The organism is Microbispora catharanthi, from assembly GCF_006334915.2.
Taxonomy (GTDB): domain Bacteria; phylum Actinomycetota; class Actinomycetes; order Streptosporangiales; family Streptosporangiaceae; genus Microbispora; species Microbispora catharanthi.
In genome coordinates, this window is the sequence record NZ_VDMA02000011.1 from 170518 (window position 1) to 228188 (window position 57671).

General features: G+C 71.6%; 47 protein-coding genes (1 of these 47 running past the window's edge). 29 read left to right on the plus strand and 18 right to left on the minus strand.

Features of this window, described 5'->3' with window-relative positions:
* The 5 genes from FH610_RS21700 to FH610_RS21720 form a co-directional block, all read left to right on the plus strand.
* A protein-coding gene (locus FH610_RS21700; protein WP_240809110.1) for a TIM-barrel domain-containing protein crosses the window boundary here: on the plus strand, positions 1-1483 show its 3' portion. It extends 782 nt beyond the left edge of the window; the window shows 1483 of its 2265 coding nt (coding positions 783-2265); the start codon falls outside the window, past its left edge; it ends in the stop codon at positions 1481-1483.
* Between the two features lie 22 nt (positions 1484-1505).
* Positions 1506-2822 carry an ABC transporter substrate-binding protein gene (locus tag FH610_RS21705; protein ID WP_139576351.1) on the plus strand — a complete coding sequence of 439 codons (1317 nt, stop codon included), beginning with the start codon at positions 1506-1508 and terminating at the stop codon, positions 2820-2822.
* 109 nt (positions 2823-2931) lie between these two features.
* Positions 2932-3834, plus strand: coding sequence for a carbohydrate ABC transporter permease (locus FH610_RS21710; protein WP_139576352.1), 903 nt, complete (start codon positions 2932-2934; stop codon positions 3832-3834).
* Positions 3831-4670: a carbohydrate ABC transporter permease gene (locus FH610_RS21715; protein WP_240809111.1), complete on the plus strand. Its 840-nt coding sequence runs from the start codon at positions 3831-3833 to the stop codon at positions 4668-4670. Before FH610_RS21710 ends, FH610_RS21715 begins: the two co-directional genes overlap by 4 nt.
* A 41-nt stretch (positions 4671-4711) precedes the next feature.
* Positions 4712-7642 carry a glycoside hydrolase family 3 protein gene (locus FH610_RS21720; protein ID WP_139576353.1) on the plus strand — a complete coding sequence of 977 codons (2931 nt, stop codon included), beginning with the start codon at positions 4712-4714 and terminating at the stop codon, positions 7640-7642.
* A 63-nt stretch (positions 7643-7705) separates the two neighbouring features.
* On the opposite strand, the gene FH610_RS21725 is transcribed toward FH610_RS21720, so the two are convergent.
* Positions 7706-8032, minus strand: coding sequence for a DUF1330 domain-containing protein (locus FH610_RS21725; protein WP_139576354.1), 327 nt, complete (start codon positions 8030-8032; stop codon positions 7706-7708).
* Between the two features lie 301 nt (positions 8033-8333).
* Between FH610_RS21725 and FH610_RS21730 the strand changes: the two genes are divergently transcribed.
* The 4 genes from FH610_RS21730 to FH610_RS21745 all read left to right on the plus strand — a co-directional run bounded on the left by FH610_RS21730 (position 8334) and on the right by FH610_RS21745 (position 13652).
* Complete coding sequence (locus FH610_RS21730) at positions 8334-9848, plus strand: serine/threonine-protein kinase (RefSeq protein WP_161628048.1); 1515 nt, start codon at positions 8334-8336, stop codon at positions 9846-9848.
* Between the two features lie 2 nt (positions 9849-9850).
* The gene (locus FH610_RS21735; RefSeq protein WP_161628049.1) at positions 9851-11230 is read left to right on the plus strand and encodes a serine/threonine-protein kinase; all 1380 of its coding nucleotides are present in this window, start codon (positions 9851-9853) and stop codon (positions 11228-11230) included.
* A 29-nt stretch (positions 11231-11259) separates the two neighbouring features.
* Entirely contained in the window at positions 11260-13332 is a 2073-nt protein-coding gene (locus FH610_RS42895) for a hypothetical protein (RefSeq protein WP_161628050.1), read from the plus strand.
* Between the two features lie 65 nt (positions 13333-13397).
* On the plus strand, positions 13398-13652 hold the full coding sequence (locus tag FH610_RS21745) for a hypothetical protein (RefSeq protein ID WP_139576357.1): 255 nt from the start codon (positions 13398-13400) through the stop codon (positions 13650-13652).
* 72 nt (positions 13653-13724) lie between these two features.
* On the opposite strand, the gene FH610_RS21750 is transcribed toward FH610_RS21745, so the two are convergent.
* A complete protein-coding gene (locus FH610_RS21750) occupies positions 13725-14060 on the minus strand; it encodes a hypothetical protein (protein WP_139576358.1) in 336 nt (111 codons plus the stop codon).
* A gap of 380 nt (positions 14061-14440) precedes the next feature.
* Here FH610_RS21750 and FH610_RS21755 point away from each other — a divergent pair, with 380 nt between their 5' ends.
* The 5 genes from FH610_RS21755 to FH610_RS21775 all read left to right on the plus strand — a co-directional run bounded on the left by FH610_RS21755 (position 14441) and on the right by FH610_RS21775 (position 22192).
* Complete coding sequence (locus FH610_RS21755) at positions 14441-15652, plus strand: ROK family transcriptional regulator (protein WP_139576359.1); 1212 nt, start codon at positions 14441-14443, stop codon at positions 15650-15652.
* A 160-nt stretch (positions 15653-15812) separates the two neighbouring features.
* Positions 15813-16730, plus strand: a complete 918-nt coding sequence (locus FH610_RS21760; RefSeq protein WP_139576360.1) for a TolB family protein — start codon at positions 15813-15815, stop codon at positions 16728-16730.
* A gap of 343 nt (positions 16731-17073) precedes the next feature.
* Positions 17074-19914, plus strand: a complete 2841-nt coding sequence (locus FH610_RS21765) for a glycoside hydrolase family 3 protein (RefSeq protein ID WP_139576361.1) — start codon at positions 17074-17076, stop codon at positions 19912-19914.
* Positions 19905-20912 carry a LacI family DNA-binding transcriptional regulator gene (locus FH610_RS21770; RefSeq protein ID WP_139576445.1) on the plus strand — a complete coding sequence of 336 codons (1008 nt, stop codon included), beginning with the start codon at positions 19905-19907 and terminating at the stop codon, positions 20910-20912. Before FH610_RS21765 ends, FH610_RS21770 begins: the two co-directional genes overlap by 10 nt.
* Entirely contained in the window at positions 20909-22192 is a 1284-nt protein-coding gene (locus tag FH610_RS21775; protein WP_139576362.1) for a GH1 family beta-glucosidase, read from the plus strand. The genes FH610_RS21770 and FH610_RS21775 overlap by 4 nt, the downstream gene beginning before the upstream one ends.
* A gap of 13 nt (positions 22193-22205) precedes the next feature.
* Here the strand turns inward: FH610_RS21775 and FH610_RS21780 are convergent, their stop codons facing one another.
* Entirely contained in the window at positions 22206-23336 is a 1131-nt protein-coding gene (locus tag FH610_RS21780; protein WP_139576363.1) for a low temperature requirement protein A, read from the minus strand.
* Positions 23337-23370: 34 nt separating this feature from the next.
* On the minus strand, positions 23371-24405 hold the full coding sequence (locus tag FH610_RS21785) for an isopenicillin N synthase family dioxygenase (protein WP_139576364.1): 1035 nt from the start codon (positions 24403-24405) through the stop codon (positions 23371-23373).
* 189 nt (positions 24406-24594) lie between these two features.
* Between FH610_RS21785 and FH610_RS21790 the strand changes: the two genes are divergently transcribed.
* Positions 24595-25977 carry a sensor histidine kinase gene (locus tag FH610_RS21790; RefSeq protein ID WP_276607698.1) on the plus strand — a complete coding sequence of 461 codons (1383 nt, stop codon included), beginning with the start codon at positions 24595-24597 and terminating at the stop codon, positions 25975-25977.
* 83 nt (positions 25978-26060) lie between these two features.
* Positions 26061-26999 carry a DMT family transporter gene (locus FH610_RS21795; protein ID WP_139576365.1) on the plus strand — a complete coding sequence of 313 codons (939 nt, stop codon included), beginning with the start codon at positions 26061-26063 and terminating at the stop codon, positions 26997-26999.
* A 68-nt stretch (positions 27000-27067) separates the two neighbouring features.
* On the opposite strand, the gene FH610_RS21800 is transcribed toward FH610_RS21795, so the two are convergent.
* Positions 27068-27832: a DoxX family protein gene (locus FH610_RS21800; protein WP_139576366.1), complete on the minus strand. Its 765-nt coding sequence runs from the start codon at positions 27830-27832 to the stop codon at positions 27068-27070.
* Positions 27833-27907: 75 nt separating this feature from the next.
* Positions 27908-29497, minus strand: a complete 1590-nt coding sequence (locus FH610_RS21805) for an MFS transporter (RefSeq protein ID WP_139576367.1) — start codon at positions 29495-29497, stop codon at positions 27908-27910.
* Between the two features lie 222 nt (positions 29498-29719).
* On the opposite strand from FH610_RS21805, the gene FH610_RS21810 reads away from it, so the two are divergent.
* From FH610_RS21810 to FH610_RS21820, 3 genes are all read left to right on the plus strand, one after another.
* Entirely contained in the window at positions 29720-31606 is a 1887-nt protein-coding gene (locus FH610_RS21810) for a CHAT domain-containing protein (protein WP_240809112.1), read from the plus strand.
* A gap of 124 nt (positions 31607-31730) precedes the next feature.
* On the plus strand, positions 31731-34079 hold the full coding sequence (locus tag FH610_RS21815; RefSeq protein WP_139576368.1) for an AAA family ATPase: 2349 nt from the start codon (positions 31731-31733) through the stop codon (positions 34077-34079).
* A gap of 100 nt (positions 34080-34179) precedes the next feature.
* Positions 34180-35883, plus strand: a complete 1704-nt coding sequence (locus FH610_RS21820) for an ABC transporter family substrate-binding protein (RefSeq protein WP_139576369.1) — start codon at positions 34180-34182, stop codon at positions 35881-35883.
* Between the two features lie 91 nt (positions 35884-35974).
* Here the strand turns inward: FH610_RS21820 and FH610_RS21825 are convergent, their stop codons facing one another.
* Together FH610_RS21825 and FH610_RS21830 are read right to left on the minus strand one after the other, a co-directional pair.
* Positions 35975-37477 carry a hypothetical protein gene (locus tag FH610_RS21825; protein WP_139576448.1) on the minus strand — a complete coding sequence of 501 codons (1503 nt, stop codon included), beginning with the start codon at positions 37475-37477 and terminating at the stop codon, positions 35975-35977.
* 225 nt (positions 37478-37702) lie between these two features.
* Positions 37703-37894 (minus strand): hypothetical protein, encoded by a 192-nt coding sequence (locus FH610_RS21830; protein WP_139576370.1) that lies wholly within the window; start codon positions 37892-37894, stop codon positions 37703-37705.
* Between the two features lie 164 nt (positions 37895-38058).
* Between FH610_RS21830 and FH610_RS21835 the strand changes: the two genes are divergently transcribed.
* From FH610_RS21835 to FH610_RS21850, 4 genes are all read left to right on the plus strand, one after another.
* Positions 38059-38625 (plus strand): HhH-GPD-type base excision DNA repair protein, encoded by a 567-nt coding sequence (locus FH610_RS21835; protein WP_139576371.1) that lies wholly within the window; start codon positions 38059-38061, stop codon positions 38623-38625.
* Between the two features lie 177 nt (positions 38626-38802).
* On the plus strand, positions 38803-40884 hold the full coding sequence (locus tag FH610_RS21840) for a SpoIIE family protein phosphatase (RefSeq protein ID WP_139576372.1): 2082 nt from the start codon (positions 38803-38805) through the stop codon (positions 40882-40884).
* Between the two features lie 218 nt (positions 40885-41102).
* On the plus strand, positions 41103-42779 hold the full coding sequence (locus tag FH610_RS21845) for an RNA polymerase sigma factor (protein WP_240809113.1): 1677 nt from the start codon (positions 41103-41105) through the stop codon (positions 42777-42779).
* A gap of 160 nt (positions 42780-42939) precedes the next feature.
* Positions 42940-43860 (plus strand): hypothetical protein, encoded by a 921-nt coding sequence (locus FH610_RS21850; RefSeq protein ID WP_139576374.1) that lies wholly within the window; start codon positions 42940-42942, stop codon positions 43858-43860.
* Between the two features lies 1 nt (position 43861).
* Here FH610_RS21850 and FH610_RS21855 read toward each other — a convergent pair whose 3' ends face one another.
* Positions 43862-44611: a YaaA family protein gene (locus FH610_RS21855; RefSeq protein ID WP_139576375.1), complete on the minus strand. Its 750-nt coding sequence runs from the start codon at positions 44609-44611 to the stop codon at positions 43862-43864.
* An 82-nt stretch (positions 44612-44693) separates the two neighbouring features.
* Positions 44694-47150, minus strand: coding sequence for a pyruvate dehydrogenase (acetyl-transferring), homodimeric type (gene aceE, locus FH610_RS21860; protein WP_139576376.1), 2457 nt, complete (start codon positions 47148-47150; stop codon positions 44694-44696).
* Positions 47151-47214: 64 nt separating this feature from the next.
* On the opposite strand from aceE, the gene FH610_RS21865 reads away from it, so the two are divergent.
* Positions 47215-47823 (plus strand): GntR family transcriptional regulator, encoded by a 609-nt coding sequence (locus tag FH610_RS21865; RefSeq protein WP_240809114.1) that lies wholly within the window; start codon positions 47215-47217, stop codon positions 47821-47823.
* On the opposite strand, the gene FH610_RS21870 is transcribed toward FH610_RS21865, so the two are convergent.
* Positions 47820-48230, minus strand: coding sequence for an ABC transporter permease subunit (locus FH610_RS21870; RefSeq protein WP_205825955.1), 411 nt, complete (start codon positions 48228-48230; stop codon positions 47820-47822). The two genes, FH610_RS21865 and FH610_RS21870, sit on opposite strands and share 4 nt — an antisense overlap.
* 96 nt (positions 48231-48326) lie before the next feature.
* Between FH610_RS21870 and FH610_RS21875 the strand changes: the two genes are divergently transcribed.
* Complete coding sequence (locus tag FH610_RS21875; RefSeq protein ID WP_139576378.1) at positions 48327-49058, plus strand: GNAT family N-acetyltransferase; 732 nt, start codon at positions 48327-48329, stop codon at positions 49056-49058.
* A 144-nt stretch (positions 49059-49202) separates the two neighbouring features.
* Here the strand turns inward: FH610_RS21875 and FH610_RS21880 are convergent, their stop codons facing one another.
* The gene (locus tag FH610_RS21880; RefSeq protein WP_139576379.1) at positions 49203-49433 is read right to left on the minus strand and encodes a DUF7455 domain-containing protein; all 231 of its coding nucleotides are present in this window, start codon (positions 49431-49433) and stop codon (positions 49203-49205) included.
* A gap of 246 nt (positions 49434-49679) precedes the next feature.
* Between FH610_RS21880 and FH610_RS21885 the strand changes: the two genes are divergently transcribed.
* Together FH610_RS21885 and FH610_RS21890 are read left to right on the plus strand one after the other, a co-directional pair.
* On the plus strand, positions 49680-51752 hold the full coding sequence (locus FH610_RS21885; protein ID WP_139576380.1) for a DNA gyrase/topoisomerase IV subunit B: 2073 nt from the start codon (positions 49680-49682) through the stop codon (positions 51750-51752).
* Between the two features lie 147 nt (positions 51753-51899).
* Positions 51900-52445 (plus strand): GNAT family N-acetyltransferase, encoded by a 546-nt coding sequence (locus tag FH610_RS21890; protein WP_139576381.1) that lies wholly within the window; start codon positions 51900-51902, stop codon positions 52443-52445.
* On the opposite strand, the gene FH610_RS21895 is transcribed toward FH610_RS21890, so the two are convergent.
* The 3 genes from FH610_RS21895 to FH610_RS21905 form a co-directional block, all read right to left on the minus strand.
* Positions 52417-52740: a hypothetical protein gene (locus tag FH610_RS21895; RefSeq protein WP_139576382.1), complete on the minus strand. Its 324-nt coding sequence runs from the start codon at positions 52738-52740 to the stop codon at positions 52417-52419. The genes FH610_RS21890 and FH610_RS21895 overlap by 29 nt on opposite strands.
* A gap of 15 nt (positions 52741-52755) precedes the next feature.
* Entirely contained in the window at positions 52756-53766 is a 1011-nt protein-coding gene (locus FH610_RS21900; protein WP_139576383.1) for an SPFH domain-containing protein, read from the minus strand.
* Positions 53767-53945: 179 nt separating this feature from the next.
* A complete protein-coding gene (locus FH610_RS21905; protein WP_139576384.1) occupies positions 53946-54446 on the minus strand; it encodes a beta-class carbonic anhydrase in 501 nt (166 codons plus the stop codon).
* A gap of 137 nt (positions 54447-54583) precedes the next feature.
* Here FH610_RS21905 and FH610_RS21910 point away from each other — a divergent pair, with 137 nt between their 5' ends.
* Positions 54584-54952, plus strand: coding sequence for a VOC family protein (locus FH610_RS21910; RefSeq protein ID WP_139576385.1), 369 nt, complete (start codon positions 54584-54586; stop codon positions 54950-54952).
* A 14-nt stretch (positions 54953-54966) separates the two neighbouring features.
* On the opposite strand, the gene FH610_RS21915 is transcribed toward FH610_RS21910, so the two are convergent.
* From FH610_RS21915 to FH610_RS21925, 3 genes are read right to left on the minus strand one after another with little or no spacing between them, the layout of a single operon-like run.
* Entirely contained in the window at positions 54967-55248 is a 282-nt protein-coding gene (locus FH610_RS21915) for a DUF3817 domain-containing protein (RefSeq protein WP_139576386.1), read from the minus strand.
* Positions 55249-55250: 2 nt separating this feature from the next.
* Positions 55251-55769: a hypothetical protein gene (locus FH610_RS21920; RefSeq protein ID WP_139576387.1), complete on the minus strand. Its 519-nt coding sequence runs from the start codon at positions 55767-55769 to the stop codon at positions 55251-55253.
* Between the two features lie 8 nt (positions 55770-55777).
* Positions 55778-56293, minus strand: a complete 516-nt coding sequence (locus FH610_RS21925) for a DJ-1/PfpI family protein (protein WP_240809115.1) — start codon at positions 56291-56293, stop codon at positions 55778-55780.
* A gap of 308 nt (positions 56294-56601) precedes the next feature.
* Between FH610_RS21925 and FH610_RS21930 the strand changes: the two genes are divergently transcribed.
* Positions 56602-57570: a GlxA family transcriptional regulator gene (locus tag FH610_RS21930; protein ID WP_205825956.1), complete on the plus strand. Its 969-nt coding sequence runs from the start codon at positions 56602-56604 to the stop codon at positions 57568-57570.
* Positions 57571-57671: the final 101 nt, after the last annotated feature.

Here is a 57671-nt window from a genome sequence, read left to right on the forward strand (position 1 = left end):
GGTCCTGGACCGGTTCGACGGGCTGACCTCCCGGCCGGAGCTGCCGCCGAAGTGGGCGTTCGGCACCTGGATCTCCTCGGGCTTCTTCCGGGACAGCCAGGAGCGCGTGCTGGAGCGCGCCAGGAAGATCAGGGAGCGGGGCATCCCCTGCGACGTGCTCCACCTCGACTGCTACTGGCAGGCGGACGGGCACTGGTCGGATCTCCAGTGGGATCCCGAGACGTTCCCCGATCCGGCGGGCATGCTCGCCACGCTCAAGGAGCAGGGCTTCAAGGTCTGCCTCTGGATGAACTCCTACATCTCGCACCTCAGCCCGGCCTTCGCCGAGGCGGCGGAGAAGGGCTACTTCCTCAAGCGGCCCGACGGCGAGACGTACGTCGCCGACACCTGGCACGGCTCCTACCCCGCCTGCGGCATCGTCGACTTCACCAACCCCGAGGCCGTCGAGTGGTTCAAGGGGCTGCTGCGCGACCGCCTGCGCGAGGGCGTGGCGGCGTTCAAGACCGACTTCGCCGAGGGCGTCCCCGCCGACGCCGTGGCCTTCAACGGCATGACCGGCACCGAGCTGCACAACGTCTACACGCTGCTGTTCAACGACATCGTCGCGGACGCGACCCGCGAGGTGAACGGGCACGGCCTGGTCTGGGCCCGTTCGTCCTACCTCGGCGGCCAGCGCCACTCGGCCCAGTGGAGCGGCGACGTCGACACCACCTACTCCGCGATGGGCAGCACGATCAGGGGCGGGCTGTCGCACGGCCTGTCCGGCATCCCCTTCTGGAGCCACGACGCGGGCGGCTTCACCGGCACGCCCAGCCCGGACCTCTACATCCGCTGGTCGCAGTTCGCCGCGCTGTCCCCGCTCGTACGGTTCCACGGCACGACCACCCGGGAGCCCTGGGAGTTTCCGCCGCACGCCGAGCAGGCCGCCATCGAGGCCCTGCGGCTGCGCTACCGGCTCATGCCGTACATCTATTCGGCGGCCGTCACCGCGGCCGAGACGGGCGCGCCGATGCTGCGCGCCCTGTGCGTCGACTACCCGGACGACCCGGTGGCATGGCAGGCGGACCTGGAGTACCTTCTCGGCACCGACCTGCTCGTCGCCCCGATGACCTCCGCCGACGGCACCCGGAAGGTCTACCTGCCCTCGGGGGTGTGGGTGGACTACTGGACGGGTGAGGCCGTCGACGGCGGGCGTTACGTCACGGTGTCGCCGCCGCTCGACCAGATCCCCCTGTTCGTACGGCACGGCTCGCTGATCCCGGTCACCGAGCCGGGCGACACGGTGGCCGACGACCCCCGGGTCTCGCTGCTCGCCTTCGGCCTGCCGGAGCGCGAGAGCCGTACGACGATCAGGGACCTGGACGGGGACACGACGGTCACGGCGGTGCGGGACGGCGACAGGCTGGTCGTCACCGCCGAGGGCCCCAAGCAGATCGACGGCGTCGAGTTCGTCGGCCCCGGCGCCCCGGTCGTCATCAACTAGACACACCCCCTGGAGAAAGACCATGTTCAGAGTAGGCAGGAGCGCGGCGGTGGCGGCACTGGCCGCGGCCGCACTGGCGCTCAGCGCGTGCGGTGGATCCTCTGACGATTCCAATAGCGGCAGCGGCGGCTCCGCCGAGGGCAAGACCCTCACCCTCTGGCACTACGAGACCGGCAACAGCGCCATGGGCACCGCCTGGGCCCAGGCGATGAAGGAGTTCGAGGCGAGCCACCCCGGCGTCAAGGTGAAGTTCGAGGAGAAGGGCTTCGAGCAGATCCAGAAGACGGCGTCGATGGTCCTCAACTCCGACGAGGCGCCCGACATCATGGAGTACAACAAGGGCAACGCGACCGCCGGTCAGCTGTCCAAGCAGGGCCTGCTCACCGACCTCACGGAGCAGGCGACCAAGCGCGGCTGGGACAAGCTGCTCAGCCCGTCGCTGCAGACCACCGCGAAGTACGACGAGCGGGGCATCATGGGCTCGGGCAAGTGGTTCGGCGTGCCGAACTACGGCGAGTACGTGATGGTCTACTACAACAAGGACATGTTCGATAAGGCGGGCGTCAAGGTGCCCACCACGTTCGACGAGTTCACCGCCGCGCTCGACGCGTTCGCGAAGAAGGGCACCACCCCGATCGCGATGGCGGGCGCCGAGTACCCCGCCCAGCAGCTGTTCTACCTGCTCGCGCTGAACAAGGCCAACCGCGCCTGGATCGACTCCTTCGAGCTCTACAAGGGCAAGGTCGACTTCCACGGCCCCGAGTTCACCTACGCGGCCCAGACCTTCTCCGACTGGGTGAAGAAGGGCTACATCAGCAAGGACTCGGCCGGTATGAAGGCCGAGGACATGGGCGTGGCGTTCATCGGCGGCAAGTTCCCGATCATGGTGTCGGGCAGCTGGTGGTTCGGCCGGATGGCGGAGGAGATCAAGGGCTTCAAGTGGGGCTCGTTCCTGTGGCCCGGCCAGTTCGCCCCGGGCTCCAGCGGCAACCTGTGGGTCGTGCCCGAGAAGTCCAAGAACAAGGACCTCGCCTACGACTTCATCGACATCACGATGAAGAAGGAGATCCAGAACCTGCTCGGCAACTCGGGCGGCGTCCCGGTCGCGGCCGACCCGACGGCGATCACCGACGCGCAGAACAAGGAGCTCATCGAGAACTTCAACAAGCTCTCGACGCAGGACGGCCTGGCCTTCTACCCTGACTGGCCGGCTCCCGGCTACTACGACGTGCTCGTCGCCGGCATCCAGGAACTGATCAACGGCAGCAAGAAGCCCGAGGAGGTCCTGGACGAGATCGCCCAGCCGTACAACGACAACCTGGCCGACATCGGCAACTAGGGTCGCGGGCGGGTCCCCCGGCAGAGGGGACCCGCCTTTCCCTCCGACCCCGGCGGCGGGGCTGCCTGACCGGTCCCCGCCGCCGGGCCCCCTCTGGAAAGGTCTGCACATGGCACCACCCGGCGCGGGCGCGGCCCGCCCGCGCGGGAGGGGCGGCTACTGGCTCTACCTGGTTCCGAGCCTGGTGCTGTTCCTCGCGATCATCGTCGTCCCGTTCCTGATGAACGTGGCGACGAGCTTCACCCGCTGGTCCGGCGTCGGCACCCCCACCTGGATCGGGCTCGACAACTACACCAAGCTGTTCAAGGACGAGCGCTTCTGGGCGTCCTTCGAGCACAACGTCGCACTGATCATCGCGATGGCCGTGGTGCCCACGATCATCGGCCTGGTGCTCGCCGCCGCGCTGTTCGACTACATCGCCAAGCGGTTCGGCGGGCGTACGGCCTCGGCCCTGCGCGCGGCGTTCTACCTGCCGCAGGTGCTGCCCGTCGCGGTGGCCGGGGTGGTCTGGGGCTGGATGCTCCACCCGTCGTACGGCGCGGTGAACCAGATCTTCGGGATCAAGGTCAACTGGCTGGGCGACCCCGACATCGCGCTGGCGACGGTCATGGCGATCATGGTGTGGTTCCAGCTCGGATATCCGGTCGTCATCTTCATGGCCGGGCTCCAGCGGGTCGACCCCTCGCTGTACGAGGCAGCCGAGATCGACGGCGCCTCGTGGTGGCGCAGGTTCTGGCACATCACGATCCCTCAGATCCGGCCGGAGATCTTCGTGGTGCTGCTGACCTGCACGATCGCGGCGCTCAAGGTGTTCGGGCCGATCTTCGTGCTCACCAGGGGAGGGCCCGGCTCCGCGACCATGGTGCCGTCGTACTTCTCCTATCTGAACTTCTTCCAGAAGGTCAACGTCGGGTACGGCTCGGCGATCGCGACCGTGCTCGCCCTGATCATCGTCGTGGTGACCTTCCTCTTCCTGCGGGTGCAGGAGCGTGACCAGGAGAGTGGCTCGTGAACGCCGATCGCACCTTCCGCCAGCCGGGACGGTGGGCCGTGCTCGCGGCACTGGTCGTGCTCGCGGTCGTGATGCTCTTCCCCTTCGTCATCGTCACGCTCAACGCGTTCAAGTCCCCGGCCGAATACTCCTCGGGCGGCCCGCTGAGCCTGCCCCACGGGCTCTACCTCGACGGCATCGTCGCCTTCTGGGATCGCGTCGACTTCGGCCTGAAGCTCTGGAACAGCCTCCTGATCAGCGGCGTCGTCGCCGTCGCCGCGGTGGTGCTGTCGGTGCTCAACGCGTACGCGCTGGGCATCGGCAGGGTGCGCGGCCGGCTGTGGATCCTCGTGCTGTTCCTGGTCGCCAACACGCTGCCGCAGGAGGCGCTCGTCTACCCGCTCTACTACCTGTCGAAGGAGGTGGGGCTGTACGACTCGAAGCTCGCCGTCATCCTGATCTTCACGGTGATCCAGGCGGCCTTCGGGACCTACCTGCTCTCGTCGGTGCTCGGGCAGTTCCCCCGGGGGATCCTTGAGGCGGCCGAGATCGACGGCGCGAGCAGGCGGCGGATGCTGTGGGGAATCGTCGTGCCCATCAGCCGCCCGACCCTCTCGGTGCTGCTCATCTTCTTCTTCATCTGGACGTGGAACGAGTTCTTCCTGCCGATGGTGTTCCTCATCTCCAACGACAACCAGACCGTGCCGGTCGCCCTGGGCGTCCTGCAGGGAGAGAAGATGATGGACGCCACCATGTCCAGCGCGTCCGCGCTGCTCGGCATCATCCCCGCCGTGGCCTTCTTCCTGATCTTCCAGCGCACGCTGACCCGTGGCATCACGGTCGGCGCCATCAAGTAACACCCCCCAAGTAACGCGTCACTACCTGACCTGGAGGCGCAATGTCCCATCGCCGTTCGGCGATGCTGTCCGCGTCGGCCGCCCTGGCTCTGGCACTGAGCCTGGGCGTCGGCCCCGCGAGGGCGGCCGACGACTATCCGTTCCGCGACCCGTCGCTGCCTCTCGCCCAGCGCATCGACGACCTTCTCGGCCGGCTCACGCCGGACGAGAAGGTGGCGATGCTGCACCAGTACGCCCCCGCGATCGACCGTCTCGGCATCAAGATGTTCAAGACCGGCACCGAGGCGCTGCACGGCGTCGCCTGGTCGACCGACTACACGAACAACGGCGCCGTGGTCACCGCCAAGGGCACCGTCTTCCCCCAGGCGGTCGGCCTGGCCAGCACCTGGGACACGGGCCTGATCAAGCGGGTCGGCTCCGCCGTCGGCGACGAGGCCCGCGGCTTCCACGCAGACAACCCCACCGTGTGGGGGCTCAACCTCTGGGCGCCCGTGGTCAACCTGCTGCGCGACCCCCGCTGGGGGCGCAACGAGGAGGGCTACTCGGAGGACCCGACGCTGACCGGCGCCATCTCCACGGCGTACGGCTCGGGCCTGGAGGGCGACGACCCCGACCACCTCAAGGCGGCGCCGACGCTGAAGCACTACCTGGCCAACAACAACGAGGCCGGCCGCGACGTCACCTCCTCGGAGCTGCCGCCGCGGGTCAAGCACGAGTACGACGAGGCGGCCTTCAAACCGGCGATCGAGGCCGACGCGGCCACCGGCGTGATGGCGTCGTACAACCTCGTCAACGGCCGGCCCAACACCGTCAGCCCCGACCTGAACGACGTGGTCCGCTCCTGGACGAAGCGGACGCTGTTCAACGTCACCGACGCCTGGGCGCCGAACAACCTGGTGCAGACCGAGAAGTACTACGCCACCCAGCCCGAGGCCGACGCCGCGCTGATCAAGGCGGGCCTCGACAGCATGACCGTCGACGACACCAACGGCGCCCCGACGGTCGCGGCCGTCAAGGAGGCGCTGGCGAAGGGGCTGCTCACCCAGGCGGACGTGGACGACGCCGTCCGGCACCAGCTCAGCATCCGCTTCCGGCTCGGCGAGTTCGACCCCGACGGCGGGCCGTACGCGAAGATCACCAAGGACGTGGTCAACAGCCCGGCGAACCAGAAGCTGAACCGCGAGACCGCGGCCAAGGCGATGGTGCTGCTGAAGAACTCCGGCGGCGCGCTGCCGCTGAAGCCCGGTAAGAAGGTCGCCGTCGTCGGCCCGCTGGCCGACGTGCTCTACACCGACTGGTATTCGGGCAGCCTGCCCTACAAGGTGACCCCACTCGACGGGATCAAGGAGCGGGCCGCGTCGGTGGCCTCCTCCGAGGGCGCCGACCGGATCGCGCTGAAGGACGTCGCGACCGGGAAGTACATCACCGCCCCCGCGGCCGGAGGCGACCTCACCGAGAGCGACACCTCGGCCGGCGCCACCTCGACGTTCGACGCGTTCGACTGGGGCCAGGGCGTGCTGACCCTGCGCAGCGTGGCCAACGGCAAGTACGTCAGCCGGGCCAACTGGGCGACGCTGGCGAACACCGCCGACCAGCCGTCCGGCTGGTTCGTCCAGGAGCAGTTCAAGCTCGAGCAGCAGTCCGACGGCACCTACCTGCTGCGGTACGCCGGCTACGAGACGAGCGAGAGCTGGTTCGGGCCGAACGCCTACGTCAAGGCGGCGGCCGACGGCACGCTGAGCCTGACCACCGCCGACCAGGCCACGCACTACGCCAGGGAGGTCGTCTCCCGCGGCGTCGACGACGCGGTCGCCAAGGCCAAGGCCGCCGACGTGGCGGTCGTCGTGGTCGGCAGCATGCCGTTCATCAACGGCCGCGAGGCCCACGACCGCACCGACATGAACCTCGCCGAGGGCCAGGAGGCGCTGGTCAAGGCCGTGAAGGCGGCCAACCCGAACACGGTGGTGGTGCTGGAGAACAGCTACCCGACCACGATCAACTGGGAGCAGGACAACGTCCCCGCCATCCTGTGGACCACCCACGCGGGCGCCGAGACCGGGCACGCCCTCGCCGACGTGCTGTACGGCGACGTCAACCCGGCCGGGCGGCTCACCCAGACGTGGTACCGGTCGGCTGCCGAGCTGCCGGACATCCTCGACTACGACATCGTCAAGAAGGACCGGACGTACCTGTACTACCAGGGCAAGCCGCTCTACCCGTTCGGGTACGGCCTGTCGTACACGTCGTTCTCCTACCAGGGGCTGAAGGCGGTGCAGAAGGGCGACGCGTACGAGGTCTCGGTCAAGGTGACCAACACCGGCTCCCGGGCCGGCGACGAGGTCGTGCAGCTCTACACCCACCAGCAGCGCTCGCGGGTGAAGCAGCCGGTCAAGCAGCTTCGCGCGTTCCAGCGGGTGACGCTGGCGCCGGGGCAGACCAAGACGGTCGCCTTCAGCGTCAAGAAGAGCGACCTGGCGCTGTGGGACGTCACACGGAACAAGTGGACCGTCGAGAACGCGACCCACGACGTGCTCGTGGGGTCGTCCTCGGCGAACATCCGCCAGCGGGCGACGATCAACGTCAAGGGTGAGAACATCCCGCACCGCGACCTGTCGACGACCACCCGTGCGGTCGACTTCGACGACTACTCGGGCATCCACCTGGTCGACGAGACCAAGGTGCGCGGCGACGCGGTGGCGGGCGCGAACGGCGGCTGGATCGCGTTCAAGGACGTCCAGCTCCGCAAGCCCGGCACGGTGACGGCCGGGGTGGCCTCCACGGGCGGCGGGACCATCGAGGTGCGTCTCGGCTCGCCGACCGGCGCGAAGGCGGCCGCGATCCCGGTCGCCGCGACCGGCGGGATCTACAACTGGGCCACCGCGACCGCTTCCGTGTCCGGCGCGAACGGCGTGAAGGACGTCTACCTGGTCTTCACCGGCGACGTCCGGATCAAGGACCTCGCCCTGAGCTGAGGCTCCCCGAACGGGAACAACGGACGCCCCGCGCATCTGCGCGGGGCGTCCGCGCGCGGGCGGTCAGCCGGGCGCCAGCACGTCCGTCGCCTTGTGGTCCTCGTCCACCCCCTGGATGAGCACGGCATCGCCGGAGGAGTTGCGCGTGCGCAGCGGCAGGATCTCCTGATAGGCGGGCGACCGGTACCAGGCCCTGGCCCTGTCGAGGTCGGGGAACTCGATGACGATGAGGGTGTGCGTCCAGGCGCCCTCCAGCACCTCGGGCTCGCCGCCGTGGATGATGAAACGGCCGCCGAACGGCTCCAGCGTGGCGTCGATCCGCCGCAGGTATTCCACGATGTCCGCTCCCACGTTGACGTCGCGGAGCTGGGCGATGGCGTAGGCGGTCATGGTCTCTCCAGGGTCGAATGCGGTGCGCCGGTGTGGGTGGGTCCTCCTCTTGGCTCAAGCATGCCGCCGACGGGTCACGGAGACGATGACGCGTGAGGTAATCGCCGGACGGCCGCGCGTTCACCACGCCATGCCCGCTCCCCCCCAGCCGTGGAAGATCCGCGCCGTGACCGCGGACGCCGCGGATCAGGGGAGCACCGGCGCCGCGACCGCGAACACGGCCGCCGCGGTGAGCCCGGGTGGTGAGGCTGGTTCCGCCTGCGGCGGGCGTATCGATCACGCTTTCGCTATTCTCCCCGATATGGCCGAATCGCTGAGGGGGACGCTGGCCTCGCGATACCACCTGCTGCGCCCGCTGGGCTCCGGTGGCATGGGCACGGTGTGGCTGGCCAGAGACTCCGTGCTCGACCGCGAGGTCGCGATCAAGGAACTCCGCCTCCCGGACGGCCTCGGCGAGCGCGAGCGGGCCGAACTGGTCGCCAGGGTCATGCGCGAGGCGGAGGTCACCGCGCGCGTCCGGCATCCCGGGATCGTCGCCCTCCACGACGTGCTCCTCCAGGACGGCAGGCCGTGGATCGTCATGGAACTGCTGCACGGCCACGATCTCGCCCGGCAGATCGCCGCGTACGGGCCGCTGCCGTACCGGCAGGTGGCGGACCTCGGCGCCCGCCTGCTCGACGCGCTGTCGGCCACGCACGCCGGGGGTGTGCAGCACCGGGACGTGAAGCCGGGCAACGTCTTCCTCTCCGCGGACGGCCGGGTGCTCCTCACCGACTTCGGCATCGCCCGCCAGGCCGACCAGGCGTCGATCACCGAGGCCGGCCTGATGGTCGGCTCACCGGGCTTCATCGCGCCGGAACGGCTCGCGGGCGATCCCGGCGGTCCGGCCGCCGACCTGTGGTCGCTCGCCGCCACCCTCTACACGGCCGTCGAGGGCGCCGCCCCCTACCAGGGCTCGCGTTCGGAGGTGATCCGGGCGACCCTCACCCAGGCTCCCCGTCCGCCGGTGCTCGCGGGTCCGCTCGGCCCGGTGCTGACGTGGATGATGGCGCGCGACCCGGCCGCCCGCCCCGACGCGGCCACCACGCTCACGCTGCTGCGGCAGGTGGCCGACGGCGGCATTCCTGACCTTGATCCCCGGCACGGGCTGCGGATCGAGTCGCCGAAGCGGCGTCCCCGGTGGTGGTACGCGGCCGGGGCCGCCGCCGTGGTGGGCGTCGCGGTCGCCGTGGCGGCGGTCGTGTTCTCCGTCAGGGCGGGCGAGCCACCCCCTGATCCCGTACACCGGGTCTCGCCCACCTTCGACAGCGCCGTGGACCTGTGCCGGGCGCTGCCGGCCGAGGAGGTGCGGCGGATCGTGGGCGCGTCGGCGCAGGGCCGGCCGGGGAAGTCGAGCTGCCAGTGGACCGTGAAGGGCAGCGGCGTCGAGCTGAGCGCCGAGACCGACTCCGACACCCCCGAGCCGTGGGGGCTCGACACGGCCTCGGCGACCACGCTCATGGAAGGGCTGCGCAGGCAGTACGGGTCGGGGCCGAGCGACGCGAGCTGGCTCTGGTACGAGATCGGCCTCGACCGGAGGACCCAGGCCATCGAGACGGCCGGACGGGAGACGCCGGATGTGGCCGACGAGGCGTTCGCCGTCGACCTCACCACGCCGGAGGGCCGGGCACAGGCCGCCTATGTGTACTTCAGGCTCGGCGACCTCGTCGTCCGGCTCCAGTACGCCGATCTCGACGTGAGCTCGCCGGCCGTCCTGCGGGACCGGGCGATCGCGGCGGCGGCGTCGGCGGCCGAGGGCCTGAGGGGGCTGGCCTAGCCGTGGACCTGCTCGCCGGACGGTACCGCCTCGCCGAACCGCTCGGCGAGGGCGGCGGCGGCACGGTCTGGCGCGCCCACGACGAGCTGCTGCGCCGGGAGGTGGCGATCAAGCAGCTGCGCGTCCCGCCCGACCTGGACGACCGGCAGCGCGCCGACTTCCTCGGCAGAGCCGTCGACGAGGCCCGGGCGGCCGGACGGCTCACCCACCCGTCCATCGTGACGGTCCACGACGTCGTCGGGCACGCCGGGCAGCCGTGGATCGTCATGGACCTGGTGCCGGGCCGCTCCCTCGACAAGATCATCCGGGAGGACGGGCCGCTCGCCTCCGAGCGCGTGGCCGAGATCGGGCTGGCCGTGCTCGACGCGCTGGAGGCGGCCCACGCCCGGGGTATCCTGCATCGCGACGTCAAACCGGCCAACGTCCTCATCGGGCCGGACGGCCGCGCCCTGCTCACCGACTTCGGGATCGCCGCGCCGCTGGGCGGCGCCGGGCACTCCTGGCAGAGCTCGGCGGGCTCGCCCAACTACATGGCCCCCGAACGGTTTCGCGACGAGCCGGACGGCCCGCCCTCCGACCTGTGGTCCCTCGGGGCCACGCTCTACACCGCCGTCGAGGGGGAGCCGCCCTTCCACCGGAGCATGACCGCCGCGCTCGTCGCCGCCGTCCTGCTCCACGAGCCCCGGCCGATGACCCGGGCCTCGCGGGTGCTCGCGTGGATCGTGCTCGCCCTGCTCGACAAGGATCCGGCGCGGCGTCCGCCGCCCGACGTCGTACGGCAGGCACTGCGGGCCGCCGCCGCGCCGCCCGCCCCCGCCCCCGCGGACCGGCGCGCCGGCATGTGGCGCTTCGTCGCCGTGGCGGCCCTGGTGGTCGTGGTCGGCCTCGCGGCGGGCCTGGGCGCCTGGCTTCTCGTGTCCGGGAAACAGGGCGGCTCAGGGCGGTTCGCCGCCGTCCCCGACGCCTGCCGCAGCCTGACCAAGGCGCAGATCCATGACCTTCTCGGTGCCACGCCGCGCGGGGAACCCGCCGCCGAGGGGCGCTGCGAGTGGAAGGAGCACACCACCGGCCACGACGGGACGATCACGGTCGCCTACCGGTTGCCGGCCGAGGGGGAGGGGGAGGCGGCGGCCTCCCGCGACCTCGCGGCGGAGCGGGCCGCGCGGGGCGCCGTCGCGCGCGACCGGCCCGGGATCGCCGACGAGGCCTTCACCTGTGACTCCTCCGACCCCGCCGGGACCACCGGGGCCACGGTCTGGTTCCGCCTCAGCAATCTCATCGTCGAGGTCGCCTACCGGCGCGCCGGTGACCCCTCGGTCACCCCGGCCGACCGGCGCACGGCCGAGCGCGCCGCCGAACTCGTCGGCATCGGGCTCGGGTGACCTCCCGCTCTGCATCTGTAGGAGACCCCATGACCAGCGGTGACGACGCCCCCGTCGAGCCCGTCGAGCCCGGCGGGACGCCTCCCCCGGACGACCGCCCCCGGCAGGGCATGCCGCCGTACCCGCCGCAGGGCCACCCCCTCCCGGGAGTTCCGCCCTACCCGCCCCCGTACGGCCCGCCGCCCGGTCCCCAGCCCGGCCCGCAGCCGGGCGTGTATCCCGGCGGTCCCCAGCCGGGCCCGTACTCCGGTCCCCAGCCCGGCCCACAGCCGCAGCCGGGCGCGTATCCCGCCGGTCCTCAGCCGCAGCCGGGCGCGTACCCGGCCTCCCAGCCGGGTCCGTACCCTGGTCCCCAGCCCGGGTCGCAGCCGCAGCCGGGCGCGTATCCCGCAGGTCCTCAGCCGCAGCCGGGCGCGTACCCGGCCTCCCAGCCGGGTCCGTACCCTGGTCCCCAGCCCGGGTCGCAGCCGCAGCCGGGCGCGTACCCCGCCCCGGGCGTCTACCCCGGCTCCTCGCCCGGGCCGCAGCCGCAGCCCGGCGTCTATCCGGGTGCCGCGCCCGGTGGCGTCCCGCAGCCTGGGGGATATCCCGGGCCGCCGCAGTCGCCTCAGTCGAATCCCTATCCTTATCCGTCGCAGGCAGGGCAGGGCGGCCCGCCGCCTGGGCAGCAGGGACAGGGCTGGCAGGCGGCGACGCCTCCTCCACCCGAACTGTGGCAGATGCCGACCCAGCCCTCCGTCCCGGCGCGGCGGGGGTGGGTGCTGCCGGTGGTGGCGGTCGTCGCTGTGCTGGTGGTGGCCGGGGGAACGTTCGCGTTCATGACGGTGCGCCAGACGGGAACGTCCAGTAAGGCGAGTCCGGCGGCGACGGCGGCGACGGCGGCCAAGAAGTCGGCGTCGGCCGCGCCGGTGGCGGCGACCGCCGACGTGTGCTCGATGCTCGACCCGGACGAGGCCGAGCGTCTCGTGCCGCGGGCCGAGATCGACTCCTCGACCGACGACAACCGCGGCGACACCCTCGTGAGCTACGTCCGGTGGCAGTGCCGCTGGGCCAACCGGAACATCTCGTACAAGGACGTCACCCGCAGCCGCGAGATCACGGTCAACGTGTCCAAGTACGAGGCGCTCGGAACGACCACGGCCGTGGAGGCGGCGAAGATCCAGTACAAGGGTGAGCTCAGCCAGTACAAGTACGGCGCGACCCACTCGGACGAGGAGCACTACTACTCGCCGGCCCAGGAGTACCAGGGCATCGGAGACACGGCGGCCGCGCAGTACCAATGGACGCGCGAGGGGAAGCAGTACTGGTACTCCTTCGGCCAGGGAGTCGGCCGGGTGGGCGACGTGGTCTTCCAGGTGAAGTACGAGGCGAGCCAGAAGAAGAAGGAGGCCGACCTCCTGTCGACGGAGAGCACGCAGTCGATCACCGAGGAGAACGCCCTGCGGGAGGTGAAGGGCCTGCTCGGGCAGCTCGCGAAGTCGGTGACCGCCTGGCGGGCCGGGCAGCCGCTGCCGTATCACGCGCGTCCCAAGCCGAGCCCGTCGCCGTCGCCCTCGCCCACCCGGATCCCCCTGCCCCGGGCCTGCGTGAGCCTCAAGACGCTGGCAGCCACCCTGGTGCCGGAGACCGAGGGCGCGGCGGTGCGGAGCAAGGAGGGCAACTCGAACGTCACCCAGTGCCAGTGGTGGAACGACAAGCTGCCGCTCGGCGGTGGCAAGGTCCGGTGGCGCAACCTGCGCATCGCCGTCCACACCTTCTGGGACGCGGAATCCGCCCGTTACTACCTCATCGACCAGCGCTCGAAGACCAAGTTCACGGCGAGCAGCGAGATCGGCGGCATCCGGTGGGGCAAGGTCGAGAAGCTGACCGGCTTCGGGCAGGAGGCGTTCGGCCAGGCGATCCGGCAGCGCACCGACACGGCCCAGGGCAACCGGTACGAGATCTACGCGCTGGACGGCAAGAACGTCATATGGGTGCTGCTGTCCGGCAGCGACCGCCCGGAGAACACGCCGATCAACGCGTCCGACTCCGTGCTCATGGACCCGAAGGAGGCGGCCACCGGGGCCAAGTCCGTGGCCAAGTCCCTGCTCGGCGCCCTGTGAGCCGGTGTTCGTGCAGGTTTGCGCGGGTATTTCCCCCCTCGACGGCGAGTCGACGGGGGGAAACCATGGCTACCTGTGAGGTCTGCGGCAACGATTACGACATGGCCTTCGAGGTGCACACCCAGGGGGCGGTGCACGTCTTCGACAGCTTCGAGTGCGCTATCAGCCGGATGGCGCCCGTGTGCGAGCACTGCGGGTGTCGCATCGTGGGCCACGGCTCAGAGTTCGACGGCCGCTGGTTCTGCTGCGCGCACTGCGCCCGGGAATCCGGTGCGACCAGGATTGTCGACAGAGAGGTCACGGGCGCCGTCGCCCGCTAGAGCGGGTCACCTTGACGGTCGTGAGGGCCTCCGAGCGGGATCCACACCCGCGGGAGGCCCTCATGCCGCACGTCAGGACTCGAAAGCGACCAGGCGGATGATGAGGAATCCCTCGCCCTCGCGCTTCGGCGGCAGCGTGGTGCCCGGCACGGCCTCGAACACCTCGGGGTGCTCGTCCCTGGTCACCACGCCGAACAGGTCGTCCGGCAGGGTCATGCCCAGCGCCATGGCACGCCTCGCAGCGGCGTAGAAACTGCCGCCCGCCTCCAGGTCGGCGGCGACCATCTCGGCCGCCGGCCGGTCGGGCACCCGGATGCGGGCCACCCGGGCTCGCTGCGGCCGGGCCGAGCGGGCGCGGAGATAGTCCTCGATCTCCCATACGAGCAACTCGCCGAGGTAATGCGACATGTCCCTCTTCACGGTGCCCAGACTCGCCTGTGGCGGTTGATTCCCGTTTGCACTCCGCTTGCTCCGGAGTTTGCTTGCGGCGTTCGGGCTTGCGGCGTGTGGACTTCCCGTGCCGGTGGAGGGTCTGCCGGCGCCCGCTCATCTCACCCGGATGCTTGCCCCTGGATTCGCCTGACGCTGCACGGTAGTCTTTTAGTTAGTTCCTTAGCCAAACAAATGTCGGAGGAGCGAGTGCCACCAGGTTACCCGGGAGGCGCTGGGACCGGTGGCCGGTGCCAAGCCGGGCGCGGCGCTGCCCGCGCGACGATTCCGGCCGCCGTTGTCGTGTCAAATTGCTCGCAATTGCGGCATGATGAGCCCGAGCGGGAACGGGGCGGACATTGATCACATCGCACAACGGGCCACAGCCGGCCGACTTCACCGACGTACGGGCGACCAACCTCGCCGTCGTGCTGCGGTTCGTCCGGGAGAACGCGCCCTGCTCACGTGCCGACATCGCCGCCTCGACGGGCCTCAACAAGGCCACCGTGTCCAGCCTGGTCGCCGACCTCATCGACCGGAGCCTGCTGCGTGAAACCGGCCTGACCGAGCACCGCGTCGGCCGGCCCGCCACCATGCTCGTCCTGGACGGCTCGCCGTACGCCGCGATCGGCATCGAGGTCAACGTCGACTACATCACGGCGGTCGCGGTGGACCTCAAGGGCGAGGAGCTCCTGAACTGGCGGCGGTCCTTCCCCGGCGGGGCCTCGAGCGCGGGCCAGGCGGTCGTCGCCATGGCGGCGCTCGCCCGGCGGGTCGTGAGCCGGATGACCAAGGAGGCCCGGCAGGTGCTCGGCCTGACCGTGGCCGTGCCCGGTCTGGTCGACGTCAACGGGATCGTGCGGGTCGCCCCCAACCTGGGCTGGCGTGACGCGGACCTGGCGGGCGACCTCACCAAGGCGCTGCGCGACCCCGGCTTCCCCGTGCTCGTGGACAACGACGCCAACCTCGCCGCCCTGGCGGAGCACCGGTTCGGGCCCCACCGCAACGCCGCCAACCTCGTCTACGTGACCGGCGAGGTCGGCGTGGGCGCGGGCATCGTCATGGACGGCCGGCTCAGGCGGGGCGGGCAGGGCTACAGCGGCGAGATCGGCCACATCGAGCTCGATCCCGCCGGGCCCACCTGCCGGTGCGGCCGGCGCGGCTGCCTGGAGGCCGTGGCCGGGGTCGGCGCGATCCTCGCCCACACGGCGCCCGACGCCTCGCCATCCGAGCTCGAACTCGAGATCGACGAGGTCGTACGGCGCGCCCGCAACGGCGAGCGGGACGTCCTCACGCTCCTGGAGGACGTGGGACGCCACCTCGGCAGGGGAATGGCCGCCGTGGCCAACATGCTCAACCCGGAGGTCGTGATCCTCGGGGGCTACTACGTGCCGCTGGCGCCCTGGCTCGTCGCGTGCGCGGAGGAGGAGATGTACGGCAGGGTGCTCGCCCCCGGCGGGGGAGGCTGCCGGCTTGAGGTGTCCACGCTCGGATACGGCGCGGCCGCGCTCGGGGCCGCCGCGCGGGTGCTCGACTCGGTCGACTCCGGCCGCCTGCCCGCGCAGCGCTGACCCCCTTATCCCGCCGCCGTCCACAACGGCCGGGCTGTGGCGCGGGGCCGGCCCATGCGCCCGGCGCGCCGTTCCCGGCGTCAGGCGTACCGATATCGAATGGCTGCGAACCCGGCCGGGGCGCGAGGCGTCGAACAACGCACTGTCGACGAATTGGAACATGATGAACACTCGCCTGCTGTCCGCCGCCGCGCTGTCCGCCGCGCTCACGGCCGCATTGGCCGCCCCCGCGGCCGCCGCCGCTCCGGCCGGGGCCTCCGCCGCGCCGAAGCCCCTCACCGGGGTCGCCGTCTACCTGTCGTACGGCAAGGGCTACCCGGTCAGCCGTTACGAGCCCGGCAAGGGCTTCACCAAGCTGGGCGCCATGCCGATGACGGGCCAGTTCTCCGCGTCCCCGGACGGCAGGAAGCTCGCCTGGATCACCGGCGCCGGGTACGTGCGGGTCGGGGACGGCCGCACGGTCACGACCGCGGCCAAGGGCGCCGGGGCGGGAGCGCCGTGCCTCACCCCGATCTGGTCGCCCGACTCCAGGCAGGTCGCGTACGTGGCGAAGGGCGACTCCGACGCCGGGTCCGTCTCGGTCGTCGGCGCGGACGGGAAGGGCCGCAGGAAGGCGGGCACGACCCTCGGGGTCTGCCACCTGGCCTGGTCGGCCGACGGCCGCTACCTCGCCGGGTACGCCGGGACGACCGAGGGCGTGTACCGCCTCGACGTGAGCACCGGCAAGGCGATCAAGGTCAAGGGCGTCGGCCTGGCCAACCACGTGCAGAGCCTGTCGCCCGACGGCACGAAGGTCGTCGTGGCGCCGCTGTCGAGGAACGCGCCGGGGGGCGACGGCTCCTGGCCGGGGGGCTTCCGCCCGGCCGTGGTCGACGTCGCCACCGGCAAGAAGGTCGCCATCCCGGTGAAGGGCTCGCTCATCGGCGCCTTCTACCTGCGGGACGGCCGCCTGGTCGTCCGGGTCGCCGGACGCACCGCCAACACCCTGGTCGTGCTCGACAAGAACGGCGGGCAGGTGCAGCGCCTGACCGAGCCCGCCGCGGCCAGGCAGCAGGCGCTGCTGCAGATCGTCGGCTGACCGGAGGCTCCTGGCATCGGCCGACGGTAGCGGCCGGAAGGGCGGGCGCGGACCGGCCGGGACTCCCGGCCCCGCGCCCGCCTTCGCGTACGGCCGGCGTGCGGCCGGCGTGGGCCTCGATGTGACATCGAGGTGAAACCGGCGAGGGTCTTGACCTGAGCCGAGGATGAGGGCACTCTTCCGGATAAGCCCGGATTTACACGCCAGAAACTTGCGGTAACCCTTTCGAAGCGCTTCGACGGCGGCGCTTCTCCAACCGAACACGCGGATCCTCGCGACGCCCTCATGGGCGTCTTTTTCGGCAGGTCATCGAAGCGCTTCGACGCGAAGGGTGAGTCTCCAGATGAACGAACCGGCGAGACACGACCAGGACCCGGCATTCCGGAACCCCGCGCTGTCTCCCGCCGAACGGGTGGACGACCTGCTCGGCAGGCTCACACTCGACGAGAAGATCGGCCTGCTGCACCAGTATCAGGCGCCGGTGGAACGGCTCGGCCTGCGGGTCTTCCGCACCGGCACCGAGGCCCTGCACGGCCTGGCCTGGCACGGCCCCGCCACCGTGTTCCCCCAGGCCGTCGGCCTGGCCAGCACCTGGAACCCCGACCTGGTCCGCCAGGTGGGGGAGGCGACAGGCGACGAGGTCATGGCCTTCCACCACAAGGATCCGCAGAGCGTGGGCCGCAACGTCTGGGCGCCGGTGGTCAACCCGCTGCGCGACCCGCGCTGGGGCCGCAACGAGGAGGGCTACTCCGAGGACCCCTGGCTGACCGGGGTGATGGGCACGGCCTACGCCCGCGGCCTGCGCGGCGGCCACGCCGTGCTGAAGACGGCGCCCACGCTGAAGCACTTCCTCGGCTACAACAACGAGACCGACCGGTGCGTGACCTCCAGCGGCCTGCCGCCGCGGGTGCTGCACGAATACGAGCTCAAGGCGTTCCGGCCGGCCGTCGAGTCGGGGGCCGCGGTGGCCGTCATGCCGTCGTACAACCTCGTCAACGGCCGTCCGGCCCACCTGTCGCCGCTGATCGGCAGCCACCTGCGCACGTGGGCGCCCGACGACATCCTCGTAGTGAGCGACGCGTACGCGCCGGGAAACCTCGCCGGGCTGCAGGGCTACCACAAGGACCTGCCCGAGGCGTACGCGCACGCGATCAAGGCCGGACTGGACAGCTTCACACAGGACGACGCGGACACCGCCGCCACCCTGGGCCACGTCAGGACCGCGCTCGACCGCGGTCTGCTGACCGAGGCCGACATCGACGCCGCCGCCCGGCACGCGCTGTCGATCCGGGTGCGGCTCGGCGAGTTCGACCCCGCCACGCCGTACGACGACATCACCCACGACGTCGTCAACAGCCCCGAGCACCAGCGGCTCGCGCGGGAGGCGGCCCGCCAGTCGATCACTCTGCTGAAGAACGACGGCCTGCTTCCGCTGGCCGCCCCGCGCACGGTCGCGGTGATCGGCCCGCTGGCCGACGCGTTGTTCGAGGACTGGTACAGCGGCACGCTGCCCTACCAGGTCACGGCCCTGGCGGGGCTCGCCGAGCGGTGCGAGACCGTCTACTGCGAGGGCGCCGACCGGGTGGCGCTGCGCACCGAGGGCGGGTACGTCGGCGCGTCCGCCGACCCCGCCGGCGGTCCGCTGTACGTGGGGAGCGAACGCTCCTGCTTCGACGTGTTCGACTGGGGCGGCGGCGCGTTCGCGTTCCGGTCCTGCGCGAACGGGCGGCACGTGTCGGCGGGCGAGGACGGCGTGCTGGCCAACGACCAGCCCGGACCGAACGGCTGGGAGGTGCGCCAGACCTTCCGGATCGAGGAGCGGCCGAGGGGCGTGGTGCTGCGCAACATCTCCTCCGGCCGCTACGTCACCGTGGCCGACGGCGTCGTGCGCACGACCGACGACCCCGACGCCGCGTCCGTGCTGTCCGTGGAGCCGGTCGAGAGCGGCGCGACCCGCGCCGCGGAGGCGGCGGCCCGCGCGGACGTCGCGATCGTCGTGCTCGGCGACCACCCGCTCGTGAACGGCCGCGAGACCGAGGACCGCACGACGCTGGCGCTGCCCGAGCGGCAGGAGGCCCTGCTGAAGGCCGTCCACGCGGCCAACCCGGCCACCGTGCTCGTGGTCTCCAGCGGCTACCCGTTCGCGGTGACCTGGGCGCAGGAGCACCTGCCCGCGATCGTCTGGTCGGCCCACGGCGGCCAGGAGTACGGCCACGCGCTCGCCGGCGTGCTGCTCGGCGACGACGACCCGGGCGGCCGCCTCACCCAGACGTGGTACCGCTCGGCCGCCGAGCTGCCCGACCTGCTCGACTACGACATCATCGCCTCCGACGCCACCTACCTCTACTACCGCGGCCGGCCGCTCTACCCGTTCGGGCACGGCCTGAGCTACACCCGCTTCGCCTACTCCGATCTGGAGCTGTCGTCGGCCGACCTCGCCGAGGACGACACGCTGACCGTCCGGGTGACCGTGACGAACGCCGGTGAGCGCGAGGGGGAGGAGGTCGTGCAGTTCTACACCCACCAGCGGCGCTCCCGCGTCAAGCAGCCGCTGCGCCAGTTGCGCGGTTTCGTCAAGGTGCGGCTCGCGCCGGGCGAGAGCCGCACGGTGTCGGTGGACGTGCCGGTCGGCGACCTGGCCTTCTGGGATGTGACGCGCGGCAGGTTCGTGGTCGAGGAGGCCGCGCACAAGGCGCAGGTGGGCGCCTCGGCGGGGGACATCCGGCTGTGCGCGCCGTTCCGGGTGCGGGGCGAGCGCATCCCGCCGCGTGATCTGACCTCGGGGCCACTGGACGCGGCCGATCACGACGAGTACGACGGTGTGGTGCTGTGCGACGCCGCTCTCGACTCCGGCGACGCGGTCCGCTCCACGGGACCGGGGTCGTGGATCGCCCTCCGCGACTGTGATTTCGGCGGAGGGGATTTCGGCGGGGATCTCACCGATGGGGGCCCGTCGGCGTGCGTCCTGGCGGTGTCGAGCGACGAGGGCGGGGTGGTCACGCTGCGGCTCGACGACCCCCTGACCGGCGAGGTCGCGGGCGCGGTCAGCGTCCCGCCCACGGCGACCAGGCACGATTTCGTCGAGGTGAGCACTCCTCTGGCGGGAGCCGCCGGAGTGCGCGATCTTTATGTGGTGTACGAGAGCGAGGGGGTCACGGTGAGCGCGTTGGGGTTCTGCCCGTGAGGACCGTGACGATCGCCGACGTCGCCAAGCACGCGGGGGTCGCCGTCTCCACGGTCTCGTACGTGCTGAGCGGCAAGCGGGCGATATCGGCGACCACCCGGCAGCGGGTCCTGGACAGCGTGCGGGTCCTCGGTTACCACCCCAACGCCGGCGCCCGCGCCCTGGCGAGCAAGCGCGCGAAGGTCATCGCGCTGGTGCTGCCGCTGCGGGCCGGCATGAACCTGCCGGTCCTCATGCAGTTCGCGACCTCGGTCGTCACCATGGCCCGCCAGTACGACCACGACGTGCTGCTCATGACGGCCGACGAGGGGGCGGACGGGCTGCACCGGGTGGCGGCCAGCGCGCTGGTCGACGGGCTGTTGCTGATGGACGTGGAGATCCACGACCCCCGGGTGCCGCTGCTGCGCAAGCTCGCCGAGCCGAGCGTGCTGATCGGTTTCCCGGCCGATCCCGAAGGGCTGACCTGCGTCGACCTCGACTTCGCCCGCGCCGGGGCGCTGTGCGCCGACCACCTGGCCGATCTCGGGCATCGCGAGATCGCGCTGCTGGGCGCGCCGCGCGTGGTCTACGAGCGCGGCACGGGGTTCGCCGAGCGCACGATGGCGGGTTACGTCGAGGCGGCCCGGCGGCTCGGGCTCGAGGCCGACGCGCGGCCCTGCGAGGAGTCGTTCGACGAGGTCCACGCCGCCGTGAAGCTGCTGCTCGACGAGCGGCCGGGGCTGTCCGGGCTCGTCGTGCACAACGAGGCGGCCGCCGGCCACGTGCTGGGGGCGTTGCGGATCCTCGGCAGGCGGGTGCCCGAGGACGTCTCGGTGGTGGCGATCTGCCCGGACGACATCGCCGAACGGGCCAGCCCCGCGCTGACCTCCGTGCTCATTCCCGCCGAGGACGTCGGCAGGCAGGCGGTCCGGCTGCTCATGGCCAAGCTGGAGGGCCAGGCCGTCCCGGAGTCGACGCTCCTCGAACCACGGCTGACGATTCGCGAAAGTTCACGATGATCTCATTTCCCGACGGCTTCCTGTGGGGGGCCGCGACCGCGTCGTACCAGATCGAGGGAGCGGTCCACACCGACGGCCGCGTCCCCTCGATCTGGGACACCTTCTCCCACACCCCCGGCATGGTCGCCGACGGCCACACCGGCGACGTGGCCTGCGACCACTACAACCGCTATCTCGACGACGTCGAGATCATGGCGTGGCTGGGGCTGAAGGCCTACCGGTTCTCGGTGGCCTGGCCGCGCCTCGCCGACCTGAGCTTCTACGACCGGCTCGTCGACGCCCTGCTCGCCAAGGGCATCACGCCCGTCGCGACGCTCTACCACTGGGACCTCCCGCAGACGCTGCAGGACACGGGCGGCTGGACCAACCGTGAGACGGCCTTCCGGTTCGCCGACTACGCCGCCGCCGTGCACCGGCGCCTGGGCGACCGCGTCAGCGTCTGGACGACGCTCAACGAGCCCTGGGTGTCGGCGTTCGTCGGGCACGGATCGGGCCGGCACGCGCCCGGGGTGACCGACCCGGCCGCCGCGTTCGCCGCCGCCCACCACCTGATGCTCGGGCACGGCCTGGCCGTGCAGGCGCTGCGGGCGGGGGGCGCGGAGTCCGTCTCGCTGACGCTGAACCTGACGCCGATCCTCGGCGACCCCGAGCCGGCCCGCCTGATCGACGGGCTGGCGAACCGGCTCTTCCTCGACCCGGTGCTGCGCGGCGAGTACCCCGCGGACGTCCTCGCCCACCTGGAACGTTTCACCAAGGTCAACCTGGACGACCTGCCCACGATCGCGCAGCCGATCGACGTGCTCGGGGTCAACTACTACACGGTCAACCGGGTCGTCGCCGACCCCTCGTCCGAGGGCCATCCGGAGTATCCCGGCAGCGAGGGCATCGCCTGGGAGGACCCGCACGGCGAGGTCACCGAGATGGACTGGGAGATCAACCCGGCCGGTCTTGAGGACCTGCTCGTACGGCTGGCGCGCGACTACCCCGGCACGCCTTTGATGATCACGGAGAACGGGGCCGCCGTTCCCGACGGGGTGTCCGACCCCGGCCGGATCTCCTATCTCGACGCCCACTTCCGCGCCGCCCGGTCGGCCATGGACCGGGGCGCCGACCTGCGCGGCTACTTCGTGTGGTCGCTGATGGACAACTTCGAGTGGGCCCGGGGCTACCACAAGCGGTTCGGGCTCGTCCGCGTCGACTACGACACGCTGGAGCGCACGCCGCGCGACAGCGCCCGCTGGTATCGCGAGGTGATCGCCGGGAACGGCCTGGCGGACTGAGGCCGCCCCGCCCCTACAGGACGGTTTCCACGCAGATCATCACGACCAGCAGGACGACCAGCGCGCCGAGGTGGGCGGCCGACGACCACAGGCCGATCGGGACGGTCGCCGCGGCCAGCAGCGCCGCGGCGACCCGCACGGCGGTCCGTCCCAGCCCGAGCACCCGGCGGAACCACAGGTCGCCGAGCAGGAACAGCGCGGTTCCCCCGGCCAGCGCGACGGCGGGGCCGAGGCCGAGATGGTCGTGGCCGACGGCCTTCTTGATCCCGGCCGCCGTCGCGACGACCCCGAGCAGGATCGGGATGTGGGCGTAGAAGTACGCGCCCAGGATGAGCCGCGTCCGCTGGACGACCTCGGCCCGCATCAGCGCGTGCTCGGGCCCGCTCTCGCCGCGTCCGAAGTACACCCACCACAGCGACGCCGTGAGGGCGAGGCCCAGCAGGGCCGCGACGATCAACGCCGCCCCCGGGTGGCCGTCGGTCGCCCCGATGCCGATCGCCACGATCGACTCGCCCAACACGATGATCACCAGCAGGCCGTGCCGCTCGACGATGTGCGCCGGGTGCAGAGGGAAGCCCTTCTGCCCGATGAAGATCGGGCTCATCCAGATCAGCACGAGGGCCGCCGTCCACAGCGCGTAGTTCCACGGCGGGTCGGCGAAGGCGGCGGCGAAGACGAGCGCGGTCGCGGCCAGATTGAACGGCACGACCCGCGCGATCGCGGCCGTCGCCTGCAGGTAGAGCCCGCTGTGGACGAGCACGATGACGAGGTAGCCGACGGCGAACGCCACGCCGCTGCCCGAGAAGGTGCGCGGGATGGCCAGGGCCATGATCAGGAATCCGGCCATGCCGCACAGGATCAGCACCCGCCGGGCCGCGCGCTCCGGCGGCACGGTGTTGGTGAGCCAGGCGTAGCCGGAGTACATCCACCAGAGCAGACCGAAGATCAGAATCGCCTGCACGGTGCCCTGGCCGGTGAACCCGTCCCCGTCCTGGCGGGTGAAATCGCCCACCAGCAGCGACGTGAGCTGCGTGATCGTGAAGACGAAGACGAGGTCGAAGAAGAGCTCGATCGTGGAGACGCGCAACTCGGCGTCCGGAGCGGTCGGTTCGACGCGCTCGGCGAACCAGCGGGGGAGATGCATGGCGAATATTGTGCCGGTTGCGATGCTTTCTTGATTACACGTTTTCACGTGCTCCGGACGTCGGCGGCAGCACCCGGTCGCCGAGTCCCGGGAACACCTTGGCGACCTTCGCGGTCAGATAGTCGCCGTACGTTCCGGTGAAGGCCCTCAGGTCCAGGCCGTCCCAGCGGGCGCGGCCCCCCTCGCGGGCGGGCAGGGAGGGCAGCGGCGGCACCTCGCAGTCCCAGCCGGGGTCGAAGAAGAAGGGGAAGGACAGCCTGCCGCGGCCCGTGGCGTTGCGCACGCGGTGCGGGGTCGACCGATACAGGCCGCCGGTCAGCTTGTCGAGCATGTCGCCGATGTTGCAGACCAGCGTGCCCGGGATGGGCGGCGCCTCGATCCAGCCGCGGGCGGTGTGCACCTGGAGGCCGGGATTGTCGTCCTGGAGCAGCAGCGTCAGCAGGCCGTAGTCGGTGTGCTCGCCGACCCCCCACTCGTCCGGATCGGCGTACGGCGGGGGCGGATAGTGGAAGATCCGGAACAGGGTCGTGGGCGTGGCCGTGTAGCCGGCGGCGAAGTAGTCCTCGTCGAGCCCCAGGCTCAGCGCCACGCCCCGCATGACCGCCTGCCCCACGTGGGTGAGGGCGTCCATGTACGCCGGCACGGCCCGGCGCAGTTCGGGCACCTCCTCGGGGAAGAGGTTGCACCCGTGCAGCGGCCGGGGATCGTCGTGGCCGAACTCGGCGCCGAAATAGAGGCCCTCCTTGAGGTCGGGCCGGCCGGAGGTGAGCTCGCCGCCCACGGGGAAATATCCGCGCCAGGCCCGCCCGCTCCGGTCCATGGAGATGCGCGACTTGTGCTCCTCGGGCAGCCGGAAGAAGCGCGCCGCGGCGTCCCTCAGCTCCGCGATCAGAGCCTCGGGCACCCCGTGGCCGCTGATGTAGAAGAAACCGCTGTCCAGGCAGGCGGCCTTGATCCGGCGCGCGACCTCGGCGCGCACGTGGCCTGCTCCGGGGCCTGCTCCGGGGCCGGTCCCGGGGCCGGTGAGGGCGGCCACGTCGATAACCGGCAGTGGTCCGGCGGCGTTCATACCCCATATCCCACCATCCGGGAGGGCCTTCCGGAAGGCTCCTTTACCTGCTTGCCGGTCGTGTTGCGCGTGTCGGTATTTCGGCCCGACAGGACCATCTCGTCCAGCTTGTCCCGTTACCGGTTAATAACGCCCTGAAGAGTAGATTTCTTACGCACGGTTAGGACCACGTCGTAAGTAGGCGATCACGTGGGTTTCGGGGATCGTTGGTCGGTCAGGAGTCGCATCGCGCTGTTCACCGGCACGGTGGTCGCCCTGCTGTGCGCCGCGTTCTCGGTCGTCCTGGTGTGGTCGCTGCACGCGGCGGCCCGGGAGAACCTCCTGCGGGAGGCGACGGCGGACGGCGGCAGGGTCGCCTACCTCGTGGACCACGGACAGGCGGGGAACGTGCTGCCCCCCGGCGGACGAGACCGGCCCGTCCAGGTGGTGGACCCGCAGGGCAGGGTGCGTGCGGCGACGCCGGCCATGGCCGGAAAGCCGGCCATGGCGACCTTCCGTCCTCAGGCGCCGCTCCGCAAGGCCACGCGGGAGGTCTGCGGCGGAGTCTTCGGCGCCGACCGGTGTCACATCGTGGTCGCGCAGCAGGTCTACCGCGACGACGGAGACTGGACCGTCTACAGCGCCGCGCCGATCGAGGCGTTCGATGCGCCGCCGGCCCTGGTGGCCGGTCTGGCCGTGGGATCGGCGCTCGTCACGGCCGCCGTCGCGTACGGCACCCGGCGCAGCGTGAAGCGGGCGCTCGTGCCGGTGCGGGCCATCACGGCCGAGCTCGACGAGATCAACGTGTCGGACCTCGGGCGGCGGGTGCCGGTCCCCGAGGCCAAGGGGGAGATCCACGATCTCGCGCAGAGTGTCAACTACACACTGGACCGGCTGGAGGAGACGCTCGAACAGCAACGGCGCTTCACCTCCGACGCGTCCCACGAGCTGCGCAGCCCCATCACCGCGATCCGCGCGCAGGTGGAGGACGCGCTGCTCGCCCCGCAGGAGTCCGACCTGCGGGAGATCGGGCCCGCCGTGCTGAAGAGCCTCGAACGGCTCCAGGCGATCGCCGCCGACCTGCTGACGCTGGCTCGTCTCGACGCGGGCGCGCCCTGCGAGCGCGAGCCGCTGGACCTCGGCCGGCTCGTGGCCGCGGAACTGGACACCCGCCGCCCGGTCAGGAGGGTCGTCTCGCAGCTGACTCCCGGTGTGGTCGTCCGGGGGGACCGTATCCGGCTGGGCCGCCTGGTCACCAACCTGCTCGACAACGCCGAGAGGCACGCCGCGACCACCGTACGGCTGGAGGTGCGGCGCGAGGACCCGCCCGACGGCGACCCCCGGTTCCGTTCCGGTCTGGCCGTGCTCGAAGTGCTCGACGACGGCGCGGGAATCGCGCGTGACCAGCGTGAGCTCGTCTTCCAGCGGTTCACCCGGCTCGACACGGCCCGCAGCAGGAACATCGGGGGCGCGGGCCTGGGCCTGCCCATCGCCCGGCAGATCGCCGAGAGTCACGGCGGTACCCTGACGATCATGGACAGCCCGCGCGGCGCGCGCTTCCTCCTGCGCCTGCCGCTCTCCCAGGAGCCCTGACCTCCGGGTCGGAAAACCGCTCCCGCTCAGGTGCCACGCCGCACTACGCTCCTTACCGGCACAAAATCGGAGGGAATGCGCGTATGCGACGGTGGCTCCCGTCTTTCATCCTGTTGGCGCTCATCTGGGGAAACAGCTTCTTCTTCATCAAGGTGGCGCTCGGGAGCCTCCATCCACTCCAGATCTCCTTCGGCCGGATGGCCGTCGGCGCGCTGACCCTGCTCGTCGCCGTGCTCGCGACCGGCCGCCGGCTGCCCCGCGACCCCCGCCTGTGGGGCCACTTCGCGGTCGCCTCGATCGTGCTGACCACGGTGCCGTTCACCCTCTTCGGGTACGGCGAGCAGCACGTCTCCTCGGTCCTCGCGGCGATCTGGAACGCCACGACGCCGCTGTGCACGCTGCTGTTCGCGCTGCTGCTGCGCAGCGAGAAGGCGACGGCCACCAGGGCGACCGGGCTCGGCCTCGGCTTCGCCGGGGTCATGGTGGTGCTGGGCGTGTGGCAGCCGATCTCCGGCGGCGAGGCCGTCGGCAGCCTGGCCTGCTTCGGCGCGGCCGCCTGCTACGGCGTCGGCGGGGCGTACATGGGCAGGTTCATCATCCCGCGCGGGGAGGAGCCAATCGTGCTGGCGGCCGCGCAACTGGTCGCCGGTACGGCCGAACTCGCGGTGATCACGCCGCTCGCCGGGGTGAGCCTGGTCGAGCTCGACGCCCCGCTCACGGTCTGGGGCAGCATCGTCGCGCTCGGCGCGTTCGGCACCGGCATCGCCTACCTGCTGCTGTACGGGATCCAGCGGCAGGTCGGGGTGACGACCGGATCGGCCGTGACCTACCTGATCCCGGTGTTCGCCGCCGCCTCCGGCGTCGTCTTCCTCGGCGAGCACCTGACCTGGAACCAGCCCGCCGGAGCGCTGGTGGTGCTGCTGGGCATCGCCGTGATCCAGGGGATGGTCCCCCGGCGCCGCGCGGGGCGTACCGCTCCACCGGCGCCCGCCGTTCCCGCCGAGACCGACGCCGCGGCCTGACCCCGACCCGCGTGGCCTGGCTCGCACGCCTGGCTCGCACGCCTGGCCCGTACGGCGTGGTTCCCGGCTCAGCGGGCCGGGGGCGCCTCGGTCCGGCTCTCCGTGGTCGTGTCGTCCTCCCGCCGCGTACGCCGCTGCCGGGGCGCGGCCTTGCGTACCGTGGTCGTGGCCGGAGCCTCGTCGCCGGGCCGCTCCGCGGCCGTCCCGGCGGCGGTGGAGCCCGCACTCGCGCCATCGGCCGGGGGCGACGTGGGCGAATCATCAGAGGGGGTGGGCGTGGGCTGCCGCTCCCCGGGGGCAGGCCCGGGCGGGGCGGGCCTGGCCGGGGATTCGCCCGCGCTCGGGTCGCCTGGCCGCGGCGGGCGCAGCGCCGCGATGACCGCGTCGGCCTCCGCCTCGGCCGCGAACTCCCCGGCCGCCTCGGCCTCGCGTCGTTTGATGACCACCATGTGGTCGACCGAGATCCGGCCCGCGCCGGTGACGGCCAGCAGCACGGAGGCGGCCCCGAGGGCCACGATCAGTTCGATGTCACCTCCGGTGAGCGGCAGGCCGCTGTCCCCGGCCGTGACCACGAACACCGCGAGGGCCTCGGCGAACAGCAGCAGCCCGACGACCGGCACGGCGAGGCCCGCGATCAGCAGCGCGCCGCCCACCAGCTCGGTCAGCATGGTCACCGGCGCCCACACGTGGGGCAGCGGGGCCTGGAGCGCGGTGAACTGGTCGGCGGTGGCGTTGAGGCCGGCTTCGAGCTTCTGCCAGCCGTTGGCGAAGAAGATCCCGCCGACGCCCATGCGGGCGGCCAGCGAGGCTAAGTCGTGCAGGGTTCTCTTCACGGCTTCTCACTCTGGGTGGGGGGTGACTTGCCCGGACACTTCCCCGCCTGCGCCGCCGTCATGCGCGCGGCCGGCTCAGGTCCGTACGCCGCCGGACTCCTCGGCGTCGGCGCTCGCGGGGGTGGGAACGTGGCGGGGGAGCAGCAGGGCCACGGCCAGCGCGGTGAGCGCGAGCAGCGCCACGCTCACGACGATGGTGGAGTGCAGGGCGGTGACGAAGGCCGCGCGGGCGGCGTCCAGCAGCGCGGCTCCGGTCGCGCCGGTCTCGTCGGCGACGTGCGCGGCCGCGGCCAGGGACTCACGCGCCTGCGCCATGAGCCTGGCCGGGATCCCCGGGACGGTCGTGAGGGAGGGGGCGTACACGATCGTGGTGATCGTCCCGAGGACGGCGATGCCGAGGCCCGCCCCCAGCTCGTAGGCCGTCTCCTCGATCGCGGCCGCGCCGCCGGCCCGCGACTCCGGCACGGTGGCCATGATCGTGTCAGACGCCGCCAGCAGGGCGACCTCGATGCCGAAGCCGATTCCCACGAAGCAGACCGCCAGCATCACCGGATGCTGCTCGGTGCCCCAGGTCAGCACCGGGGTGAGGGACAGCGCGGTCAGGGCGAGGCCGCCGCCGACCGTCGCGCGCAGCCCGACGCGCCCCAGCACGTGCGCGGCGGCCAGGCCGCCCGCGATGGCCGCGACCATGAGCGGCAGCATTCGCACGGCGGCCTCCAGGGGAGACAGCCCCAGCACGAGCTGGAGATACTGCGCCAGCATGAGCTCCAGCCCGACCAGCGCGAAGATGGCCAGCAACACGCAGCCGACGCCGGTCGCGAAGCCGCGCTGGGCGAACAGCCCGATGTCGAGCAGGGGGAACGGCAGCCGCCGCTGCCGCCGCACGAACCAGACGAGCAGCGCGACGCCGGCCAGGAGCACGGCCAGCGAGAGCCCGCGGCCCAGAGTGTGCCCCGACCCCGCCTCCTTCAGCCCGAACGCGACGGCCAGAATGCCCAGGGTGGACAGCGCCGCGCTCAGCGCGTCCCACGGATGGTCGGCCCGCCGCGGCGACGCCGGCAGGATCCGTACGGCGAGCGGCAACGCGACCAGCAACAGCGGCACGTTGATGAGGAAGACCGCGCCCCACCACAGGTGCTCGACGAGAACCCCGCCGATCAGCGGCCCGACGGCCGCTCCCGCGGCGGCGACGGCGCTCCACACGCCGAGCGCGATCGCCCGCTCGCGCCGGTCGGTGAACACCTGCCGGATGATCGAGAGCGTCGCCGGCATGATCATCGCGCCGCCCACGCCGAGGAAGGCCCGCGAGACGATGAGCGCGAGCGGGGTCGCGGCGAACGCGGCCGACAGCGAGGCCAGGCCGAACACCACGTAGCCGCCCAGCACGAAGGGCCGCCTGCCATACCTGTCGCCCAGCGTGCCGAACGTCACCAGCAGCGGCGCGACGACCAGCGAGTAGCTGTCGATGATCCACAGGAGCTGCACGGACGACGGCTCCAGGGCCGCGGTGAGCGCCGGGACGGCGATGTGCAGCACGGTCGCGTCGACCGCGATGAGGAGCAGGCTGAAACACAGGAGCACGAGCACCGACCACCGGCTCGCGCGGTGCTCCCGCAGGGCACCTGCGGCACGCACGGTGACGGACTCGACCGAAACCATGATCATAGTCCGCTCAGTGCTCCTGCCCCAAAATCCCGGCCCGCTGGAACATGCGTGGCAGCTTAGGCCATGAGAAGCGGATCTCTCAGCCCTTCCGGTGATGTCGGGAACAAATCGCCGGATCCGTATCACCGCAGGTGATCAAGTGGAGCGATCCGCCTCTCTAGAGAGCCATAGGTATATATCCCGCGTCTAGGCAAGCGGCCGAACCCAACGGATCATGCGGTCGTGGGGAGCGATATCGACGGATGTGATACGTCCCCGGTGCCGCCCCCGCTCGACCGCGCCGACTCCCGCGCCTGGTGCGCCGTCGCGGTGGCCCGGCTGTCGCACGACCAGCCGGAGGCGGCGCTGGAAGCGGCGCGCCAGGCGATCGGCCGCGATCCGCAGGACGAATGGGGGCATCGCCTGGCCGGCGCGGCCCTGGAGCGTCTCGGCCGCGACACCGAGGCGGTCGCGGCGGCGCGGGAGGCCGTACGGCTCGCGCCCGGCTCCTGGGCGGCGCGGCTGCGGCTCGCGAGCGCGCTGCGGCGGATCCCCGGACGGTGGCGGGAGGCGTGGGCGGAGGCCCGGCGTGCCGTCCGGTTCGCCCCCGACGAGCCCGACCCGCACGTGCTGTGCGGCGACCTCGCGCTGCTGCGCGGAGACCACGACGGGGCGGCCCGGGCGTACGGCGCGGCGCTGCGCAGGCGCCGGGACCACCCGGCGGCGTGGGTGAACCTCGGCCTCACGCTGCTGCGCTGGCAGCGGCCGCGCGATCACCACGACCCCGCATGGGAGGCCGACCCGCGCGACACCGGCCGGGCGCGGCGCGCCCTGGAGACCTGGTCGCGGCAGGTGCGCGTGATCCTCGCGGTCGCGACGGCCGGGATCTGCGCGGCCGTCGTGCTGCCCGGCCTGAGCCTTCTCGCCGGCACGCACCGGCAGCTCCCCGGCATGCACGGGGAGGCGCGGATCGGCGGCGCGCTGGCGCTCGCGGCCGTCCTCGTGGTCTGCGTCCGGCAGGCCGCGCGCGTGGGCGCCTGGGCCTACGTGCCCGGCATGCTCCGGCGCGACCTGCGGCTCGGCATGTCGGTCGCGCTCGGGCTGCTCACCCCGGCGGCGTACGTGGCGGGGCTGGCCACGCTGCCGGAGCCGAGGCCGGATTCGCTGCAAGAGGTGGGCGGGGTCTGGGCGGGCGCGACCGGGCTGGTGCTCCTGAACCCCGCCGCGGCGTTCGCCGTCAGGCTCCTGGCCGAGACGTGGAGGGGGCGCCCGGTCGCCGCGCTGAGGCGGTTCGCCGCCGCGCTGCCCGTGCCGTCCGGCCCGGGCGCCGCCGATCGGGACAGGACCGCGGCGGCCGACCGGGCGGCGACGCGCGACATCGCCGTCGCGTTCTGGATCGTCGCGGCCCGCGCGTGGCAGGCGGCCGCGGCGCTCATGCTGGTGCCCAACGCGGCCGGCGCGCCCCTCGCCGCCGTCGCGTGCCTGGCGGTCCCGGCGGGGCTGCTGCGGGTGCGGACGACGGGCGCGCCGCGGCCGCACGACCGGTGGCTCGCCGCGGCGCTCGCCGCTCCGGCCGTCGCGGCCCTCTGCGCCGCCTGCGCGGGTGCGGCGCGGGCCCTCACGGGGCCGGACCCCGCCGTCGTGGCCCTGTGGCGCTGTGCCTGGGGCGCGCTGGCGCTCGGGGCGGCGGCCTTCGCGGTGCGCGCCACACGGGCCTGGTGGCGCGGCGGGCCGGGCCCGTGGCGCGCCTCACTCGTGCCGTCCGAGTCGTGCGGCACGTGGATCCCCGGCGACCTGACCCCCTCTGCCGGTCTCAGCGAGGAGGTGCGGCACGCCGCGGCCTACTCCAGGAACGTGGTCCTCGCCTGCACCGGGGCGGACGGCCCGCGCGCGCTGGCGGTGAGCGCCGTGACCTCGGTGACCCCGGCGGGCGAGTTCCGCCTCATCGCCGGCGACGAGGCGTGGGACGCGGTGCGGCGCGACCCGCGCGTGGTCCTCTTCGTGGGAGATCCCCGATTCTGGGCAGAGGTACGGGGCGTCGCCGTGCCGGACGACGACGTGCTGCGGGTCACGCCGCGGCAGGTTCTGATGCGCGAGTACCCCGGACGCCACCAGGCCCGCACCCGGTAGCCGCGAACCGCGCAACTCGGGCGGGCGACCCGTTCCGGCGACGTGCGTCGTCCACCGCGCCGCATGGGTCCACCCATTCCGTTCGCACGTGCGGTATAACCGGGGTCGAAGCGGGGAGGCGTCGATGCGGGACTCCGACAGGGCACGGGCGGCGAGCCTCTTAAGCCGGACTGCGGCACGTGATCTGTTCGAACAGGTGCGTTTCCGCTATTTCCAACTTCCGCCATTCGCGCGACGCGCGCTGTTCGTGGTGCTGCTCGTCGCCACCATGGGAGTGGCCGCGGCGCTCAACTGGTCGCTGGCGCCCACGTTCATCTACACGTTCCTGGCGCTGTGCTTCCTCGCGCTGGCGCTCAGCTATCCGCGCGCCGCCGCGACCGTGCTCGTGCTCGCCGGGTGGGGTCTGCTGCTGCCGCTGTTCATGGGCGTGTTCGGCGGGCAGTCGATCGTGCCCGGCCTGCTGATGCTGCTGGGCGCGCTGACCGGCGGCGCGGCCCACCTGATCCGGTGGGTTCCGCCGTGGCTGACGACGCTGATGTCCCTCGCGCCCGCCGGGGTCGTCGCGCTGTCGCTGTCACCGCTGTCGCCGTCCGCCGCCCTGTGGGGCGCGTACGGCGTCGCCGCCGCGCTGCTCCTCTTCCGCCTGGTGCTGGCCCGGAAGGTGCGCGCGGAGGCGGAGCGGGAGGCGGCGGGCGCGGAGACCCAGGTGCAGGTGCGCGCCAGGGCGGGCGGCCACCAGCCCGCCGCAGCCGAGGCCGGTGCTCCGCCGCCCATCACGGTCGAGCAGGCGCTCGCGGAGCTGGAGTCCATGATCGGGCTCGAACCGGTCAAGGAACAGGTGCGCGCCATCGCCGCGTCGATCGAGGCGGCCCGGCTGCGCAGGGAGGCGGGCTACGCCAACGAGCGGCCGATGCGCCACTTCGTGTTCGTCGGCCCTCCCGGAACCGGCAAGACCAGCGTCGCCAGGTCGCTCGCCAAGATCTTCTACGCGTTCGGGCTGCTGGAGACGCCGTTCGTGGTCGAGGCGCAGCGGGCCGACCTCGTGGGGGAGTACCTGGGGGCCACGGCGATCAAGACCAACGAGCTGATCGACCGCGCGCTCGGCGGCGTCCTGTTCGTGGACGAGGCGTACAGCCTCATCAACTCGGGCGACGGCCAGCCCGACCGGTTCGGCGCGGAGGCCGTGCAGACGCTGCTCAAGCGGGCCGAGGACGACCGTGACCGGCTCATCGTCATCCTGGCCGGCTACGAGCGGGAGACGAACGACTTCCTGGCGTCCAACCCGGGGCTGTCGAGCCGCTTCGCCACCCGGGTGCGCTTCCCCAGCTACAGCCCCGCGGAACTGCTGGAGATCACCGAGGCGCTGCAGCAGCGCCGGGGAGACCTGCTCGCCCCCGAGGCCCGTCCCGTGCTGCGCCGGCTGTTCGAGGACGTGGAGCGCCGCGGGCTCGTCGACGACCTCGGCAACGCCCGCTTCGCCCGCAGCCTCGCCGAGGCCGCGGCGCAGGCCCGCGACGTCCGCGTGGTGAGCGCGGGCGGGGCGCCGCGCGGCGAGGACCTGGTCACCATCACCGCCGACGACGTGACCAAGGCGTTCAACGAGATCACCGCTCGATATCGCGGCTACCAGGTCACGCCGACCCTGGACGAGGCGCTCGCGGACCTCGACAGGATGGCCGGCCTCGAACCGGTCAAGCGACAGGTCCACGCGATCACCGCCCAGCTCAAGGTGGCCAGGATGCGCCAGGAGCAGGGCCTGCCGGTCCAGTCGCAGATGCGGCACTTCGTGTTCGTCGGCCCTCCGGGCACCGGCAAGACGACCGTCGCGCGCATCCTCGGCCGGATCTTCTCCGCGCTGGGCCTGCTGGCCCGGCCCGACGTGGTCGAGGCGTCACGGGCCGACCTGGTCGGCCAGCACCTCGGCGCCACTGCGATCAAGACGAACGAGCTGGTCGACCGGGCGCTCGGCGGGGTGCTGTTCATCGACGAGGCCTACGGCCTGGTCAACACCGGCTACTCGGGGGGCGACGCCTTCGGGGCCGAGGCGGTGCAGACCCTGCTGAAGCGCGCCGAGGACGACCGCGACCGCGTGGTCATCATCCTGGCCGGCTACGAGCGTGAGATGGACGCATTCCTGGCGACCAACCCCGGCCTGGCCTCCCGGTTCAACCAGCGCGTGTCGTTCCCCTCCTACAGGCCGTCGGAGCTGACCGAGATCGCGCAGCTGCTGGCCGCCGGGAGCGGCGACAGGTTCGACGCCTCCGCCGCCCGCGATCTCGCCGACGTCTTCGACTGGGTCTGCCGGGAGAGGCTCATCGACGGGCTGGGCAACGGCCGCTTCGCGCGGTCGCTGTACGAGCGGGCCGCGCTGCGGCGCGACGTCCGGCTCGCCGAGCAGGGGTCGGCGAACGCCGCCGAGCTGACGACGATCATCAGCGAGGACGTCCGCAGCGCGGTAGACGAGTTGTCCTGATGTCGTAGGAAACCCCCCGGACGCGTGTCCCGATGGCCGCAGGCCGTCACTTCCTGCTACTAATCGACTGCGCATGGTAGCTGGAGGATCGGAGAAGCACGTGAGAGCACGATGGCCGGTTGCCCTGGCCACACTGGCCGCTCTGTGGGCCGCCGGTGCCTGCGGCGTGCAGCGGGGGCCGGGTGAACCGGACAGCGGGCTCGCCCCCTCCCCGGTCAAGGCGTACGACATCAACCCGCTGGCCCGCGACAAGGTCAAGGACGGCGGCACGCTCCGGTGGGGGCTCACCGACTTCCCGGCACAGTGGAACCGCAACCACGTCGACGGCGACAGCACCGCCGTCAAGGCGGTGACGGACGCGCTGATGCCCCGCACGTTCCGGTCCGACGAGCGGGGGCGGCTGACCCTCGACACCGACTACGTGACCAACGCCAGGATCACCGCGACCTCCCCCCGGCAGGTCATCACCTACTCCATCAACCCCAAGGCGAAGTGGTCGGACGGCAGGCCGATCACCTGGACGGACTTCGCCGCGCAGTGGAAGGCCATGAGCGGCCGCGACCGGGACTACCGGGTCGACTCGACCATCGCGTACGAGAACATCCAGAGCGTGGCCAGAGGGGCGAGCGACCGCGAGGTGGTGGTCACCCTCGCCCAGCCGTTCAACGAGTGGCAGTCCCTGTTCACGCCGCTCTATCCCAGCACCACCGACGCGACCGCGGCGGCGTTCAACGCCGACTGGATCAACCGCATCCCGGTGACCGCTGGGCCGTTCCGCGTGGAGCGCCTCGACGTCAAGGGCAAGACGGTCACGCTCACTCGCAACCCCGCCTGGTGGGGCAACCGGGCCAAGCTGGACAGCATCGTGTTCCGGACCGTGCGTCCCGACCAGATGGTCCACGCGTTCACCAAGGGAGATGTGGACGTCTTCGAGGTGGGCCCGTCCCCCGACGACTACGCGAGGGTCAGGGAGGCCTGGGACGCAGTGGTCCGGCAGGCCGCGGGCACCCAGTATCGGCAGCTCACTCTCAACGGGGGGAGCCCGGTCCTGGCCGACGCGCGGGTGCGCGAGGCCGTCGCCGCGGCGCTCGACCGCCGCGGTCTCATGCAGGTGGACCTCAAGGGCCTCGGCTGGCCGACCGTGACGCTGGACAACCACTTCCTCATGAACAGCCAGTACGGCTACCACGCCAACGCCGGGGAGCTCGGCGGGTACGACCCGAAGCGCGCCGGGCGGCTGCTCGACCAGGCGGGCTGGAAGCTGTCGGGCAAGACCCGCGTGAAGAACGGCAAACCGCTCACGCTGCGCTTCGTCGTCCCCGACGGCATCGTCATGAGCGGCGTCGAGGCCGACGTCGCCCGGCAGATGCTCGAACGCGTGGGCATCCGGGTCGACGTGCGCAAGGTGTCCTTCGACGACTTCTTCGGCAAGCACCTCATCCCCGGCGACTTCGACATCACCGCCTTCGCCTATCCGAGCACGCCGTTCCCGGTGTCGAGCGCCTTCGACATCTATGCGGACGGCGAGAGCGGCGGCCGGGGCGACGACATCGAGTGGTACTCCAACCTCGGGCGCAGCGGGAGCAAGCAGATCGACGAGGCCATGTACCGCGCCGGCAGCACGCTCGACCCCGACAAGGTGCCCGGCCTGCTGAACGAGGCCGACCGGCTGGTGTGGAAGAAGGTCAACGTGCTGCCGCTCTACCAGTGCCCGCAGGGCGTGGCCGTGCGGTCCGCGCTGACCAACATCGGGGCCAACGGGTTCTTCGACCTCAGGTATGAGGACATCGGCTACGCCTCCTGAACGGCCGCCGGCGGGCCGCCGCCGCGCGGATGCGGCGGATGATCGGCGGCGCCGCCGTGCCCATCCTGCCGCAGGGGAGGAGTTCCCGGCGTCAGGTGGGAGGTTCGTCCGGGATGTCGGCGATGTCGTCCAGTGCGGCGGCCAGCTCGTCCGGATGGTCGCCGATCCGCTCGGCGATCTCGATGAGGACGTGCAGCACGTCGTGCCGGTCGTGCCCCAGGTCGATCAGGCGCTGGGCGGCCTCCCACAGCTGCGGCGGGTCGCCGACCCACAACCGGCTCGCGATCTCCTCGTGCCAGGCGAGGTGCTCCTCCAGGTCCGTACGGCCGAGCTCGTCGGCGTGGTCGATCTCCAGCAGGATCCGCCGGTCGGCCTCGTCCGCCGGGTTCAGCAGGTCGAGGTTGGTCGAGCCGCGCATGCCCTGCAGCAGGGGGAACGCGAACGCGCGCCGGGCCAGCGCGGACAGGTCGCCGTCGGGCAGCAGCCGTTCCACGAGAGAGCGGTCCAGTCCGAAGGTGGTCGGGTCCCGGTACGCCTCGGTGAAGCGGGCCGTCGCCTCCCAGACCGCGTCGAGCGTCGCCCGCACCCCCTCGTCGGGCAGCCCGATCCGGGGGCCGGCGAAACGCACCCACGCCGACAGCACGTGCGGCATCGCGTCCTGCTCCGCCGGGGTGAGCAGGACCTTGCGCGGCAGCCAGTCGAGCAGGAACGTCTCGCACTTGGTCGGGCTCACCCGCATCGGCCGGCCGAAGTCCTGGTCGCAGCCGTAGTCGATGATGTGGTCGGCGCACCGGGACGCGGCCGAGGGGTCCGACAGGTTCTCCGCCGCGTCCGAGGCGAGGAACTCGGCCGCCAGCATCGCGCGGCGGTCGCGGCTGTAGGGGGCCTCGGTGTGCGCGGGAGCGGGCCGCATCCGCCCGGGCGGCAGCGCCTTGACGCGCGCCCGCGCGAACGCGTGGTAGGCGCTGTAGCTGTCGCTCACCGGCTTCGGGCCCGTACGGCCGTGCGCGGCGGCCCGGGCCGCCTTCATCGCGAATTCGAGCAGCGCTCGCGCCTGCTGCGGCTCCAGTTCCTCGAACCGCAGCAGCGCGTTGCCCGCGGCCTCCAGCCTGGCCTGCTCCAGCAGCTTGTCGACCTGCGACGACACCCAGGCGTCGCGGGCCATGCCGCCCATGTTGTAGTCGACGACCACGACCAGCGCGTGCCTGTCCTCGCCGTTGTAGGCGAACGTGCACACCACGGTGTCCTGGTCGCCGTACACGTCCCTGGAGACGTAGCAGCCGGTCGGCTTGACGGCGCCGACGCGGTCCGCCCAGCGGGGCCGGGCGACGTCCGACTCCATCAGCGCGAGCGCCGCGCCCTCCGCCTTGGCCGCCTGGCGGGCGGTGCCGAGGTAGGCGACGGAGATGAGCAGGGTGAGCGCGGCCGGCGTGCCGGCCTTGGCCGCGTAGTCCACCAGGCCCTCGCCGAGGATCTGCTCGACGTCGCCGCCGCGCAGCCGCCTGCCCCACCACGCGCCGAGCATGTCGGAGACCATGAGCTCGGCGTCGAGCGGGCTGCGGACGGCGAGCAGCTCCCTGGCCGCCAGCAGCATCTCCGCGAACACGTCGTCCGGCGGCCGGGTCTCCCGGGGGTCACGTCGGCGCCGGCGACTCACGAGATCTCGCTCCGCTCGCTCACGGTGACCACCTTCTCGCATTCCCGCCGCGAAGGGCATCAGGAACACGGCCCGGTGACTTCCCCGTTATCTGCCGCTCCAGCCCTCCCCGCCGTACGGGTACGGGCCGGGGCGACCGCCGCGCGACCGCCGTACGGCGCCTCACCTCCGGGAAGGCGGCGCCGAGTTCACCATACCCAGGAGGCGCTCCCGGGCGACCCGCTCGACGATCTCCGGAGTGACGTCGAGCCCCAGATGCTCGCCGCAGGCCCAGGCGTCGGCGACGCAGCGGGCGACTGAGGACAGGGGGACGGTCAGGAATTCCGCGGCCAGCCGGTGGGTCACGAGTTCCACCGGTTCACGAAGACCCGGCTCCGGTGATGGGCCGCCACTGATTCGTGTTGCGAGTATGGGCATGGACTGCATTCCTCGCTGAATGGGGACCTGCCGCCCCTTATTTCACCTCTTTCCCCGGCGGTGTCAACCCTTCGCGGGCCGCCGCGTGGGAAGCTGACCCCATGCGCATCCGGCTCGCCCAGGATTCCGAGGCCGACGAGCTGCTCGGCCGCAGCCCCCTCGCACTGCTCATCGGCATGCTGCTCGACCAGCAGGTGCCGCTCGAGCGGGCCTTCGCGGGGCCCCGTACGATCGCCGACCGGCTCGGCCGCGACCTGGACGCGCGTGAGATCGCCTCCTATGATCCTGACCAGTTCGCGGCCCTGCTCGCGGCGGCGCCCGCCGTCCACCGCTATCCCAAGGCGATGGCGGCCCGCGTCCAGGCGCTCGCGACCTATCTCGTCGAGCATTACGATGGCTCGGCCGAGAAGGTGTGGAAGGATGTCCGCGACGGCGCCGAGCTGCTGCGCCGGCTGCTGGCCCTCCCCGGATTCGGCCGGCAGAAGGCCCAGATCTTCCTGGCCCTGCTGGGCAAGCAGTGCGGTGTGCGCCCGGACGGCTGGCGTGAGGCGGCCGGGCCGTACGGCGAGGAGGGGGTGCACCGGTCGGTGGCCGACGTCGTGGACGCCGAGAGCCTGCAACTGGTTCGCGCGACCAAGCAGGAAGCGAAGCGGGCGGCCAAGAAGTAGGCCGGATCCTCCTGCGCGAGACGCCGGTCTTTTGACAGGATGCGTTGACCGCATGGCGGGCGGGGCTTCCGTCCGCGCATGCCGATCGCCCATGATGTAGGGCAGATCTGCGCTACCAATCACAGTTATGGAGATGTGCCTCGTGGGAGACGCTGGCACGCGACGGAGGTGCCGACCATGAGCGCCGAAACCTCCGTGCCCCGGCCCCGGGAGCCCGGTTTGGACATATCAGACTCCGACCTCTTCAGAGGCCTGATGTCGGAGGCGCCGTTTGCCTTCGCGTTTTTCAACCCGGATGGGCGTTTCGTCCGGGTCAACTCCACCTTTACCGAGCTGACCGGCCATCCTGTCGAGCTGCATCTTGACCGCCACCCGGCCGAGCTGCTGCCGGCCGACCTGACCACCCTGATCGAGGCGGCGCTGCGCCGGATCGCCGACGAGGCGCTGCCGGTCACCGACCAGCGGATCAGGACCCGCGCCGAGAACGGCGACAGCCGCCACTGGACGGTGTCGTTCTTCCCGATGCGCGACGACGACGGCGTCGTCGGGACCGCGCTGTTCGGGGTGGACGTGACCGAGCGGCAGCTGAACGAGGAGGTGCTGGAGCGTAGCGAGGAACGCTACCGCTCGCTGGTGGAGTCGCAGCAGCAGCTCGTGTGGATCAGCTCGCCCAGCGGCTCGGTGGCCGAGGACGCACCCCAGTGGCGGGCCATCACCGGCCAGGGCCTGGAGGAGTACCTCGCGCACGGCTGGCTGGACGCGGTGCACCCCGACGACCGTCCCGGCACCGAGGAGGCGTGGCGCGAGGCGCTGCGCGGCCGGACGATGTTCGAGTGGAGCTACCGGGTGCGCACCCGGGCCAGCGGCTACCGGCACTTCGAGGTCCGGGCCGTGCCGATCATCAGGCACGGCCGCGTGGTGGAGTGGGTCGGGGCGAACACCGACGTCACGCCGCAGCGGGAGGCCGAGGAGATGCGCGGCCGCCTCACCGACCAGCTCGGCGCCGCCGCGCTGCGCACCGCCCGCCTCCAGGGCGCGACCGCCCAGCTCGCCGAGGCGCTCACCGTCGAGCAGGTGGTGCAGGTCATCATCGACGTCGGCCGCACGGCCCTCGCCGCCGACCACTCGTCCGTGGCCCTGCTCGACCTCGACCGGGCGACGCTGAAGCTGATCAGCAGCGGCGGCACCCCGGACACCCGGGGCGAGGAGATCGACCTCGCGCAACCCAACGTGATGACGATGGCGGTCAACAGCCGCCGCCCGCTCTTCGCCGAGTCACCCGACAGCCTGCGCGCCCAGCTCGTGGACGCCGGCGCCGACGAGGCGCAGATCTCCGGCTTCCTCGCGCAGACGGACGAGCGGGCCTGGGTGGGCCTGCCGCTGCTGGCGGCCGGGCGGGCGCTCGGCGCGCTGCGGTTCTCGTTCACGCGGACCCAGAAGATCTCGCAGGAGGACGGCGTCTTCCTGGAGGCGCTGGCCGGACAGTGCGCCCTCGCGGTCGAGCGGGCCACGCTGTTCGAGCGCGAGCACAAGACGGCCGAGACGCTGCAGCGCAGCCTGCTGCCCGAACGCCTGCCGGTGGTGCGGGGCCTGACCCTCGCCTACCGCTTCCGCTCCGGCTCACGTCACGTGCAGGTGGGCGGCGACTGGTACGACGCGTTCGTCCTGCAGGACGGCCGGGTGGCGGCCGTGGTGGGCGACGTCATGGGCAAGGGCGTCAAGGCCGCCGCAGGCATGGGCCGGATCCGCAACGCCATGCGCGCGCTCGCGCTGACCAACCCGCCCCCGGCCGCGGTGCTGACGGGGCTCGACCGCGTCTTCGAGGCGACCGAGGAGGAGGAGCAGGTCACCACCCTGGCGTACATGGTCGTCGAGCCCGGGACCGGGGAGGGCACGCTGGCCCTGGCCGGTCACCCGCCGCCGCTGCTGGTCTCGCCGCAGGGCGTCGGGCTGCTGCACGAGACCGAGCCGGGCACACCGCTCGGCTGGGCCACGAGCCGCAAGCAGTTCCGGTTCTGCGTGCCGCCGGGTCACACCGCCGTTCTGTACTCGGACGGTCTGGTGGAGAACCGCAAGCGCGGGCTGGACGCCGGGCTCAGGGAGCTTTCGTCCGTCGTGGCCGAAGCGCCCCCGGAGGTCCTGAACAGCCCGAATATGCTGCTCGATTTCCTGGTGGACCACATGCTGTCCGGGTATGAACAGGACGATGACGTAACGGTACTCGCGGTCCACGTTCCACCGGCCACGAAGAGTGACTGAATGAAACAGTCATAACGGTTGCTTTCGGGTATCAGTGACCTCCTTCCGTACGCACTAGTGTCTCGGTCGGCCTAGGGTGGAGGGGCAACCGGCGGGACGCGGCCGTATCACGTACCGTGGCGTGCCACAATGGCATGTCGCGGTCCGCGCGACCTCACCACCGGAAAAGAAGAAGCACCTGGGTCCATTCTCGCCATGCGTTCGTTCGAGAGGTGTTCGTGTCGCCTGCAAGTTCGACTCGCTCGAAGCCGTCGGAGCTGAACGAGCCAGTGATTCAGCAGCTCCTCGAGCGTGGGCGCTCGCAGGGTTTCCTCGAGTCCGAGGATGTCCGCAAGGCCTTCGAGGAAGCGGACATCCCGATGTCGCAAGCCGCTGGATTCCTGCGCAGCCTCAGCAAGGAGGGTGTGACCGTCGTGGTGACGGCCGCCGACTCCGCGGCTCCCAAGCGTTCTCGAGGTCAAGCCAAGCGCCGCACCACCGCGCCCGTCAAGAAGACCACCAAATCCGCAGCGGCCAAGGAGTCGCAGCCGGAGACCGTGACCGCCGTGGTGACCGACTCCGCGCCGGCCGCCAAGCCGGTGCCGAAGAAGCCCGCTCCGGCCAAGCCCGCGCCGCCCGCCGCCAAGGCTCCGGCCAAGCCCGCTCCGCCGAAGAAGGCCGCACCCGCCAAGCCGGAGGCCCCCACCACGGGTCCCGAGGTCAAGGCGGCCAAGGCCGACTCCAAGCCGAAGTCCGCCGACATCGCCGAGGACGACGAGGACATCGACCTCGAAGGTGACGTCGACATCGAGGACTTCGACATCGAGGTCGAGGACGTCGAGATCGACGCCGAGGTGGAGACCGAAGAAACCGAAACCGAGACCGAGGGAGAAGCCGACGGCGAAGAGCCCAAGGCCGAGGCGCTCGTCCAGTCCGAGGACGAGGTGCTGATCCTCACCGACGACGATGACGACGCGCCCGTCGCCCAGGTCGCGGCGGCCGGCGCCACCGCCGACCCGGTGAAGGACTACCTCAAGCAGATCGGCAAGGTGCCGCTCCTCAACGCCGAGCAGGAGGTCGAGCTCGCCAAGCGGATCGAGGCAGGCCTGTTCGCCGAGGAGCAGCTCGCCCAGGAGGCCGACGGCCTGCCCGTCGACGTCCGCGCCGAGCTGGAGTGGATCGCCGAGGACGGCCACCGCGCCAAGAACCACCTGCTGGAGGCCAACCTCCGCCTCGTGGTCTCGCTGGCCAAGAGGTACACCGGCCGCGGCATGCTGTTCCTGGACCTGATCCAGGAGGGCAACCTGGGCCTGATCCGTGCGGTCGAGAAGTTCGACTACACCAAGGGCTACAAGTTCTCCACGTACGCCACCTGGTGGATCCGGCAGGCGATCACCCGGGCCATGGCCGACCAGGCGCGGACCATCCGCATCCCGGTCCACATGGTCGAGGTGATCAACAAGCTGGCCCGCGTCCAGCGGCAGATGCTGCAGGACCTCGGCCGCGAGCCCACGCCGGAGGAGCTGGCCCGCGAGCTCGACATGACCCCCGAGAAGGTCATCGAGGTGCAGAAGTACGGCCGCGAGCCGATCTCTCTGCACACCCCGCTGGGCGAGGAGGGCGACAGCGAGTTCGGTGACCTCATCGAGGACTCCGAGGCCATCGTCCCGGCCGACGCCGTCAGCTTCACGCTGCTGCAGGAGCAGCTGCACTCCGTTCTCGACACGCTGTCGGAGCGGGAGGCGGGCGTGGTGTCGATGCGGTTCGGCCTCACCGACGGGCAGCCGAAGACCCTCGACGAGATCGGGAAGGTCTACGGCGTGACCCGCGAGCGGATCCGCCAGATCGAGTCCAAGACCATGTCGAAGCTGCGCCACCCCTCCCGTTCGCAGGTGCTGCGCGACTACCTGGACTGACGCACGAGTCGATCGTCCCTCGGCCACGCACCACGGCCGGGGGACGATGACGTTTACGCCCCCGTAACCTCGTGGTAGCGCCACGGGCACGTTGACGCTCCTAGGCTCGCGCCTCATGGGAGTGATCGAAGTGGATCGGGCACGTGCTCGGGGGCCACGAGTGATCCCGGACCGCCCGTGGGCGGACACCATGCTCGACGAGGCGGTCGAGGCCGCCTCCCGAGGTGACCTCAGACCGGCGGCGGCCGTCCTCGCGGACAGCAGGGGCGACCCGGAGACGCGGTCGCTGCGGGCGGAGGCGCTGTCGCGGGCCGTCATCGGGGCGAGCCGGTCGATCGAGGCGCTACTCGCTCACGACCAGGGCAATCCCGACCTGTGGCTGTGGCTCGGCCGGGCCCGCCTGGAGGAGGCCTGGGAGCTGAGGCCCGACGTGCGGGCCAGGGCGGTGCAGGCGGACCGGCTGCACGCCTACCGGTCGGCGATGGAACAGGCCAGGCAGCCGCTTCTGGCGGCGGCGGGGCTCGCGCCGGTCGACCCGGTGCCGTGGGAGTGCCTGATGTGGCTGGCCATCGGGCTGGACCGGCCGCGCGCCGACAAGGACGCGGTCTGGTACGAATGCTCCCGCCGGTGGCCGACGCTGTATTCGGGGGCGCTGGCCCGCCTGATCACCCTGTCGCCCGGCTGGGGCGGCACCGCCCAGGAGATGCTCGGCTTCGCCCGCTCGGCCGCCGCGCACGCCCCGGAGGGCAGCCCGCTCCCGGCGCTCGTGCCGCTGGCCCACTTCGAGATCGTCGCCGCAGGGCGCACCCCCATGTCCCGGGGCGGCTGGTTCTCCTTCGACGCGCAGCGCGAGATCGTCTCGGCCGCCGGCCACTGGGCGGAGCGGCGCATCGGCGGGGCGCACCCGCGCTCGGTCGAGGCGCACAACGTCTTCGGCGCCGCCTTCTACCTGTCCGACCTCCGGCGTCCGGCGCGCGGGCACCTCGCCAGGACGGGGGGCCGCTTCAGCCGGCTGCCCTGGTCGCATCTCGGCGATCCGGCGCAGCAGTACCGCCGGGCCTGCGCCCGGCTGAATCTCTGACTCACTCGTTCACGATCACGTCGAGGGTCCGCGGCTTTCCCCGCCCGGACGGCGCCGCCAGTTCCACCCGATGTCCCAGGCCGGTCAGCAGGTCGGCCAGATCTGCGGCCGTGCGGGGCCGGTCGGGGGTCTCGACGAGCGCGCGGGCCACCACGCCCCGGGTGGCCTTCGCCATGTGGCTGACGACGGTCCGCTTCCCTGCGGCCTCCCGCAGCACCCGTACGGCCACGCCGCGTTCGCCGGGCTGCCAGGCGGCGGCGTACGTCGCGGACCGCATGTCCACCACGAGCCCCTTCGTCGCGTCGAGCACCGCGCTGATCGACGGCCGCCAGAACGCGGCCAGGCCGCCCATCGGCGGCAGCCGTACGCCCATGGACAGCCGGTAGGGCGGCACGCGGTCGGACGGGCGCAGCAGGCCCCACAGCGCCGAGAACACGACGATCCTCCGGTCGGCCCGCCGCCGGGCCTCGGGGGAGAGGGTGGCGAGGCCCAGGTTGTCGTACAGCACGCCCGTGTAGAGGGCGGCGACGGGCAGCGTGCGCGCCGTGGGGAGCGCCAGGTTGCGCTCGATCTCGCCGGTCTGCCCCTCCGACAGGCCGAGAACGTCGCGCGCCTCGGGCGTGTGGCAGAGCGAGACGAGGGCGTCGAGGACCTTCTCGCGCGGGGAGGCGAGTTCGGGGAAGCTGAGCCGGCGGACGGCGGAGGTGCCCCGCTCGGCCTTCCCCTCCGAGGGCGGAAGCAGGATGAGCACGGTTCCGCAGCCTACTGCGCCCCGACCGGAGAGTTTCCCCCGATCGGGGCGCTGCGCGATGGTCGCCGACGCGGCGTGTCGCTCAGTCCCGGCCGGTCTCCACCGCCTTGAGCACGGCCTCCGCGATCGAGCGGGGATCGACGCCGAAGTGCCTGCGGACCGCATCGCGGGTGCCCGACAGCCCGAACCCGTCGGTGCCGAGCGAGGTCCACGGCCGGTCGATCCACGGGCTGATCTGGTCCGGCACCGCGCGCATCCAGTCGCTGACCGCGATCACCGGTCCCGCGGTCCCGGCCAGGGCCTGCCGGACGTACGGCACGCCCGTGGTGGTCATGGCGTCGCGGCGCAGCTCGCTCCAGGAGGTGACCGACCACACGTCGACGCCCAGGCCGTACTCCTCCCGGAGCAGTCGCTGCGCCTCCAGCGCCCAGTGGATCGCGGTGCCGCTGGCCAGCAGGTGGGCCTGGCCGCCTCCGGCGGCGTACCGGTAGATCCCCCGGAGGATGCCCTCCTCGACGCCTTCGGGCATCGGGGGCTGGGGCAGCGGCTCGTTGTAGACGGTCAGGTAGTAGAACACGTCCTCGCCGTCGGGGCCGTACATGCGCCGGAGCCCCTCACGCACGATCGTTCCCACCTCGTAGGCGAAGGCGGGATCGTAGGCCAGGCACGCCGGGTTGGCCGAGGCGAGGAGCTGCGAGTGACCGTCCGCGTGCTGCAGGCCCTCTCCGGTCATCGTGGTCCGGCCGGCGGTGGCGCCGACGAGGAACCCGCGGCCGAGCTGGTCGGCCAGTGCCCACATCTGGTCGCCGGTGCGCTGCCAGCCGAACATCGAGTAGAAGATGTAGAAGGGGATCATGGCTTCGCCGTGGGTGGCGTAGCTGGAGGCCGCGGCCGTGAACGACGCCATCGACCCGGCCTCGGTGATGCCTTCCAGCAGGATCTGCCCGTCGGCCGCCTCCTTGTACGACAACAGCAGGTCCCTGTCGACGGACTCGTAGCGCTGGCCCAGCGGCGAGTAGATCTTGGCGGTGGGGAACAGCGACTCCATGCCGAACGTCCTGGCCTCGTCGGGCACGATCGGCACCCAGCGGCGTCCCGTCTCCGGCTCCTTCATCAGGTCCTTGACCAGGCGGACGAAGGCCATCGTCGTGGCCACGGGCTGCTTCGAGCCCTTCTCCAGGGCCCGGAACGGCGCCTCGCCCGAGGCCGGCAGCGGGGCGTGGGAGACCGTACGGCGGGGGACGGGCCCGCCCAGGTCGCGGCGCCGCTCGGCGGCGTAGCGCGCCTCCGGCGAGTCCGGCCCGGGATGCAGGTATGGCGGCAGGTCGCCGTCGAGCGCCTCGTCCGGCACCGGCAGGCCGAGCCGGTCGCGCAGCGAGCGGAACTCGTCCTGGGTGAGCTTCTTCATCTGGTGGTTGGCGTTGCGCGCCTCGATCCCCGCACCGAGGGTCCAGCCCTTCACCGTCTGCACGAGGATCACGGTGGGGGCGCCACGGTTGTCCAGGGCCCTGCGGTAGGCCGCGTACACCTTCCGCGGCTCGTGGCCCGCCCGGGACCCGCCGACGATGCGCCGCAGGTCGTCGTCTGAGCAGGGCACGTCCAGTCCCTGGAACAGCCGCTCCCTGATATAGGCGCCCGTCGAGGCGGCGAACGTCTGGAACTGCCCGTCCGGCACCTCGCCCAGCCGGGCCACCAGTTCGTCCGAGCCGAGCAGCCCGTCCCACTCCCTGCCCCACAGCGCCTTGACGACGTGCCAGCCCGCGCCCCTGAAGACGCTTTCGAGCTCCTGGACGATACGGGTGTTGCCCCGCACCGGCCCGTCGAGCCGCTGCAGGTTGCAGTTGATCACGAAGGTGAGGTTGTCGAGCCCCTCGCGCGCGGCGAGGGTGAGGGCGGCCGTGGACTCCGGCTCGTCCATCTCGCCGTCGCCGAGGAAGGCCCATACGTGGCTGTGCGAGGTGTCCTTGATGCCGCGATTGTGCAGGTAGCGGTTGAACCTGGCCTGGTAGATCGCGTTGAGCGGGCCGAGGCCCATGGAGACGGTGGGGAACTGCCAGAAGCCCGGCATGGACCGCGGATGCGGGTATGACGGCAGCCCGCCCTCGGGCTCGCGCCTGAACAGGTCGAGCTGGGCTTCGCTCAGCCTGCCCTCAAGGAAGGCCCGGGCGTAGATGCCCGGGGATGCGTGGCCCTGGAAGTAGACCTGGTCGTGGCCGGCATGGAAGAAGTGATTGAAGCCCACCTCGTACAGCCAGGCGGCCGAGGCGTAGGTCGCCAGGTGGCCGCCGAGGCCCAGCCGGCTTCCCCTCGTGATCATCGCTGCGGCGTTCCACCGGTCGTACGCGGCGATGCGTTCCTCCACCTCCAGGTCACCCGGGTAGACGGGCTCCTCGGAGGCCGGGACGGTGTTGATGTAGCGGGTGGTGGTGGCCAGCCGCTTCAGCAGGTAGTCGGCCCGTTCGGGGCCGGCTGCACGGCGGACCGCCTCGAGGGATTCGAGCCATTCGGCGGTCTCCTGCGGGTCCAGGTCTTCGTCCATGGATTCATTAAACACCCTATGATCGATCATCGGATGTGTGCCGTCCGGCCCTATCATCGGTCTCGTGGAACCCGTCGTGCGGTCGCCGCTTCGCGACCAGATCCGGCAAACCGTGCTCGACGGCCTGTCCGACGGCCGATGGAAGCCCGGCGACCGTCTCGTCGAGCGGCGGATGGCGGCCGAGCTGGGCGTCAGCCAGGCCCCGGTGCGTGAGGCGCTGCGCGAGCTGGAGGCGCTCAGGCTCATCGAGTCCGCGCCCAACAAGGGCGCGCGGGTCCGCAGGCTCACCCGGAGCGATCTGCGCGAGGTGTACCAGGTGCGGGCGGGGCTGGAGGAGACGGCCGTCCGGCTGGGCAGGCCCTCCGTGGATGCGTTGCGTACGCACCTCGGCCGTCTGCACGAGGCGGCGGCGGCCGGCGCCCTGCACGATCAGGTGCGGCACGGCGTCGCCTTCCACCGGGAGATCGTGAAAGCCTCGGGCAACGAGGTGCTGCTGTCGGTGTGGGAGTCGCTCGGCATCGAGGTGTGGACCCACCTGTCGATCCGCCTGTTCCGGATGCGTCCGCACGAGAACGCCGCCGACCACGAACCCCTCGTGGAGGCGTTCGAGCGGGACGACCCCGAGGTGGGCGTCCTGCTCCGCGAGCACGTGCTCGGCTACGCCCCGGCCTAGCCCTTCCGGCCCGTCGTGGCGATGCCCTGGACGAAGTAGCGCTGGCCGGCGAAGAAGACGACGACGAGCGGCAGCGTGGTGATCACGCTCGCGGCCAGGACGATCTCCCACTTGGGGTCGCCGCCCTGGGAGAACTGGTCGACCACGGCCTTGAGCCCGCGCGGCAGCGTGAACAGCGCGGGGTCCTGCAGGTAGATCAGCGGCTTCATCAGGTCGAACCAGCTCGCCTTGAGCTCGAAGATGAACGCGATGATCAGGGCCGGGCGGCCGAGGGGCAGCGCGATCCGCCAGAACAGGTCGAGGTAGGACGCGCCGTCCACGCCGCCGCACGCGGACAGTTGCAACACCGCTGCCAGAGCTCCGGCCAGCACGACGACGCCGGTACGGTTCCTGCGCGAAGGGGACACCGCCGCTCCTTCGAGGGGGCCCGAGGAATCGAAAGCCCTCCACCGCCCCGGACGCACATCTAAAGCGAGCAGCGCAGGTCAACTAGGCTGCGGCGGGTGACTGAGGAAATCGCACAGTTCGACCTGCTGGTGGATGCGGCATGGCCGGCGCCGGGACGGGCGGAGGACGACGGCTGGGTCTACCGGCACGCGGGCGGCGTGACGAAACGGGCCAACTCGGTGCTGCCGCTGGGAGAGCGGGCGAACCTGCCGGAGGCGGTCGACCGGGCCGAGCGCTTCTACGCGGGCATCGGGCAGCCCTGCGTGTTCTCGGTCGGCATGGGCGCGTCGCCCGGGCTCGACGACGAACTCGGCCGCCGGGGTTACCGGCTCGTGGATCCCACCTTGGTGATGACCAGGCCGCTCACCGGCGATGAGCCTGCCGCCGACGCGGCGGTGGAGGACAAGCCGTCAGAACGGTGGCTGCGCACCTGGTGGAGCGTGGACGGCGGGCGCCACCGCGACACCGGGGAGGTTCCGGCGCGGACGTGGGGTGAGCGCATCCTCGGCGGGGTGCCCGCCGGGTACGTCCTCCTCGAGGAGGGCGCGGTGGGAAGGGGCGTGCCGCAGGGGCGATGGCTCGGCGTCTACTGCATGGCGGTCGAGCCGCACGCCAGGCGGCGCGGGCTGGGCGCTGCCGTGCTGCGCACCCTGCTCGCCTGGGGGCGGCGGTGTGGCGCCGACGGCGCGTACCTGGTGGTGACGGAGGCCAACACCGGCGCCCGCGCGCTCTACGAGCGCGAGGGATTCACCGTCGCCGGCCGCTACCACTACCGGGTGCGGTCCTGACCCGCCGGCGCCGTCCGCCGCGGACCCCGGGGGAAGCGGGGAACGGCGGCCGCGCCGGGCGGGCGGCCCGGGTCGATGGCTTATATGGCGACGGCGCGCGGAGCCGACATTATCGTCTGACGCTCCGGCACGCCGTCTATGGGGTCAGCGCTCGCCCTCAGGGGCGGTCGCGGGGGATTCACTGAGTCGGGCCGACTCGTCCTGGATCTCAGCACCTTTGTCGCGCAGCACAGTCACGTGCTGACGCCCGTGGTGGGCGCAGAACAGCAACTCCCCACCCACGGGCAGGGTCGCGCGGATGTAGGCCTGAGCACCGCACCGGTCGCACCGGTCCAGGGCCGTCAGCGGCTTGATGGGGGCGAGAGCTCCAGTCACGTATCGCCTTTCGGGTCGCCCCACGCTGTGGGGACGTTGGCGTCAGTCACTTGGGACAACATCTAACCGGATACGGGCCTTCCCAATCATGCTCCGACTACGCCCAGAGCAGAATGATCGGGAAAGTGACGGGGATCACAGCGAAAGTGCCGGTCATTGTGCTGCGCCTGGCAAGCTTGTGCGCGTACAAACATTGAGTGGCGTTAAGCTGCGTACGCGTGTTCGATTGATAAGTAGGAGTTGGGTGTGACTGCGGTTCGCGCGGAGACGGGGTACACCGCCCGTCATCTCTCTGTGCTGGAAGGCCTGGAGGCCGTCCGCAAGCGCCCGGGGATGTACATCGGCTCCACGGACACGCGCGGCCTCATGCACTGCCTGTGGGAGATCGTGGACAACGCGGTCGACGAGGCGCTCGGAGGCTACTGCACGCGGATCGAGGTCGAGCTGCACACGGACGGCTCGATCGAGGTGCGTGACAACGGGCGTGGCATTCCCGTCGACATCGAGCCCAAGAGCGGCCTGGCCGGCGTCGAGCTCGTCTACACGAAGCTCCACGCGGGCGGCAAGTTCGGCGGCGGCTCCTACGGCGCCTCCGGCGGCCTGCACGGCGTCGGCGCCTCGGTGGTCAACGCGCTGTCCTCCCGCGTCGACGTGGAGGTCGACCGCGACGGCAAGGTCCACCAGATCAGCTTCCGCCGGGGCGTGCCCGGCGTGTTCGACGGCGACGGCCCGACCGCCAAGTTCCGCAAGAAGTCCGGCCTGCGCGACGGCGGCCCCGCCCCGCGCAACACCGCCGGCACCCGCGTGCGCTTCTGGGCCGACCGGCAGATCTTCCTGCCCGAGGCGGAGGTCTCGCTCGACGAGATCCACGTGCGGCTGCGCCAGACGGCCTTCCTGGTGCCGGGGCTCACGCTCGTGGTGCGCGACGTCCGCGGCGAGGAGCCGGTCGAGGAGACGTTCCGCTTCGACGGCGGCATCAGCGAGTTCACCGAGTTCCTGTCCCGGGACGAGGCCGTGTGCGAGGTGCTGCGGCTGCAGGGCGAGGGCCACTTCCACGAGACGGTCCCCGTGCTCGACGAGCAGGGGCACATGACGCCGACCGAGGTCGAGCGGGAGCTCACCGTCGACGTCGCGATCCGCTGGGGGAAGGGCTACGAGACGACCGTACGCTCGTTCGTGAACGTGATCGCCACGCCGAAGGGCGGCACCCACGTCGCGGGGTTCGAGCGGGCGCTGGTCCGCACGGTCAACGAGCAGCTCAGGGAGACCCGGCTGCTGAAGAACGGCGACGAGCCGGTGACCAAGGAGGACATCCTCGAAGGGCTGACCGCGGTCGTCACCGTGCGGGTGCCCGAGCCGCAGTTCGAGGGACAGACCAAGGAGGTGCTCGGCACCTCCGCGGCCAGCCGCATCGTCGCCCACGTGGTCGCCCGCGAGCTGAAGGCGCTGTTCGCCACCCCCAAGCGAGGGCAGAAGCAGCAGCTGCGCGCGGTGCTGGAGAAGGTCGTCGCCGCGGCCAAGGCCCGCATCGCCGCCCGCGAGCACCGTGACAACCAGCGGCGCAAGTCCGCCCTGGAGAACTCGGCGCTGCCCGCCAAGCTGGTCGACTGCCGCAGCGACGACGTCGACCGCAGCGAGCTGTTCATCGTCGAGGGCGACTCCGCGCTGGGCACGGCCAAGCTCGCCCGCGACTCGGAGTTCCAGGCTCTGCTGCCGATCCGGGGCAAGATCCTGAACGTGCAGAAGGCGTCGGTCGCCGACATGCTCAAGAACACCGAGTGCGCCGCGATCATCCAGGTGGTCGGCGCCGGGTCGGGCCGCTCGTTCGACATCGAGTCGGCCCGCTACGGCAAGATCATCTTGATGGCCGACGCGGACGTGGACGGCGCGCACATCCGCTGCCTGCTGCTCACGCTCTTCCACCGCTACATGAAGCCGATGGTCGAGGCCGGGCGGGTGTTCGCCGCGGTGCCGCCGCTGCACCGCATCGAGGTCACCAACCCCGGGCGTGGCCAGGACAAGTACATCTACACCTACAGCGACGCCGAGCTGCACAAGGTCCTGCGCGACCTGGAGCGGCGCGGCAAGCGCTGGAAGGACCCCGTGCAGCGTTACAAGGGCCTCGGTGAGATGGACGCCGACCAGCTCGCCGAGACGACCATGGACCCCCGCCACCGCGTCCTGCGCCGCGTGCGGATCGAGGACGTGGAGGATGCCGAGCACATCTTCAACCTCCTCATGGGCAGCGACGTGGGCCCGCGCCGCGAGTTCATCATCGGCAGCGCCGCCGAGGTGGACCGCGACCACATCGACGCCTGACCGGTGCCCGCCGGGCACCGGCTCACCGTCGCGAGCCCAGCCTGGGAGGAGCCGGGGCACGCGTCCGCACCTCCTCCCCAGGAAGGGCGCCCCTTATGACCGTCCGTGACCTGACGGTGCCCGAACGTCATCTGTGACCATGGGCCCATGACATCTCTTGGCCACGACCAGAAGAGCCGTGTGACCGTGCGGCAGCTCACCGCCGAGGACGTCACCTGGGTGCGGGAGTTGTTCACCGAGAGGTGGGGAGGAGTCGTATCGGTCAGCCGAGGCGTCGCCCACGACACGACGGCGCTGCCCGGATTCGTCGCGCTGCTCGACGGGGAACGCGCCGGCGTCGCCACCTACAGGATCGCCGGCCGGGAGTGTGAACTCGTCACGCTCGACTCCGTACGCGAAGGCGCCGGAGCGGGCACCGCCCTCGTCGACGCCGTGGCCGGAGCGGCCCGCGCCGCAGGCACCGTTCGGCTATGGCTGGTGACGACGAACGACAACCTGCGGGCGCTGCGCTTCTATCAGCGGTACGGCTTCGACCTCGTCGCCGTGCACCGCGACGCCGTCGCTCGGTCGCGTGAGCTCAAGCCGTCGATTCCCGAGATCGGCCTCGACGGCATCCCGATTCGCCACGAAATCGAATTCGAACTGCCCTCGAATCTGGCCGGGGTCAGCCGGACTCGATCTCCAGGGTGCTGACCCGGTTGCGGGCCTCCAGCATGCCCTCCCGGTAGCGTTCGTCCCAGTCCGGGTCGTCGTCGCGGATGGCCCTGACCGTCTGCCTGGTCAGCTCCACCGGCCCGTTGGGGCCGGGAGCTACCTTGCGTACGACGATCAGGGTCCACCCGTTCTCCATGACGGTGTCGGTCTCCCAGCGGGGTGAGCCGGCCGCCTCTCGCCGGGGCGCGGGCTTCCCGCCGCGTGCGAGCGTCACGAGCAGATACACGAGCACGGCGATGACGATGAGCGTCACCGGAAGGGCGAGCAGGCGCATCGGGGTTCCGGCTCCCTACTTGGTGGGCAGAGCGACGCCTCCAGTATTGCCCGGCGCGTACACCGTGATGCCCTGGGGCAGGGCCTTCAGCTTCTCGATCTCCGCGCACGTGGGGCACTTGTTGTAGCCGTCCTGCCGGGCCTTGTTGGCGTCCGCCTCCGCGCGCGCCTGGGCGACCTTCGCCTGCGCCTCGGTGACCTTCGCGAACGCGGCCTGCGCCTGGTTGACCGCCTCCTGGACCTCGTTGGGCAGGGTCACCCGCGAGAGGTTGAAGTGGATGCCGGTGAGATAGTCGGCGCCCAGGGTCGACTTGAGGTCCTCGGCCAGGCTCGTGTTCACCGCTTCCTGGATCTTGGCGATGTTCGCGTTGTTGCCCTGCTGCGGCGAGCCCCCGCCCTGCTGGCCGGCGCTGTTGTTCTGCACGAGCGCGCAGGAGGAGACCAGTTGCGCGCAGCGGAAGTTGTTGATCTGGGTGCGCAGGTCGTTGTCGATCACCGGCCGGATGATCTGGTCGAGGAAGGCGGACCAGCCCTCGTCGCCCTCCCAGGGGTAGAAGGTCCCACCGTTGGTGCTGCGGAACTTGCGCGTGCCGAACTTGTCGTCGAACGACTTCAGCGTCTGGTGGTCGAGGTTGAGGCCGAAGTAGAGCGTGCCCTCGATGCCCATGTTGACGCCGTCGCCGCTCGGCACGTTGACGACGTCGACACCGGACCTCTCGCCGTGTCCGGCGTCGGAGGTGATCGTGTAGAACCGCTGCTGGGCGGGGTAGCGGTGCATCTGGGACCACCAGCCGATCCAGGTCACCCCGGAGCCCGGGTCGATGACCTGGCGGACCTTGTTGTCGTCGAGCGGGCCGCCGTCGCGGACGACCGCCACCTCGCCGCCGCTGGTGCGCTCGAACCCGCTGAACGCGCCGAGCAGGGTCGGCGCCCCGACGACGATGAGCGCGAGGATCACCAGGATGGCGATGCCGCGGAAGGACCGGCGCGAGGTGCCGCCGGAGGCGGAGGGAGTGCGGCTGGGCATACGGGCTCCTTGGGGGGGCGCCTCGGGACCGGTTGCGGTACCGGGGGGAAAAGCTCACGTGTCGTCGGCACGACAACGTAGCAGCCGGGTGCCCCGGTTCCGGGATGGCCCGTGGTCCGGAGAAGGCGCCCCGCCGGCCCCGTACGGCAGACCGGGCGGCCTGCCGTACGGGGGTGGGGTCAGAGTTCGACGGGCTGGAGCCGTCCCGTGTGCACGTCGTACAGCGCGCCGCCCACGACGAGGTCGTCGGGCAGGTAGGGGCTGGACTTGATGCGGGTGATGTCGTGCCGCAGCGCGGCGCGCTGGTCGGGGACGGTCTGGAACTCGAGGCTGCGGGTGTCGACGCCGTAGTCGGCGGCGATGAGGTTGTGCACGTCCTCGTCGGTCGACTTGGACATCCGGCAGTCGGTGTGCGGCATCACCAGCACGCGGTCGACGCCGAGCAGGTAGACGGCGAGGACGAGGGTCCGCAGGACGTCGTCGGTCACCCGTGCGCCCGCGTTGCGCAGGATCTTCGCGTCGCCCGCGGTCAGGCCGAGCAGCCCGAGCGGGTCGATGCGGGAGTCCATGCACGTCACCACCGCGAGCCCACGCGCCGCGCGGCCACTGAGGCCGGAGTGGGTGAACGTGCTCGCGTACTTCTCGTTGGCGTCCAGCAGATCGTCGAAAGCTCCGGTCATGTCACAGATGTTGCCCGATGCCCTCCGACCGGTCATCGCGGGGGGCGGGCTTTTGCGCACTCCTGGCGGGTGGCCATCGCCTGCGACACCGGTATAAGGTCTTAGATGGTGTTGAAACCTGAGGGAGAGAGGTCACCATGAGCGGTGTCGCGCGCATGCACTCGGTCGTGCTCGACTGTCCGGAACCGAAGGCCCTGGCGGACTTCTACGCCGGGCTGCTCGGCTGGAAGGTCGCCGATGAGGAGGAGGACTGGGTCACGCTCGCCGGCGACGACCAGACCCGTCTCGCCTTCCAGCGGGTCCCCGAACACGTGCCCCCGGCCTGGCCCTCCGCTGAGCACCCGCAGCAGTTCCACCTCGACCTGACGGTGGACGACATGGCCGAGGCGGAGAACCAGGTGCTCGCCCTAGGAGCCGTCAGGCACGAGCACCAGCCCGGTGAGGGAAGCGGCTGGACGGTCTTCCTCGATCCGGCCGGGCACCCGTTCTGCCTGGTCACCGAGTAAGCCGGCGCCTCGGCTCAAGCGCCGGCGGCGGCCTTGTCCCGCGGCGTACGTGCGAGGCGCCGCAGGACGAGAAGGCCGCCGATTCCCGGCAGCCAGGCCAGCGCCTTGCCGGTCGGGTCGCACCCGGCGTCGCGGGCGGCGGCCACGACGACGACCAGGTATGCGCAGCCGTGCAGGGGGCCGACGAACGAGGAGACGGGCGGCAGGTGCACCGTGGCCAGGTTGACCAGGAGGACGGCCAGGGACCCCAGCTCGACGGCGGCGGCGACGCGCAGGGCGGAATGCGGACGTGACATGGTCAGACTCCCGTGGTCGAGCCGGGGCGGACGATCATCAGCACCGTGACGGCCGCCCACAGCAGGTTGAAGACGCCGGTCGGCATGGCGAGCCGCGCCACTCCTTCGCCGGCGTCGGCAGGCGTGGAGTCCCCGGCGGTGAGCCGGGCGACGACGGCGTCCTGGCGAGGCAGGACCGCCAGTGCGAGGATCGCGGCCGCCGCGGCGGTGAGCAGGATGGACGCGATCACCCACGCGTCGCGCAGCACGCCGAGGCCGCTCGCCGTGGCGAACCCGAAAACCGGTACGGCCAGGCCCGCGACGGCGTAGACGCGGCAGATGCGATGCAGCACGCGGAGCGTGGCCACGCCGCCGACCCCGGTGTCCCGACCCGCCGCGCCCCGATCCGCTGAGGCCCGACCCGCCGCGCCCCGATCCGGCAAGCGACGTGCGGCAGACGGGAACATGCTCGCCGCCACGGCGACAGGGCCGACCGCGAGGATCGCGGCGAGGACGTGAACGGCCAGGAAGAACTTGGTCATCGTGCACGCTACCCGATCAGCGGGCGGCCGGCGTGGACGGGCGGCGTGGACGGGCGGCGCTCGCGCCAGACGACGCCGCGCCGTTCATGGGCGAACAGCCGCTCCACGTCGCGTGCGACGTGCGGCCCGAAGTCACGCTCCACCAGGTAGAGACCGAGGTCGAGGCCCGAGGTGACCCCGGCGCCGCTCACCAGGTCGCCGTCGTCGACGACTCGTGCGTCCACCGCGACCGCCCCGAAGGCGCTCAGCGTGTCCAGGCCCATGTGGTGACCGGTCACGTGACGACCCGGGATCAGCCCCGCCATCGCCAGGATCAGCGAACCTCCGCAGACGGTGGCGACGGTGACGCCCTCCCGCCCGAGCGCCTCGCCCATGAGCCCGGGCAGGCCGGTCGCGAGAGCGCGGCCGAGCCGCGCGGTGACCGTCCCCGGCCGCTCCGGGAAGGACGACCAGGTCGGCGCGGGCCGGGTCCAGCCGCCCGGTGGCCCGCAGCGACACACCCGGAACGCCGCCGGCCACCTCACGGGGTCCCTCCGCCGCGACGAACGTGGCTGTGAGCGGGGTCCGCGTGGACATCGCGGCCGCCGTCAGGACCTCGTACGGCGCGAGAACGTCCAGGGGATCGAACCCGTCGAACAGCACGAACTGGGCCAGCATCGGCATCTCTCTTTGTCGTCGGCGGTGCGGTCACCAACCGTAGGAGTGCGGCCGAGGCTGATCCCAGAGGCGAGAACGACAAAGACCAACGGATTCCCGCCAGCAGCTGTCACCTGAGGATTCGTGGATCTGCCCTGAATTCGTCGCTGGCGGGATTCCGTCTATCGTGGCGATCGTGCACACAGTGGCGATCCTGGCGCTGGACCATGTCGTGCCGTTCGACCTGGCGACCCCCATCGAGGTGTTCGGGCGCACCCGCCTGCCCGACGGCCGGCGCCCCTACCGGGTGCGGGTGTGCGGGCCCGCCCCCGAAGTGGAGACCGAGGCGTTCGCCCTGCGCGTGCCCTACGGCGTGGACGCGCTGGCGGAGGCCGACACGATCATCGTGCCCGGCTGCTCGGAGCGGGCGGGGCCGCCCCCGCCCGAGGCGCTGGAGGCGCTGCGCGACGCGGCCGCGCGGGGCACCCGCCTCGCTTCGATCTGCGTGGGCGCGTTCACGCTCGCGGCGGCCGGGCTGCTGGACGGTCTGCGGGCGACCACGCACTGGGCGGCGGCGCCCGCGCTGGCCCGGCGGTTCCCGCTGGTGGACGTGCGGCCGGACGTGCTCTACGTCGACAACGGGCAGGTGCTCACCTCGGCGGGCGCGGCCGCCGGCCTCGACCTGTGCCTGCACATGATCCGGCGCGACCACGGCTCGGCCGTCGCGGCCGACGCCGCCCGCCTGTCGGTGATGCCGCTGGAGCGGGAGGGCGGTCAGGCGCAGTTCATCGTCCACGAGCACCCGCCGGTGCCCAGCGGTTCGCTGCTGGAGCCGGTGCTGGCGTGGATCGAGGACAACCTCGGCCGCGACCTCACCCTGCGGGAGATGGCGGCCCTCAGCGGGATGAGCGAGCGGACGTTCAGCAGGCGCTTCCGTCAGCAGACCGGCACCACGCCGCTGCAGTGGCTGCTGCGCGCCCGGGTCCGGCGGGCGCAGTATCTGCTGGAGAACACCGACCACGGCATCGAGCGCATCGCCGCACAGGCCGGTTTCGGGTCGCCGACCGCGTTCCGGGAGCGGTTCAAACGGGTCGTGGGGACGACACCGCAGGCGTACCGCTCCTCGTTCCACTCCTCATTCCACGGGGGCCCCGCCGCCACCTGAACGCCACGGGCAGGCGCAGGGGCGGCGGCGCGGAGCTACGAGACCGGCTCCACGCGCCGCCTGTTTCAACGGGGTGGCTCTTCGCCCCCTGTTCCAATGGG

Coding starts and splice junctions, on each gene's coding strand:
- FH610_RS21705 (WP_139576351.1), top strand. CDS start 1,506: ATGTTCAGAGTAGGCAGGAGCGCGGCGGTGGCGGCACTGGCCGCGGCC.
- FH610_RS21710 (WP_139576352.1), top strand. CDS start 2,932: ATGGCACCACCCGGCGCGGGCGCGGCCCGCCCGCGCGGGAGGGGCGGC.
- FH610_RS21720 (WP_139576353.1), top strand. CDS start 4,712: ATGTCCCATCGCCGTTCGGCGATGCTGTCCGCGTCGGCCGCCCTGGCT.
- FH610_RS21725 (WP_139576354.1), bottom strand. CDS start 8,032: ATGACCGCCTACGCCATCGCCCAGCTCCGCGACGTCAACGTGGGAGCG.
- FH610_RS21730 (WP_161628048.1), top strand. CDS start 8,334: ATGGCCGAATCGCTGAGGGGGACGCTGGCCTCGCGATACCACCTGCTG.
- FH610_RS42895 (WP_161628050.1), top strand. CDS start 11,260: ATGACCAGCGGTGACGACGCCCCCGTCGAGCCCGTCGAGCCCGGCGGG.
- FH610_RS21745 (WP_139576357.1), top strand. CDS start 13,398: ATGGCTACCTGTGAGGTCTGCGGCAACGATTACGACATGGCCTTCGAG.
- FH610_RS21750 (WP_139576358.1), bottom strand. CDS start 14,060: ATGTCGCATTACCTCGGCGAGTTGCTCGTATGGGAGATCGAGGACTAT.
- FH610_RS21760 (WP_139576360.1), top strand. CDS start 15,813: ATGATGAACACTCGCCTGCTGTCCGCCGCCGCGCTGTCCGCCGCGCTC.
- FH610_RS21765 (WP_139576361.1), top strand. CDS start 17,074: ATGAACGAACCGGCGAGACACGACCAGGACCCGGCATTCCGGAACCCC.
- FH610_RS21775 (WP_139576362.1), top strand. CDS start 20,909: ATGATCTCATTTCCCGACGGCTTCCTGTGGGGGGCCGCGACCGCGTCG.
- FH610_RS21780 (WP_139576363.1), bottom strand. CDS start 23,336: ATGCATCTCCCCCGCTGGTTCGCCGAGCGCGTCGAACCGACCGCTCCG.
- FH610_RS21785 (WP_139576364.1), bottom strand. CDS start 24,405: ATGAACGCCGCCGGACCACTGCCGGTTATCGACGTGGCCGCCCTCACC.
- FH610_RS21795 (WP_139576365.1), top strand. CDS start 26,061: ATGCGACGGTGGCTCCCGTCTTTCATCCTGTTGGCGCTCATCTGGGGA.
- FH610_RS21805 (WP_139576367.1), bottom strand. CDS start 29,497: ATGATCATGGTTTCGGTCGAGTCCGTCACCGTGCGTGCCGCAGGTGCC.
- FH610_RS21815 (WP_139576368.1), top strand. CDS start 31,731: ATGCGGGACTCCGACAGGGCACGGGCGGCGAGCCTCTTAAGCCGGACT.
- FH610_RS21825 (WP_139576448.1), bottom strand. CDS start 37,477: ATGCTGCTGGCGGCCAGGGAGCTGCTCGCCGTCCGCAGCCCGCTCGAC.
- FH610_RS21835 (WP_139576371.1), top strand. CDS start 38,059: ATGCGCATCCGGCTCGCCCAGGATTCCGAGGCCGACGAGCTGCTCGGC.
- FH610_RS21840 (WP_139576372.1), top strand. CDS start 38,803: ATGAGCGCCGAAACCTCCGTGCCCCGGCCCCGGGAGCCCGGTTTGGAC.
- aceE (WP_139576376.1), bottom strand. CDS start 47,150: ATGGACGAAGACCTGGACCCGCAGGAGACCGCCGAATGGCTCGAATCC.
- FH610_RS21890 (WP_139576381.1), top strand. CDS start 51,900: ATGACATCTCTTGGCCACGACCAGAAGAGCCGTGTGACCGTGCGGCAG.
- FH610_RS21895 (WP_139576382.1), bottom strand. CDS start 52,740: ATGCGCCTGCTCGCCCTTCCGGTGACGCTCATCGTCATCGCCGTGCTC.
- FH610_RS21900 (WP_139576383.1), bottom strand. CDS start 53,766: ATGCCCAGCCGCACTCCCTCCGCCTCCGGCGGCACCTCGCGCCGGTCC.
- FH610_RS21905 (WP_139576384.1), bottom strand. CDS start 54,446: ATGACCGGAGCTTTCGACGATCTGCTGGACGCCAACGAGAAGTACGCG.
- FH610_RS21910 (WP_139576385.1), top strand. CDS start 54,584: ATGAGCGGTGTCGCGCGCATGCACTCGGTCGTGCTCGACTGTCCGGAA.
- FH610_RS21915 (WP_139576386.1), bottom strand. CDS start 55,248: ATGTCACGTCCGCATTCCGCCCTGCGCGTCGCCGCCGCCGTCGAGCTG.
- FH610_RS21920 (WP_139576387.1), bottom strand. CDS start 55,769: ATGACCAAGTTCTTCCTGGCCGTTCACGTCCTCGCCGCGATCCTCGCG.